A 57060-nucleotide genomic window follows, 5' to 3' on the forward strand; every position below is an offset into this window, starting at 1 on the left:
ACTTTTACCGACACATCCAAGTCGGCACCATACTGCATGCTGCGCTTCCTACCTGATGCGTGTGGCTGCTTCTCACAGACCACGTTCTACCATCAGCCCGAAGCGCAGCACCTCATGACACCCGGAAAAGGAAATGGGACGCAAGCCGGATATCCCATCTGAGCCTAGGGATTATCTGTCCCGATTTGTTTCCGACACCTCGGGATTTGCCATATATCTACAGTTGACGCAGTTTGATGGGTTTAGCCTTTCAGCCGGATACGAGAATTATTGAGCTAACCGGGTTTCCTGCCAACCACGGGATTGAGGACAGATCAGGGATCCAGACCCAGCGGATCGGTGACCCGTGGCCATAGCTTCGGACTGGCCTTGCGATAGAGCGTTTTGGCCGGATCTGTAGGATAGGAGGTCGGAGCGGCGATGTAGACGATGTCCGACGCCACCGGTGCAAAGCCAGCGTGGAAATGGTTAGTCGATTTCACCAGAAGATAGGCCTTGTCGGCGAAATCGATGCCGAGATTGCTGAATATATCCGGCTCATAGGTCTGGCTGCGATTGCTGATCAGGATAATATCCGTATCCGATCCAACAGGACGGATAACAGCAACGCGACCAAGGCTGACGCGACTGTTGCGAAAACTCTGCCAACCCTGATCCAAAACGCGCATCACTGTGACGCGCAGGTCCAACGGCTCGCCCCCAAGCCCTGTAGATTTTCCACCGACGCGGATATCTAACTGCGCACCTTCACCGGCAGCATGACAGAACCCGACCGCGATCGGGTCCCAAAGAGTCGCTACCGCAAAGTTATGAAAATCACGCTCCAGCATCCGGCGCAGAATATGAGTGGCGTCTCCTGCCACCCCGCCACCGGGATTGTCCCACACATCTGCGATCACCACCGGCAATTGCGGTTGCTCTGCCCGCAAGGATAGGGCGTGGTCCAGCCCCGTTTCGGTATCGAACATCGGCATCGCGGTATCGTGGCGCATTGCGTAAAGTTCGTGGCCGAGTTGTCTGGCAAGCGCCTCTCCGGTCGGTTTATCGCCGTCGGTTACCACGACAATGCGGGTACCCATATCGGCGACATCGCCAGCCATGAACCCGTGAATGACCGAGATCGACAATACGCCGCCTTGTCCCTGCATCTTGCTCAATCGGTCGACGAATGACCGCATCGGCTCGCGGCTCGTCGGATAGATCGTGATCATCTGGCAATCGAATGTCGAAATCACCGGCCGGATCTGGCCGCGCAACGCCTTCAGGGACAATTCGACGACATGCTCGCCACGTTCTTCGAAATCGGTATGCGGAAACTCCAGAAAAGCCGCCATTAGATCCAGATTGCGGACGCGTTCGGCGGTCAAATGGCTATGCGGATCGAACTCGGCCGAGATCAGCACATCAGTGCCGACCAGATCACGGATACGTTGCAGCAGGTCGCCCTCGGGGTCATCATAGCCTTGGGCAACCATCGCGCCATGCAGGCCTAGTATCACGGCATCAACCGGCATCGCGGCTGTCAATTCCGCCAGAATCTGGTCACGCAAGGTTTCATAGGTCTGTCGTTGGATCAGGCCGGCGGGCTCGGCCCAGCATGAGGTTCCCTCGATCACCTCGAAACCTTCGATGCGGCCCCGACGACGCAGGATCGGGACCACCGACGAACATAGGGTAGGGGTATCGGGATGCTCGCCGGGTGGTGCGTAAAATCCCGCGTGAAAGGCCTGCAGGTCGGTGGGAACCGGTGAGAAGGTATTTGTTTCGGTTGCGAGCGACGCTGTAAAGATCCGCATCAGCAGCCAGTTAAGAGAGCATTAATGCTATAGGTCGAAAGCAATTGGTAACCGCTAGATGTCTGCTTGTTCTCACAGATCATGCGGAACGTTGTCGACCAGTCAACAAGTTTGAGTTTGCGAAACGAGAATTTCCGAAACTCAGTTGGCGCGGCTTGAGGCCTTTCCGCAAAGGCCTTGGCCGCGCCCGTCTAACGATTTATCCGGTAATCTTCATGCCGTTCGCCGCTTGGTAGGCTTGCACATAGCCACGGGCAATCGAGCGAACCGCCCGACCGATTTCGGAATAGGCGTCGTCGTTCAGGTTGGCAAAAGACACACGCGCCGACCAGTCGGGCGCCGCAAAGCCCGAGCCGTTCAGCAGCACGATGCCGTGATCCTCGGCCAACCGGAACGGAATATCGAGCGGGTGGATATTGGCCTTGACCCAATCGACGATATCCTCGTTCGCGTATTTCCGCAGCCAGAATGCAAAGTCGATTATGCCGTAGTAATAGTCGAAATAATGGCCGACATCGACCTCGACGCCCATTGCTTCGACAAGGTTGTTGAAGCGCTGTACGCAGATATTGATGCAAGCCTCTTGATAGATTTTGGCCTCATCCATCAATTCGACCAGACCGAACATCGTCATCATCGCTTGCTGGGGCAACGACAGCCCCGCCGTATGGTTCAGCGCGACATCGCGGCTATCGGCGACGATGCGGTCGATGAACTTCACCTTGCGCGGCTCGGGCGTCAGCGCAATGTAACGGGCATCAATGACCTTGAGCAGTTCCTCGGGATGGGACTGGATGCGCTCGTCGAATATGTTGTCCTGCGCGACCGAGATCACTCCCAGACGCCAACCGGTGCAGCCGAAATATTTCGAGAACGAATAGACCCCGATCGTATTGCGCGGCAGGTGACCCATGATCGATTCAAAATTGGGGACAAATGTGCCGTAAACATCGTCCGTCAGGATCATCAGGTCGGGGCGGCGGGTTTTGACGAAATTGACCAGACGACTGATCGCCTCGGACGTCATCGCCGTTGCCGAGGGGTTGCCGGGGTTCACAAGGAACAGCGCTTTGACCTTGGGATCCGCCAGTGTCTCGAAATCGAAATCCGTGAACTGGAACTTGTCCTCCTGCTCGGCGCTCATGCGGGTGACGTGCAGCCCGTAATCCTCAAGCTCGGGCATCTCGAGGTAAGGCGTGAAAATCGGAGTGCCCAAGGCAATCGTGTCGCCAGCATTCAGAAGTCTTTGATTTTTCAATGCCTTGAAAATGTAACACATCGCTGCGGTGCCGCCTTCGACCGGATAAAGGTCGAACTTCGCGTCCGGCCGGTGGCCCGCACACATCGCCCACATCAGATACTCATGCGTGATGATCTCGTTGTGATAAAGCGCCCGATCAGGAACCGGATAGTTGTCGCCGATAATCGAGTCGGTCAGTTCATGGACAAATGCATCGGGATTGAAGTCAAACTTCTTGATCGCGAATTCGACTGCATCAGCCAAGGTCTTGGCGGGAAGTTCGCCGTTCTCTTCTTCGTCCCAGCCCTTCGCGTTCGCGATCTGCTTTTTCGTCCACGCGACAAATCTGGCGTGACAGCCATCCCGCGGCGGCATGCCCGCGACACCCGCCTTGGGGTCGTCATAGCTGCGGCGCGCTTCGGTCAGCGCAAACTGTCCCAGCAGGAAATAGGCGCCTCGCGCCCTTGTCGCGATCCAGTTCGGGTTGCCTCGGCCGGCGTTCAGGAACAGTTTCGAGGATTTCTCGGCCCCTTTTCGGGCCAGCTTGATCAACTCATCCTTGATCTCGAACGGGCTGAGCACCGAGATGCTTTCGAAATATTGTCTGTCCATGTCTAACCTCATTGAAAGTGATGGCAGGTCATGTCGAGTCGTCAGAAGATGGCTTGTCGTCTGGTTATTCGAAACAGGTTAGCTCACGCCCCGTTGCCCACGCCATTCACCGCACCGTCGGAGCGACAATGCCGAGGCCCGTCACGGAACGCGGATTTTTCCGGTGTTGTCTAAGGAGCAAAGCCACCGCGCGATTGATCGGGAATAGGAAGTGCCGAGTTCTTCAATCCCTCGTCCATGCTGACGATGAAAGCTTGTGCTGCCGAAAGCAACAGACAAATCAGTAATAACGCGCGAATCCTTGCGCAGCGAGAATTGCCCGACGCCACATTGCATTCCCACGCTGTTTTTGTCCTATTGCCTCCGGACCTGAGTGACGGTTTCGGACTCGCTCAGGGGCTGACGTCCTTTGCAGACCGGCCGACCCGAAATGCCCGATCCGGACTATGGACGCGGATGAACCAGCGCCAACGTCCGACGTTGGGGTTTGTTGCTTTGCCAGTATCGCTGGATCACGATGCGGCGTCACGGCGCTAGTCGCATTCTTAAAGGCAGATAGCGCATCTCAAGACGAAGATATATCTAATCTTAGGTCACAATGATCGCTGAGCGATCAATCATTTTCATATTTTTAGTCTTTATAACAATACCATACGTCGTTTATCGCATGTTGTTACCGGAAATGATCGTCGTGCTTGCCCAGCCAACGCTCGCATGATCGCGGCTACAATGGCTGCATGCCACACCCCACATTGCCATCCCGAAGGCGGGCGATTGTGACGCATTGATTGTCGCAAATACCGTACGTTAAGGCACCCTGCGCTTAATTCAGTCGACGCAGTCGGGTCGGTTCATTCCCCGATCCTGAGCACGCTTGCTTTGACGCTTCCTATTCAGACCCTGGTGCCTGATCGGCACTGTGCAACATATCAGGAGATACGGGAATGAAACCAAAGTTGCTTCTCTTGGCTCCGGGCTTATGCCTGTCCGCTTTGCCAGCATTGGCAGATAATCTGACTTTCACCCATCCGTCCGGCGCGACCGCCACATTCTATGGCCAACTGAACTCGACCTATCAAAGGGTCGACGACGGAGAAAAATCCTATGACGATTTCGTCGATAACGGGAACTCGGGCAGCCGCCTCGGCTTCTGGATCGACGTTCCGATGGGAGCGAATACGCTTCGCTTCAACGTCGAAACCGCTTTGGGTCTGAAATCGACCTCGGACACCAGCCAGTACAATCATGGCGCTGATCTTGATTGGCGGCGGACGAGCCTGCGGAAATTCGAGGGGGTCTATTCGGGCAACTTCGGTGCAGTCTGGTTCGGCCAAGGCAGCATGGCGACCGATGGCGCGGCCGAAATCGACAATTCCGGTACCGGCATTGTCGGCTATGTCGGTCTTGCGGACGCCTCGGGTGGCTATGAGTTCCGGAACGGCTCGGCCTTGTCCGGCATCACGATTTCGGATGCGTTCAAGGATTTCGATGGCGATCGTCGCTTCCGTGTCCGTTATGACACCCCCGAGTTCTCGGGCTTCAAGGTTTCGGCCGCATATGGCGAAGAAATCCTCGCCGAGGATGACGATGCCAAATATTACGACGTTGCCTTGCGCTACAGCCTTGCAAACGACGTGGTCAAGCTTGACGCGGGTCTTGGCTATGCGTGGAAAGATGCCGAAGAAACGACCGAGCAAGTGATTGCTTCGGCTTCCATGATGCATGTTCCGACCGGATTGAACCTGACCGTTTCGGCGGGCGATCAGAAAGACGGTGGCAATTATGGCTATGTGAAAGCCGGTTGGAGCGGCGACGTCAACAATTATGGTAAAACTGCGCTGTCGGTGGATTACTATGATGGTTCGGATTACCAAATTGCCGACTCGGACTCCAAATCATGGGGCGTTCAGGCGGTTCAAAGCTTCGACGATCTGAATATGGATGCCTATATGGGCTATCGGAAATACGAGTTCGCCGACAATAGCGGTGCTGATTATCAGGACCTGAGTTCGCTGCTGGTCGGCGCGAACTGGAAGTTCTAAGGCCTACATATAATCCCGGTTGTCCGTTTAACCGGTCGCGTCTGAAAAGGAACGATCATGGGGGAGGCACCTTTGGACAACCGGGATCAGATAGATGCGCGGGTGACCGATCTGGTCATCCGTCTCATTTTGCTGGGACTGTTCATCGTGCTGGCGCTGACTCTGGTCCGGCCGTTCCTGCCTATTCTGGTCTGGGCCATGGTACTGGCAGTGGCCTTGGCCCCCATTCACACATGGCTTTCCAATTGCCTGAGGGGCAGACGCAAACTTGCGGCATTTATCCTGACCTTGGCCATGCTGGCGGTCGTCATCGGCCCCGTCGCCGCACTGGCCGCCAGTCTGGTCGAGTCGACCCATCGCCTGATATCCCATATCAATGGCGGCAATCTCAAACTCCCAACGCCACCGGAAAGCCTGTCTGCGCTTCCGCTGATCGGAGAGAAGATCGTCGCGCTCTGGTCACTGGCCACGACCAATCTCGAGGGGCTGGTCCTGCGCTTTCGCGAGGTGCTGGCTCCGCTGGGCAAGCATTTGCTATATCTGTTTTCGTCGATCGGCTTTGATCTGGTCAAGTTCATGGTCGCGATCATCGTGTCTGGTATTCTGGTCCTGAACGGTCCGGAACTTGCGATCTGGGGCCGTCGGATTGCGGCTCGCATAGTTGCCCCACGCGGAGAGAAATTTGTCGATCTGGCGACGGTCACGATCCGCAACGTATCGCGCGGAGTGGTTGGCGTTGCGCTGTTGCAATCGATCCTGATCAGCATCGTCCTGCAATTCGCGGGGGTCTCCAGCGCAGGATTGCTCGGCTTCATCATTCTGATCTTGTGCATCCTGCAAATCGGGCCGGGATTGGTCGTACTGCCCGTGCTGGTCTGGTGCTGGCTGACCATGCCGACTGCACACGCATTGCTTTTGACCTCTGTGCTTGTGCCGCTGACCTTCATGGATAACGTGCTGAAGCCCTTGCTTATGGCACGAGGACTTTCGACGCCGACGATCGTCATATTCATCGGCGTTATCGGAGGGACGTTGTCATTCGGCCTGATCGGCCTTTTTCTTGGTCCTGTCGTGTTGGCGGTCTTCTACGATCTGCTGCTGACATGGGTGATGCATCCGGTCGAGCCCCCGCCGCACATTACGCCCGGTACATCAGACAAAGCCCCGCCACAAGAGTGACGCCGCACCACGCGGGAAGTACCCGTCAGCTCGGCCAAGCCCGTTCCTACGCATTTCGTACGGTCTCCATCGCAATGGGAATGTCGGGCCGATCAAGACCTGCGCTCTTGCAACAATGCAGCGATGTAGCCGTAGCAGAACGCGAATGCGACGCCGCGTTCGTTCTCGCCCGATAGCTTTGGCGCGTGGTCGGGCATGACCATATACCGGTATCCGGTATCGCGCAGCGCATCCATAACCGCAGGCATGTCGATGTCTCCCTCGTCGGGCAGGGTCTCGCGGAATGAATAACGCCCACCTGCGATATTGCGGAAGTGGATGTTCATGATCTTACCTCGCTCGCCGAACCAACGGGTGATGGCAGGCACTTCGGAAACGTCTTCCAGCATCTCTCCCAAAGTGCCGATACAAAAATTCAGCCCGTGAACCGGACTTTCATACATTGAAACGAACCGCTTCATCCCTTCGACCGTCCCCAGAACGCGGGTCACACCCTTGTAACCGGGCGGAGTTGCAGGGTCATGCGGGTGGCAGGCCAGCCGGATATTGGCTGCCTCGGCGACAGGGACGACGCGGGACAGGAAATAGTCGATGCGGCTCCAGATAACCTCTTCGGCAATTTCACCTGCTGGTCCCGGTTCGGATTGATCCATCCGTTCCCAACGGAACGCCTCGGCCATCGCGCCACCTCGGCCCTGTTCATGCGGACTGCGGGGAATGCCGATATAGTTGAAATTATATTTCACCGACGGAATCCCGGCGGCAGCGCAATTTTCGATCAATCTGCAAATGCCGTCGATCTGCCGGTCACGCTCGGGTCCGGCCAACATGATATCGGGGCACAACGCGCGGTCCACCGGTACCGAGGCGAGCGGCAGCTGGATCATGTCCAAGGTCAATCCGAAGCTTTCGATATGCTCTCGGAATTGCGTCAGACGCCCCAGATCCCAATCTAGCCAGCTTCCTTTCGGGTCCGCGCAGATGTGGTCGACGCCCAGCTGCTTCATAACCCGGTAGTCATCGTCACCGCGCGCCGGAAGTTGGGTTCCGAGATACATCGTTTCCTCCCTGAAATGATTTTCCCCGCATAACGAGTGTGACCAGCGGGATGGCATGTCAAGTTGGTCGGGCTTTTCCACCGACAAGTCCGGTTGCGACGGCGTGGCGTTTGATTTTCATGCCCCGACCGGTGGCGTGCGTATCGCGCCCCAATTTTAGAGTTGTCCTGCCCGCTTTTCACACATCCTGCCGCGCTTCGCCTCGTTAACATTATGAAATTGGCCGGGTTACAACCTGCGTGCATAGCTGTTTTGCCGACAATGGGCCTGCTCATGCCGCACTGCAGCATCTATGTTGGTAGCGCAATCAAAAGGAGTACGAAGATGAACGGAGCAGCACTTGCAAGCCTTGGCCGCAGCCAGATCAAAGCGGCCCATAACGACAGCATCACGCGTCGGATCAAAGCCTATTTCGTTGGCCGCCGGATCGAGCGTCGCACGCTTGACGAACTTGGCATGACCACCGACCGCGAACTCGCCGATCTGGGTCTGAGCCGCTACGACGTTCGCCGTGTTGCAGAACTTGCCGGTCGCCAAGCTGCCGAGAAGTACCTCGCCGGCTGATCGTCCGGAACTGTGAATGGAGGCAGAACGCTTCCAATCAACCTGGCCCGCGCTTCGACATGAACCGCGGGCTGGTTGAACCAGATAGCGTCGCGGGGCGCCGGTATGATCCCCTTCCGCCATCGCCTGACCAGCCATTAATGTCTGCCCAAACATTAGCGCTGCAAATTTGCAGCAACATAAGCTGAACTGCAGCAATTCTGCGTTGCAACTTTTAATTCCTAACAATTATCTTTGCGCGGGATCGCGAAACCTCATGGAGTGAGATCTGCAACAGTGGAACTCACAATATGCCGGGTGCAACCTATTCTTCAGTCTCCGAACTGCCGGTCCTGATAGATCACATCGATCTTGAAGGTGCGGTCGTCGAGGTCAATCCGGCGCAATCGCAGTTTCTGGGCCTTCCCCCGGATGCGAAGAAATTGCCATCGCTTGGCGACATGTATTCCGCCGACTCGGTCGAGTTTTTGCTGGATATGCTGGGCGGAGAGGCCAAATCCCTGTCCTCGGTGCCGCTTTGGATGATTGACCGCGACGAAGTCGAACATCCGGTCGTAGCGACCATCAAGCGGACCGAAACGGGATGGCTCATCTATAAGCTGCCGCTCAGCGCACAGGCTCTTTCGCTACATGACGAAGTGGTCGAACGGGTGGAAATCCTGTCGGGCATGATCGGCGAAGCCCGCGAGGCCTATTGGTGCATCGAGTTCACCGAGCCGGTTGACGTCACACGACCCGAAGACGCTGTCATTGAACAAGTTTTCAACAATGCGGCTTCGTGGCGGGCCTGCAACCGCGCCATGGCCCAGCTATATTCGGTGCCGGATGGGTTGGATTTCAACGATCAGCCGGTCGCACGATATTTCCCTGATACCCCCGTCAACCGCGAGATGGTCCGCGACCTGATCCGCGCGGGTTATCGGTTGGATGGGGCCGTCGCAATCGACCAGCGCCACAATGGCGATGCCATTCTGGTGGAAAACGATTTCCGCGCGCGTATCTCGGACGGACATCTGGTGCGGCTCTGGGGCACGGTTCGCGACATCAGCGCAAATCGGGCGCGTGAGCAGGATCTGACCGACCGCGCCGACAAGATGCGCGATATTCTGGGCGCATTGCCCGATCCCGTTCTGCTGCTTTCGGCCGACGGTTTCGTGCTTGCGGCAAATCCGGCGGCGGATGAGGCGTTTTCCTCGGCCAATCTGCTTGGTCGTGCGTTTGACGATGTCGCGAAAACCTCGAGCGCCTTTCAAACGCTGCGGATCGCGGCTTTATCCCGCAACACCGACGAAATCGCGATGACCATGCCCGATGCCGAGGGCAGCCCAAAAGGCTGGCTTCTGCGTGTGGCATTCAGCGACGGGCCGGGTGGACAGCTTGTGGTGACGGCCCGGCCCCACCGCAGCCGCTCGCGCAAGGAAAGGGCGGTCGCATGAAATTCTATTCGCCGTCCGCGCCGAAGAATGGCAACGGGCGGGCGCGGCCTGCCTTCATCGACGGCTCGGAGTTTGCCCTGTTCCTGAACGGATTGCCGAACGCGACCGCCTTTCTGGAGCTCGACGGGCGGATCAGGCTGGTGAACGTCGCATTCGAGCGTTTGCTTTCGATCAGCAGGGCAGGGCTTCTGGGCACGGATCTGACCCGATATGGCCGGACCGGCGACGATCTGTTGCAGGGAGTCGCCACCGCGTTGACCCGTCTGCAAAGATTCGAAGGGCGCGGCAAGGTCGCGGGTCAGGCGAATGTCAGCGGTATGCTGTCGATCCTACGCTCTGCCGAAGGTACGCCATATGGCGCGCTTCTGGTCCTGACACCCGCCGATCTTGCGACGGGCAATTCGGGCGGAACTTTTCGTTTTCTGGCCGAGGAGCGGGCCGCAATCGGGTCGGATCATGTCGCCTCTCCGGCGCATACCGATGCCGAACGTCGCGCGAGAAAAGCCTTGGCCGAGGGCTTCCCGCTTCTGGTTGCTGGTGAAACCGGCACGGGGAAGACGGCTTTCATCCGCCGCCTAGCAGGCAGCGCATCGGATCGCCCTTTGGTCCACGTCATTTGCGGCAGCCTGACCGAAGCCAACTTTACCACTGAAATGCTGGGCCAGGACGGCCCTACTGGTCGCAGGCAAGGTCTGGTCGAAGCGGCGTCCAAAGGGACATTGTTTCTGGATCACATCGACGACCTTGCGCCGGCATTGCAGGCCCGCTTGCTCGCCGTGCTGGAAAACGCACCCGAACTCGGCGGAGCGCGTCTGGTCAGCGCGGCCAGCTGCGACCTGGGGGCTCTGGTGGCCAAAGGTGGGTTCAGGGCCGATCTGTTTTACCGGATCGCAGCGGTCAAGGTGACATTGCCGTCGTTGCGGGACGAGCCCGACATGATCTCTGCCCTGACCGATGGCCTTCTGGCACGGATCAACCGTCGCCGCAGTCCGGCGCTATCGCTATCTCCGGCATTCCGCCAGCAACTGCTCAACTATGATTTCCCCGGCAATATCCGCGAGTTGGAAAACATTCTGGCCCATGCCTCTGCTTCCGCCGAACGGCAGGCCACCAGCGAGGATTTCGTCACGCCTCCGGGCTTGCCCATCCAGCCCTCGGACGGAGATTTGCGCAGTCAGGTGCAATCCTTCGAGGATGCGGTGATCCGCGAAGCCCTAAGTCACCACAAAAGCAAAAGAAGCGCCGCCAAGGCGCTCGGAATAGATGTCGCGACCCTAATCCGGAAAACCGGAAGATCGCGCACAACCAACACCGACAAGGAGTAAACATATGCTGAAATCCAAGGCCTTGCACCATCTCGTGCTTGGCAGCACGATCCTGTCCTGCATGGCGGGCGCGATCCAGGCTTCCGAATTGAACCTGCTCACCTGGGAAGGTTATGCCACGCCCGAGATCACCGGCCCCTTCGAGGCCGCGACAAGCTGCAAGGTCACCGCGACCTATGTCGGCTCGAACGACGACTTCGCGCCGAAGCTGGCAGCGGGCGGCGGGGTCTATGACATCGTTGTGCCGTCGCTCGATGCGGTTCCTGTCCTGCAACAGGCCGGTTTCGTCCAGCCCATCGAGACTGCGAAGGTGACGGGATTCGACACGATCTATCCCGAGTTCTCTAAGGCGGCCTCGCTGAACGCGGATGGCTCGGTCTGGGGCGTTCCCCTGATCTGGGGTTCTGTGTCGCTGCTGTACCGACCCGACAAGATCCAGGGCACGCCAGATTCCATCGGCATCCTTTTCGATCCGGCCTATACGGGCAAGATCTCGATGTGGGACGATAAATCGTCGATCTATTGGGCGGCCCGCTATCTCGGCTACAACAACATCTATGACCTCAGCGACGAACAGCTCGACGCCGTCAAGGCCAAGCTGATCGAGCAGAAGCCGCTGGTCCGCAAGTACTGGACCTCGGCAGGCGAGTTGACCGAACTTATGGCAAATGACGAGGTCTACGCCTCGAACACTTGGACAGGCCTGACCAGCAAGGACGTGAACGCGCTGAAAAAGGGCTTCGAGGTCGTCGAGTTCTCGCCCAAGGAAAAATCCGAGGGCTGGATGGATTCGATGATGCTGGTCAAGGACACCCCGAACGAGGATTGCGCCTACAAGTTCATGGCCTATATGCAAGCCGCCGAGGGTCAATGCGCGATCGCGGCTGCGACCGGGTACTTTCCGGTCAACCCCGCCGCAGTGGCGGGCTGCATGGACGACGCCATGAAAAAAGACCGTCAGGTTGGCAACATCGACTTCGTGAAAAGTCTGATCATGTGGGAACAACCCGCGCGCCTCGACAAGTATATCGAGGTCTGGAACGCGGTGAAGGCCGCTCCGTAACCGGCCCGCACCGTCTTCCCCGGCGGATCGGTTACTGCCGGGGAAGTCCCGAACTCAATATTCCAAGGACTGCGCATGGCTGCCCGACCCATCGTGACGCTGGACGGCGTCACCAAAAACTATGGCACTTTCCGGGCGCTCGAGCGCACCGACCTGACCCTTGCCGAGGGCGAATTCGTGACGCTTCTCGGACCCTCGGGTTGCGGCAAGACCACGACGCTGCGCCTGATCGGCGGTTTTGAACATGCGACCTCGGGCCGGATCCAGATCGACGGTCGGGACATGACCGAATCCGCCGCCTATCTGCGGCCCGTAAACACCGTTTTTCAGGACTACGCGCTGTTTCCGCACATGACCGTGGCCGAAAACATCGCCTACGGGTTGAACCGGCGCGATCCCACGGTCGCCGGGCAGGTTAGTGACGCGCTCGACCTTGTCGGTCTGGGCGCATTGCGCGACCGCAATCCGCACCAGCTTTCGGGCGGCCAGAAACAACGCGTCGCCATGGCGCGCGCCATCGTGCGCCGTCCGCGCGTCCTGCTGCTGGACGAACCCCTGTCCGCGCTGGATGTGAAGCTGCGCGAGGGGATGCAGATCGAACTCAAGCGCATCCACCGAGAATTGGGCATCGCCTTCCTGATGGTGACCCACGATCAGGGCGAGGCGATGAGCATGTCGGATCGCATCGTCGTCATGCAGTCGGGCAAGATCAGGCAGATCGGGCGCCCAGAGGAACTTTATGACGCTCCGGCAAGCCCTTACGTCGCAGACTTCATCGGCGGCAGCAACCTGATCGACGCCACGCATGTCACCCGCGACGGCGAATTGCACCGGATCGAGCTGGCCGGAGGCATCCGGTTGCAAGGCATCGCGCGTGACGGTCGGGGATTTGCGACTGGTGCGCCACTGGTCGCGGCCCTGCGCCCCGAGGCGCTGCGCCTTGGGCCTGGCGAAAACACCATTCCTTGCCGGATCACCGAGGTCAATTTTCAGGGCGACCGCATCAGGTTGGAGGTCATACCGACAGGCAGCTCCGCGCGGCTGTCCGTTCAGGTCCAGCGCGTCGGCCTGACAGGCGGCGAAAAACTTACCCATGGCGCTGATGTCACGCTGTCGATCGCGCCCAAAGACGTGATGCTGTTCCCTGCGGAGGCATCATGAAGCTGGACCGCCGCAACGCGCCGGGCTTTCTGGCGCTGTTCTCGCTGCCTTTGATCTGGAGCCTGTTGCTGCTGATCGTGCCCTATCTGATCATGATCTCGGTAGGCTTTTGGCTGCGTAAATACCCGACCTTCGTGCCGGATTTCCAGTTCGCGAATTACGCCCAGATCTTCACCGATCCGCAATATATCGGGGTCATCCTGCGCACGGCCAAGATTGCCGCCTGCGTCACGGTGCTGGCGACCATTCTGGGCTATCCGCTGGCCTATCTGCTGGCCTTCACGGTCCGCTCTCCGGGTTTACGCAACCTGATGTATCTGATGGTGATCGTGCCGCTTTGGGTGTCCTACCTGCTGCGGGCATATACCTGGAAAACGATCCTTGGCACCAACGGAGTTCTGAACTCGTTCCTTCAATCGCTGGGCCTGATTGACGCGCCTTTGGATATTTTTCTTTATAACCAGACCGCTATGGTCATTACTTTAACCTATATCTTCATTCCTTTCATGGTCATGCCGATCTTTTCGTCGCTGGAAAACATTCCGCGCAACCTGATCGAGGCATCCGAGGATCTGGGCATCGGCCCGTTCGGCACTTTCCTGAAGGTCGTGCTGCCCTTGTCGTGGGGCGGGATTCTGGCGGGCGCGACGGTGACCTTCTGCCTGACCTTCGGCGATTTCGTCGCCCCCGTTCTGGTCGGAGGACCGGACGGCACCATGATCGCGAACGTGCTGCAAAACCAGTTCGGAGCCGCGCTGAACTGGCCGCTTGGATCGGCCTTGGCCACGCTGGTGCTGCTGTTGGTGATGGCGATCCTGTGGCTTTCCTCGCGCCTTGACCGGACCGCGCGGATCACCCTGTAACCATAGGAAGACGGAAATGAACAAACTTCTCCTGTGGCAGAAAGGGCTGGTCGGCTTCGCGGTTGCCGTACTGCTGTTCCTGTATCTGCCGATCGTCGTGCTGGTCATGTTCTCGTTCAACGACAGCAAGGTCACATCCTTTCCGCTGTCGGGCTTCACATGGCACTGGTATCAACGGGTTCTGGCCAATTCCCAGATGCTGACAGCCTTGGGCAACAGCCTTTATGTGGCGCTGTTCGCGACGCTCATCTCGGTCGTAGTGGGCGTGCTAGCGGCGCTGGCACTGCACCGCTATGACTTTCCGGGCAAACGGCTGTTCCAGAACACCCTGATCCTGCCGCTCAGCCTGCCGGGGATCGTGACCGGCATCGCCATGCTGAACTTTTACAAGCAGATCGGCATTCCCCAAAGCCTCGGCGCAGTCATCATCGGCCATGCCACCGCGCTGATGGGGATTGTCGTCTCGCAGGTTCTGGCCCGTCTGGAGCGTCTGAACCCGCGCCTGCTGGAAGCCTCGGCGGATCTGGGCGTGCGCCCCATCGCGACCTTCTGGATGGTAACGCTGCCATCCATCCGCAGCTCCGTGATCGGCTCGGCGCTTTTATGTTTCACGCTGTCCTTTGACGAGATTCCGGTCACTTATTTCCTGACCGGTCGCGACGTGACGCTGCCGATCTACATCTATTCGACCCTGCGGCGCGGCATCACCCCCGAGATCAACGCCATCGGCACTATGATCGTCGCGGCCTCGATCCTCATCATCATCTTCTCGGTTCGCCTGCTGCGCGACCGGAACCAGTAATACTACAAGGGAGAACCTGACAATGACCGAATACAGCCGCGATTTCTGGCACGCCCGCGCCGCCAAGCTGAAGCTGCGCACCCAGCATTTCATTGACGGCGCCTACGTCCCGTCCGCCGACGGACGCGTGTTCGAGACGATCAACCCCGCCACCGGCCAGCCGCTTGCCACCGTCGCCCGTGGTGGCCAGGCCGAGATCGACCGCGCCGTCGCCGTCGCCCGCAAGACCTTCCGCTCGGGCGCGTGGTCGCGCATGGCACCGCGCGACCGTCTGGCCGTGCTCGAGAAATTCTCGGCCCTGATCGCCGCCAATGCCGAGGAATTCGCCGTCCTCGACAGCCTCGACATGGGCAAGCCGGTGTCGGACATGCTGCATATCGACGTGCCCGGATCGGTCATGTCGCTGAAATATTTCGCCGAAACCGCCGACAAGATCGAAGGCACCGTGACGGCGACCGATCCTTCTGCGCTGCATTACATCCTGCGCCAGCCTTTGGGTGTCGTCGGCATCATCACCCCGTGGAACTATCCGCTGATGATGGCAGCGTGGAAACTGGGTCCGGCGCTGGTCACCGGCAACTCGGTCGTGCTGAAACCTGCCGAGCAATCGCCCTTGTCGGCGGGTCTACTGGCGGAACTGTTCATCGAGGCAGGCGGCCTCGCGGGCGTGCTTAACGTCGTTCATGGTCTGGGCGAGGAAGCAGGCAAGGCACTGGCCCTGCATATGGATGTGGACAAAATCGCCTTCACCGGCTCGACGGAAGTCGGCAAGCTCTTGATGATCTATGCCGGTCAGTCGAACATGAAGCGCGTCTCGACCGAATGCGGCGGCAAGACCCCGCAGATCGTTCTGGGCGATTGGGACGATCTGGACACCGTCGCGACCTATGCGGTGAACGGTATCTATGGCAACCAAGGCGAGGTCTGCAACGCCGGTTCGCGCATCCTTGTCGAGCGCAGCCTGCATGATGCGTTTGTCGAGAAATTCACCGAAATCACCAAGCAGAACTTTGTTTTGGGCGACCCGCTGGACCCCTCGACCACGATGGGCCCGCTGGTCACCGCCGAGCATCGCGATCGCGTCATGGGCTTTATCACCAAAGGTAAAACCGAGGGCGCGCGACTGGCGTTCGGCGGCGGCGCGCCTTCGCATCTGTCGGCTGGGGCCTTTGTCGAACCCACGCTGTTCACCGGCGTGAATGGCGGCATGACCATCGCGCGCGAGGAAATCTTTGGCCCCGTTGCCACGATCCTGTCGGTGGATGGGCTGGATGATGCGCTGGCGATTGCGAATGACTCGATTTACGGCCTAGCGGCCTCGGTCTGGACCCGCGACCTGACCAAGGCGCACCGCTTTGCGCAGGAAATGGAAGCGGGCGTTTGCTGGGTCAATTGCTTCGACCATGGCGACATGACCTCGATCTGGGGCGGCTACAAACAGACCGGCAATGGCCGCGACAAATGCCTTGAGGCGCTGACCCAATATACCCAGACCAAATCCGTCTGGATCAATCTGGGCTGACCTGATCCGCTCCTTGGCCCGCCGCAGGCATATGATCTGCGGCGGGCAATCCGCTGGTCCGTCACGCCGTTTGGCGCTTGCCAGAACATTTTCCAGCCACTAAAGCCGCCTTGTCGGTTTCCGCAAGGAATTGAAAGGGAATCCGTCGGGGTATCGCTGCCTCGAACCGGAACTGCCCCCGCAACTGTAGGCGACGAGCAGGATACGAATAAGCCACTGTGGCACCGCCATGGGAAGGTCGTATCCCGCGTTGACTCGCCAGTCAGGAGACCTGCCGACGCATGTAACCAAGCGTACCGGACGGGGTGTCCGGGGAGGTGGCTGATGTTTCTCGCTGACATTCCTGTCAGGCGTATCGTGAGATTCCGTGGCGGGGGCATTGATCCCGGCGGGGCATTTTCATGGCCAATTCACCCGAATTCCGGTCGCGACAAGATCGGAGATCGTGGATGTTCCTGAAACCTGTACTTGCTGCTGTTCTGATGGTCTGGGGCGGCACGCCGCCCGCTGCTGCCGATACGGCTTATCCGCTTACCTTGTCGAATTGCGGTGTTGAGCTGAGCTTTGACAGGGCGCCCGAAAGTGCTGTGACCGTCGGTCAGGCCGCGACCGAAATCCTGTATTCCTTGGGTTTGGGTGACAGTATCAAGGGTACTTCGGTGTGGTTTTCCGAAGTTTTGCCGCAGTTCAAGGACGTCAATGACGGGATCGAGCGGCTAGCCGATAATGACCCCAGTTTCGAAAGCGTGGTCGCCAAGCGGCCTGATCTGGTTACGGCACAATATGAGTGGCATGTTGGCCCGCAAGGCATTGTCGCCACGCGACAGCAATTCGCCGATCTCGGGATCGCGAGCTACATCCTGCCGTCGGACTGTGTCGGCAAGGATAACGCATCCGGCTCGGACGGGACGCGGACGGCGATGTATACGATGGACAGCATCTATCGCGGAGTAAACGAACTGGCCCGGATCTTTGACGTCCCGCATCAAGGCGAGACGTTGGTGGCAGACCTTCGGCAGCGCGAAGCCGGGGCAATCGCCAAGGCGAGGGGGCTGGACCTCAGGGACGCCTCGGCGGTGTTCTGGTTTTCATCGGCCGAGATCAGGACAGACCCCTTTGTCGCCGGGCGCAAAGGACCGCCGGGCTATATGATGCAGGCACTGGGGCTGAAAAACGTGGTGGATAGCGACGAGGAATGGCCCGTCGTCAGTTGGGAGACAATCGCCCGCGCCAATCCCTCGGTAATCGTGATCGCCAAGATGGATCGTCGCCGGTTCGCTGCGGATGATTACCGCACGAAGCTCGAATTCCTGCAATCCGATCCGGTCACGCGCCAGATGGATGCGGTGAAGAACAACCGTATCGTGATCCTCGATGCCCATGCAATGGACCCCTCGATCCGCAATGTCGCGGCACTTGAGACCTTGGCCGAAGCCCTGCCGGAATTTGGCCTCGAATGACATTGGCGACCGCCCCTGGCGTCATTGCGCGCCCGAACCGCAGATTGTTCTGCTATGGTTTCGGCGGGATAGCTATACTGCTTCTGGCGGTTTTTGCCGGTGTCGTCTTGGGCGAAACGCCTTTGCCGCTGTCTCGGGTAGCGAATGTGCTGGCGCATCGGATCGGGGGCGCGGCGCTGGCTGCCGACCCGATTGATGCGGGGATCATCTGGAACTACCGGATGCCCCGAACGCTGGTTGCTGCGGCCTGTGGCGCGGGTCTGGCCCTGTCGGGGCTGGTGCTGCAATCGCTTGTGCGCAATGCGCTAGCCGACCCGTATCTGCTAGGGGTTTCGGCCGGCGCCTCGACCGGAGCAGTCGCCGTGACGATCATGGGCATCGGCGGCGGAGCGATCGGCATCTCGGCCGGAGCATTCTTAGGTGCAGCGCTTGCCTTCGGTCTGGTCGCGTTCCTTGCGCGGGCGGCGGGCGGCGGATCGTCCCAACTGGTGCTGGCAGGAATTGCGGGCTCACAGCTTTTCAATGCAATGACCAGCTTTTTCATCGCGAAATCGGCCAATGCCGAGCAAGCACGGGGGATCATGTTCTGGCTGCTCGGCAACCTTTCCGGCGTGCGCTGGCCCGATGTGGCGCTTGCTGGACCAACCGCTATACTCGGCTTGCTGATCTGCTTTTGGCATGTCCGCGCCATGGACGCGTTCAGCTTTGGAGCATCGTCTGCGGCTTCATTGGGTGTCCCCGTCCGACGCGTGACTGCGGCGCTGATCGGCGCCGTGACCTTGATGACTGCGGTCATGGTCAGTCTGGTCGGGGCGATCGGTTTCGTGGGACTAGTGATCCCGCACGCCATGCGCTTCCTTGTCGGAGCACGGCACGCTGCCCTTGTTCCAGCCTCGGCTTTGGCCGGTGCGGTATTCATGATCGCCGCCGATATCGCATCGCGCATGATGATCTCTGGTCAGGTCGTGCCCATCGGCGTTGTCACCGCGCTGGTTGGCGCGCCAGGTTTTGCCGCGATCCTGATCCATAGAAGAAGGCTGCCATGAGGCTGGTTGCGACAAAACTTGGCCTGCGCGTTCAGGGCCGTACGATTGTGGATGACGTCGATCTCGACATCCCGGCCGGCGAGACCTTCGGATTGGTCGGACCGAACGGCTCGGGCAAATCAACGTTGCTGCGCTTGCTGGCCGGTCTATGTCGTCGTGGGACAGGACAGGTTCAGCTGGACGGAGTCGCGATTAGCTCCTTGTCACGCCGCGAGGTCGCCCGCCGCCTGGCATTCGTCGAACAGCAGACGGAAACCTCGGACGCCCTGACCGCGCGGAACGTGGTCGAACTGGGGCGCACCCCCTGGATCAATGCCTTGAGCCCTTTCGGTTCGGAAAACGTCCGCATCGTCGATCAAGCGATGCAGGCGGTGGGTATGGAGGGTATGGGGGCCTGCCCGTGGTCGACCTTATCGGGCGGAGAGCGACAGCGGCTGCAAATCGCCCGTGCCTTGGCGCAAGATCCGCAGATCCTGCTGTTGGACGAGCCGACCAACCATCTGGACATTCATCATCAGTTGTCTCTTTTGCGGCTGGTCTCGCGTTTGCCGATGACGGTCGTGATGGCACTGCACGACCTGAATCAGGCGATGGGTTGCGACAGGGTGGGCGTCATGTCCGAAGGACGAATGGTCGCTTGCGGCCCCCCCGCAGACGTTCTGACACCAGACAGGCTGGGCCGGATTTTCCGCGTTCGCGGCTCGACGCTGTACGATCCGCAGGATGGCGCGACATTGTTCAGGTTCCACAATCTTGATGAGACACATTAAGCCATGGTCAGGGTTGAAGGACATTTCGGTGAATGGATACAGGGCCGCCTTGGCCCCTCGGGACCGGTCGTATTGGTCACGATGGCTTGCCCCGCTTTGGCGGTTCGGGTTGTCCCGCTCGAATACGGGGCTTTGCACGTCGCGCAGAACCCGCGCGTGCTGACGGACCAAGGGATCGAACAGCTTTTCTGCCGCCTTCCGCTAAAGACGGGATCGTATAGCCTGACCGCCGAGATGCCGCCCGGCGGTGGGGCAGGGGCATCGACCGCGGCCCTTGTCGCACTCGCGCGGGCCGCAGGGCTTTGCAGCAACGACCACGAGCAGCTGGTACAGGTCTGCCTGACCATCGAAGGAGCAAGCGACCCCTTGGCGCTTCCCGAACCTGATGCGCTGCTATGGGCATCGCGGCAGGGCGAAGTGGTCGACCACCTTCCCCCGCCGCCGATGGCCGAGATCGTCGGCGGCTTCTGGGGTGATCCATTACGGACCGACCCGCTGGACCTGTCTTTTGCCGATGTCACGGATCTGGTCCGCGAGTGGCGTAACGGACCCGATATTGGCTGCGCGGCAAAGATCGCCTCGCAATCCGCGCTACGATGTACCGCGCTGCGCGGGCCGTTTGATGATCCGACAGCCGATCTGGCCCGCGAGTTGGGCGCGCTCGGGCATGTGCGGGCGCATACCGGATCGGCGCGGGGCCTCATCTTCCGGCCGGGCGAGGCCCTGCCGGATACCGAAGCGAAACTGCAAGCCGCCGGATTCACCCGCACCTTGCGTTTCCGCACAGGGGAACGCGCATGAACTATGCCGCGATGATGCTGGTGGCGCTGGCGCTGGATGCGGCAATCGGTTGGCCCGCTTGGCTTTATCGCCGCGTCGGGCATCCGGTCACATGGTTGGGCAATCTGATTTCAACGCTTGAGGTTCGGCTGAACCGGCATGGGCCAAGCGCTTTCGTCACCGGAGCCGTCACTGTCATTGCGGTCACAACAGCCGCCCTTCTTCCCGCGATGACCCTGCAACTGGTGTTGCCATCGGGATGGATCGGAACCCTGATCGGAGGCGCGCTGGCATGGCCGCTGATCGCGGCGCGGTCGCTGCACGATCATGTCGTAGCGGTAGCGCGTCCATTGGCGACCGGCGACATTGCGGGCGCGCGCCGATCGGTGGGCATGATCGTCGGTCGCGATCCCCGACAACTCGATCAGGGCGGCGTCGCGCGGGCGGCGTTGGAAAGTCTGGCCGAGAACAATTCGGACGGCGTCGTCGCTCCGATCTTTTGGGGCGTCGTCGCGGGCTTGCCGGGAATTGCGGTCTACAAGGCCGTGAACACGATGGATTCCATGATCGGACATCGCAACCCGCGTTACGAGTATTTCGGTAAGGTCGCGGCGCGGCTTGACGATCTGATGAACCTGATCCCCGCGCGGCTGACGGGGGTTCTGCATGTGCTGGCCTCGGGGAGGCCAGTGCGGGCGTTTCGGGTCATGCGAAGCGACGCCCGTCATCATCGTTCCCCCAATGCAGGCTGGCCCGAAGCGGCCATCGCCGGAGCGCTCGATGTCCGGCTGTCCGGCCCACGGGTCTATGCCGAACATATAGCAGACGAGCCATGGCTGAACGGGACCGCACGCGATCCCGAACCAGCCGACCTTGCCCGCGGTCTGGCACTATACCGGCAATCGATCCTGATCTGCGCCGCAGGGCTGGCGTTTCTGGCAATCATCTAAGGGGATAGACATGCGCGATCATGGCGGCGATCCGGACCGGGCACGGCAGATTTATGGTGAGGGGGACTGGCTGGACCTGTCCACCGGCATCAATCCGGTTCCCTATCCGGTCCCGACATTGCCCTTGCATGCGTGGTCGGACCTGCCGACCTCCACGGACATGGCGGGCCTTCTATACGCTGCGCGACAGGCTTACCAATCCAAGGCCGCCATCGTCGCCCTAGCCGGAGCGCAGGCAGCCATCCAGCTTGTCCCGAGGTTAATGGCCACAGGCCATGCCCGCGTACTTGGCCCCACCTACAATGAACACCTGGCCGCATTGGTCGCGCATGGCTGGACCGTCGAACAGGTGTCGGATCCTGAAGATCTGGCCGGAGCCGATCTGGCGACCATCGTCAATCCGAACAATCCCGATGGCCGATGCTATCCACCCGAAAGCTTGAACGCTCTTGCCGATCAGGTCGGACTGCTTGTGGTCGATGAAAGCTTTGCCGATCCCGAACCCGCATTCTCCTTGGCACCTTCGCTAGGGCCGGAAAACGGGAATATTGTCGTTCTCCGCTCGTTCGGGAAGTTCTTCGGTCTTGCCGGAATCCGGTTGGGATTTGCGCTTGCCGGTCGGGAAATGGCGGAACGGATCGCGCAACTGGCTGGCCCGTGGGCCGTCAGCGGCCCTGCCATCGCTCTTGGCCGGATGGCGCTTGCCGACATGGATTGGCAGGACCGGACCCGCGAAAGGCTTGTCGCCGATGCGGCGCGGATGGATCGCGCGGCCCATACAGCCGGATGGCGGCAGGTCGGCGGAACCACGTTGTTCCGGACCTATGCCGCGCCAGACGCAAGCCGCGCGCAGGAACATCTTGCCCACGCCCATATCTGGACACGGATTTTTCCCTATTCGCGGCATTGGATACGCCTTGGGCATCCCGGAACCGAGCAAGGCTGGGATAGGCTCGAGGCCGCACTAACGCGCGAGTGCGAGTAGGCCTTCGATATCCAGATGCTGTTCAAGATGGTCGGCGAGGTCGTCCAACACCTGCTCGACCGTCGCATCGTAGCGATTTTGCGCAACCACTCCGAAATCGGCAAGAAAGGCCAAGCGGAACGCGTCGTCGCGGAACAATCCATGCAGATAGCTGCCCGCCACGCGGCCATCCTGACTGATGGCCCCCTCAGGTTCTCCCGCAATCATGCTGAAGGCGCGGCTACAATCCGGCCCCGAGGTGCGGCCGATATGGATTTCATAACCGCGACAGGCAATGCCGGTCGGAACATGCACGGCCTCGACCTCGGTCAGTCGTTTTTCGCCGGTCATCACGGTCGAGACGTCCAGAAGTCCCAGCCCCGCATCACTGCCCGACGGCCCTTCGATCCCGTCGGGATCCGACACGAGGCGACCCAGCATCTGATAGCCGCCGCAAATACCCAGAATTCTGCCACCGCGCCGATGATGCGCGGCAAGGTCAATGTCCCAACCCTGATTGCGCAGGAATGCCAGATCGCCCCGGGTCGATTTCGTGCCCGGCAAAATGACCAGATCAGCGTCGCCGGGGATTGCCTGTCCGGTCTCCAGCATTGTCAGGCGTACCAAGGGTTCTTGCGACAACGGATCGAGATCATCGAAATTCGCGATCCGAGGCAACCTCAAGCAGACAATATGCAAGCCGCTGTTTTTCCGCTCGGAACGGATGTCCAAAGCATCCTCGGCAGGCAATTTCCACGCATCGGCGAACCATGGGCAGACACCGAATCCGGCCCAACCCGTCAGCTTGGCGATCAGGCTATATCCATCGTCAAATAATCTGGGATCTCCTCGGAAACGGTTGATAATGAAACCATTGATCTGCATGGCGTCGCGCGAATCCATCACCGCTTTCGTCCCGACGATTTGCGCGATCACACCACCCCTGTCGATGTCTCCGGCCAGAACGACCGGAACGTCAGCAGCACGCGCAAAACCCATATTCGCGATGTCGTTCTTGCGCAGGTTGACCTCGGCTGGACTGCCCGCGCCTTCCACCAGCACCAGATCGTATTGCGCGCGCAAGCGGGCGTAGCTTTCCAGCACCCGATCCAGCAATTGAGGTTTCAGCACCGCGTAATCGCGGGCGCGGGTCGTGGCCAGACGCTTACCCTGAACGATGACCTGAGCGCCGGTCTCGCTTTCGGGCTTCAGCAGCACCGGATTCATGTCGGTATGCGCGGCAACTCCGCAGGCAAGGGCTTGCAGGGCCTGAGCGCGACCGATCTCGCCGCCGTCACGGGTGACCGCCGCATTGTTCGACATGTTCTGAGGCTTGAACGGCGCGACCGACAGCCCACGCCGCCGCGCCGCCCGACATAGCCCCGCCACCAGAAGGGACTTGCCGACATTGCTGCCGGTCCCCTGTATCATCAATGCGCGCGCCATCTTATCGGGCCGGACCACCAGCAGATCGCATCAGAATTCGATGCCCCGCTGCGCCATGACGCCTGACCGGAACGGGTGCTTGATCAGGGTCATTTCCGTCACCAGATCGGCAATCTCGATCAATTCTGGCTTGGCATTGCGTCCGGTCAGGCAGACATGGGTCATATGCGGCTTGTCGTTGCGCAGAAAATCGACCACCTCGTCGACGTCCAGATAGTCATAGCGCAGCGCGATGTTGATCTCGTCCAGCAGCACGAACTGGATCTGGGGATCAAGGATCTGCTTTTGCGCGATGCGCCAGCCATTTTGCGCGGCGGCAATGTCGCGTTCGCGGTCCTGTGTTTCCCATGTGAAGCCCTCGCCCGAGACGAAAAAGCGGCATTCTTTGGCAAAGCGGTCACGCAGAAGGGTCTTTTCACCGGTATCGCGGTCGCCCTTGATGAACTGCACGACGGCGCAGGGCATTCCATGCGCGATGCAACGCATCACCATCCCGAAACCGGACGAGGATTTGCCCTTGCCGGAACCGGTATGGACGATGACCAGACCCTTTTCTTCGGTCTTGCTCAGCATCATTTCATCGCGTGCGGCCTTGATCCGCTTCATTTTTTCCGCGTGACGATCTGTCGGATCTTCCATGGCCGGCTCCTTCGGGTGCTTGACAGGCACAGTCGGCTCGGACAATAGCAGTCGGGCTGGTGCCTGTGCAAACAGGTGAAAAGGGAATGTGCAGGCCGGTTCCGGTCAAGAGCACAGCCGCCCCCGCGACCGTGAACGAAAAGGGTGCCCAAGGCCACTGGCCGCGCAAGCGGTTCGGGAAGGCAGGGAAACCGCAGGAGCCGCGCTCCGAGATTCGTAAGCCGGGAGACCTGCCAGCATGTGACGCATGTAACCGGACGGGGTGTTTCGGTGTGGGACGTCTGGCCCTTGACGGCCGGGTTCTCGCTTTTGGCCCCCATCCCTTTTCGCTGGGCGAGACCGATGGACCAACAGACGGCCCGAGTTGAATTGTTGATCTGCACCCGCTGCCAGCGGACCGATCAGCCGGGCGACAGCGACGACCGCCCCGGTGCCGCGCTATACAAAAGCCTTTCCGGTGCCGGTCTTGACGCCGTTACCGTCACCCCCGTCGAATGTCTGTCCAATTGTTCCCGTGGTTGCACCATCGCGCTGCGCGGTCCGGGCCGCTGGACCTATGTCTACGGCAATCTCGACGAGCGCAGCCATCTTGACGCGATCCGGGACGGTGCCCGGAAATATTGCAAAAGTCCTGACGGTCTGGTGCCCTGGCGCGACCGGCCCGAGCATTTCCGCAAGAACTGCATTGCCCGCATTCCCCCTATGGAGACCGTCTGAATGGCCAATCTTGAGAAACTTCCTGTGACCGTCATCACCGGCTTTCTGGGTGCGGGTAAGACCACGCTGATCTCGCATCTGATGCGCAATCCGGGTGGCAAACGCCTTGCCGTGATCGTGAACGAATTCGGCGAAGTGGGCGTCGATGGCGAAATTCTAAGAAGCTGCGCCATCCCGGAATGTCCGGTCGAAAACATCGTCGAACTGGCCAATGGCTGCATCTGCTGCACCGTCGCGGATGATTTCATCCCGACAATCGAGGCATTGATGGCACTCGATCCGCGCCCCGATCACATCCTGATCGAAACCTCCGGCCTCGCCTTGCCGAAACCTTTACTCAAGGCGTTCGACTGGCCTGCGATCCGTTCGCGCATCACGGTTGACGGCGTTATCGCACTTGCCGATGCCGAGGCCGTCGCCGCAGGCCGTTTCGCGCCCGATATCGCGGCCGTGGATCGCCAGCGTCTGGCCGATGACAGCATCGACCACGAAACCCCTTTGTCCGAGGTCTTCGAGGATCAGATCGCCTGTGCCGATCTCGTGCTGCTGACAAAGCCCGATCTGGCCGGACCGGAAGGGATCGAACGTGCCCGCGCCGCCATCCTTGCCGAGGCGCCCCGCGCCTTGCCGATCATCGAACTGACCGAGGGGGCCATTGATCCCCGCGTCATTCTTGGTTTGGCCGCTGCCGCCGAAGACGACCTCGCCGCTCGGCCCTCGCATCATGACGGGGCGGACGACCACGAACACGACGATTTCGAAACGGTCGTAATTGATCTGCCGCCGGTGAACGAACCCGCCGATCTGGTGCGACGGATCGAGGAACTGGCGCGAGGCCGCAATATCCTTCGGGTCAAAGGCTATGCTGCGGTCACCGGCAAGCCGATGCGATTGCTGGTCCAGGCGGTCGGCGCGCGCGTCCGGCACCAGTTCGACCGTCCGTGGCGCAGCGACGAACCGCGTCAGGGCCGCTTGGTCGTGATTGCCGAACATGACGACATCGACCTTGCCACGATCCGCGCCGCGTTGCTGCCGCAGGATGCTGTGGCGCAATAGGCCAGGATCGTCATGCACGTCATCTTCCGCGAAAGCCACGGACTTGAGGAAACCGAGATCCCGACGGATCTGGGGCAAAATCCGGCCGATCTGGTGGTCCTGTCCTTTTCGGACAGCGACCTCAGCGCTTTTGCGGCAGCGTGGCATCGCGGAAAAGATGTCGGCGCCGATCTGCCAGATCTGCGGCTGGCAAATATCACAGCGCTGAAGCACCCGCTTTCCGTTGACACCTATGTCGAGAACACGCTGTCGGGCGCGCGGGCGATCCTGATCCGGTTGATCGGAGGTCTTCCCTATTGGTCATATGGCGTCCAACAGATCGAGCGGCTGGCACGCGAACGATCGATCGCATTGGCGGTTCTACCCGCAGATGGTCGGCCCGATCCACGACTCGATGCGGTTTCGACATTGCCACCGGCGGTTCTGGATCGGCTCGCACGTCATTGCGATCAGGGCGAGACCGATGCGGCGTTGGCACTTTTAGCGCACTCGGCGGGACTTAAGGCGATGGCCCCGCCTTCAGGAACCGTGCTGCCCGATTTCGGTTTCTGGACGCCCAAGGGCGGACCTGTTCCCACCGCGCCTGAATGTAGCCGACCCATTGTCGTGATCGTATTTTATCGATCCTATCTGGTTGCCGCCGATCTTGCCCCGATCACGGCGCTATCGAAGGCCCTCGAAGCACGAGGGTTCGAGGCCGTCGGCTTGTTCGTACCGTCGCTCAGGACACAACCGGCGCAGGGCTGGGTCGCCGGACAGATCGCTGCGCTGACGCCGGTATCCATCATCAACGCCACCGCATTCTCGGCCAGTGACGAGCACGGTTCGTCGCCTTTGGATGTGGCGGATGTACCGGTTTTCCAGATCGCGCTGGCGACATCCGACCGGACGGCCTGGCTTCAATCCGCGCGAGGGATGTCTCCTGCGGATTTGGCGATGAACGTCGTCCTGCCCGAAGTTGACGGCCGAATTTTTGCAGGCGTTGCCTCGTTCAAGGAACCCGACAGCCCCGACGCAGAATTGGAGTTCTCGCGTCTTGTCCACAAACCGGACCCCGACCGGATAGCCGCAATCGCGGATCGTGTGGCAGGTTGGCACCGCTTGACGCAGCGCGGTTCGACGCGGCGCGTGGCGCTGGTTCTTTCGACCTATCCGGGGCGGGAATGGAACATGGCTCATGCGGTCGGGATGGACGCGCTTGCTTCTGCCGAAGCAATCCTCAGCGATCTTGCCGATGCGGGTCACGACGTCGCGACCGGAGCACCATTGCATCAGGCACTTGGGAGCGAGCGGATCTTTTGGCCGCTGAACGACTACCTTAAAGCCCTGAAACGCTTGCCTGACGCCCTATGCAAGGCGTTGCTGGATAGGTGGGGGGACCCGACCGCCGACCCCGACCTGACCGCGAACCGCTTCGCCTTTGCCGCAGTCAGACGCGGTACGGCACTGGTCGCGTTACAACCCGAACGCGGTATTCCCGCCGAGCGCGCTGCCGAATATCACGATCTGTCCCGCGTCCCCCGCCATGCCTACGTCGCCTTTTACCTTTGGCTCCGCGATCAGGCCGACGCTCTGGTCCATATCGGGGCACATGGCACTCTGGAATGGCTGCCGGGCAAATCGGTCGCCTTGTCGAAACTGTGCTGGCCCGAGGCATTGATCGGAGACCTGCCGGTCATCTATCCGTTCATCGTGAACGATCCCGGAGAGGCGGCCCAAGCCAAGCGCCGGATCGGAGCGGTGACGCTTGGCCACATCCCTCCGGCGCTGAAATCCTCGGGGATACCGCCACGCCTGACGCGGCTCGAAGCTTTGCTGGACGAGTTTTCCAATGCGGACGGGCTAGATCCAAAAAGGCGCGACAGATTAATCCAAAGTATAAGAAATGAAGCCCAAGCGCTTGGTATAAATGAAGATGTAAAGTTGAATGAAAGCGCCGACACGGCCGAGATCATAACCCGTCTCGACAGTTTCGTGTGCGACGTCAAGGAAAGCCAGTTCGGCGACGGGTTGCATGTCTGGGGCCGCGAACCGGCGGTGCGGCCAAGCTTTGAGGTCGCGGCCTCCGTCGCAGCCGAACGCCGGTCCCTGATTGCCGCCTTGGCGGGGCGGCGGATCAACTCTGGCCCGTCCGGCTCACCCTATCGCGAGCGGCTGGACGTATTGCCGACGGGCCGGAACCTTTACACCACCGACCCGCGCAGTGTGCCGACCCGCGCCGCTTACGCGCAGGGACAGGTTCTCGCGGATGAACTGGTCCGACGGCAGCTTCAGGATCTGGGCGACTGGCCGCGCGGAGTAATCGTCGATCTGTGGGGCTCGGCGACGATGCGGACGGCGGGCGAGGAATTCGGCATGGCATTGGCCCTGCTGGGCGTCCGTCCCGTCTGGGACACAGGTTCCGAGCGGGTGTCGGGCGTTGAAATCCTGCCTCTTGCCGAAATGGACCGCCCGCGCATCGACGTGACCTTGCGGGTGTCTGGGCTGTTTCGGGACGTTTTCCCGACACTCTCGACGCTCTTCCAGCAGGCGGTGCGCGCCCTGTCGCTACGGGACGAGGCACGCGATTGGAACCCATATGTCGGGCAGAACTTCCCGCGCGTTTTTGGCCCAGAACCGGGCAGCTACGGTCTGGGCATGGGGGCGCTGCTTGGTGACTATTCCGAGACCGGACGCCGCGCTGCTGGCGAGGCATGGCTTGCCGCCTCGGCCTGGGCCATTGATGGCGATCAGGCCAAACGGGACGAGGCAGGCATCCGCTCCCGCGTCGCCGCAGCGGATAGCTTTGTCCACCTGCAGGATCTTCCCGAGACGGACCTGCTGCTTGCCGAGGATTACGCCAGCCACGAGGCAGGCTTTGCCGCGGCCAAGCGGATCGCGGGCGGCTCTGCGGCGCTGTTCCATCTCGATTCCACGGATCCCGCGCGACCACGCGCCCGTATCCTCTCCGAGGAGATAGCCCGCGTCGTTCACGCCCGCGCGGCCAATCCCGCATGGATCGGCGGCATGAGGCGCCACGGATATCGGGGCGCCGCCGAGATCGCGGCGACACTGGAAAACATGGCGACATTCGCGCATCTGGCGCAAGCCGTTTCGCCCCATCTGTTCGATCTATTCTGGGACGCAACCTTGGGTGACGATGCCGTGGCCGAATTTTTGCGCGATGCAAACCCTGCGGCGCTGGACGCGATGCACAAGCGCTTTGCCGAATTGCATGCAGCAGGCCTATGGCCGTCACGGCGCAATTCGGTGCTGGCCGCTTTAGGTGCGGGCAAATGAGCGCGTCAGAAATTCGTGGCTGGTGCCCCGGCGCGCACCGACCGATGATGTCGGGCGACGGATTGGTGGTCCGCGTGCGCCCGCCCGCAGGCGAGTTGACGCGCAGGCAGGCTTCGGGTCTGGCCGATGCGGCCGAACGCTACGGGAACGGCCAGATAGAATTGACGAACCGCGCCAATCTGCAAGTTCGCGGGGTCAGCAACGACAATTATGCATCACTGCTTTCGGATCTGGCCGATCTGGATCTGCTCGATCACGATGCGAGCACCGAACGGCGACGCAACATCGTGACCGATCCATTCCGCGCGACCGATCCTGATGATCCGCAACAAGTCATCTCGATGGCATTGGCACAGGGTCTTTCCTCATCCTGCTTCGAGGATCTGCCTTCAAAGTTCGGATTTGTCATAGATTCAGGTCCTGAAAGGCAGTTGGCGGCGATCAGGGGCGATATCAGGATCGAGGCTTCCGGTTCTGACCTGATCGTTCGGGCGGACGGGCAGGAGCTGGGGCGTGCCGTTCAGAACGCCTCGGCGGCGGTTGAGTTGGCGCTGGATCTGGCCAAATGGTTCATCGCCTCGGGTGGAATTGGGGATGACAGGCGAGGTCGCATGGTCCGGCATTTTGCCCAAGGTGCGATCTTGCCGATTAAGGGAGATTCACACCCGAACCCGGTCGCCAAGCCATCTGTTCCGGGACCGAGGCGGCAAGGGCTGCTACTGGCAGCGGTCTTTGGCCAGTTGGCAAGCGCCGATTTGCGGTGGCTGGCCCAGTCCTTAACAACGAACATCCGGATCACGCCTTGGCGAATGGTTTATGTGCCAAGCACGATCCGCCAAGCTGTGCTGGCAGGTTCGGATGGCCTGATCCTTGACCCCGATGATCCCTTGCTGCGGATCAGTGCCTGTACGGGTGCGCCGGCGTGCCCTCAGGCCAATATGAAAACACGCGACATCGCGCGGGAAGTGGCCAGATATTTGCCGGTGACGGCGCGCCTGCATGTATCGGGCTGCGCCAAGGGCTGCGCCCATCCCAAACCATGCGAGCTGACTTTGGTCGGTCGGGAGGGCGGCTTTGATTTGATCAGGAACGGCGCAGCGTGGGACGAACCCGATCTTCGGGCCATTCCGCCCGAACGCTTGCAGGAATTCATTGGCGGATGACATATGCCCTATACTTATGAAACCAACGGCGCGGCGATCTATGCCGAAAGCTTCGCAACAATCAGGTCCGAGGCGAAGCTTGACCGCTTCGACGCCGATGAGGAACGGGTCGCCGTCCGTATGATCCACGCCGCAGGTCTGATCGGGCTAGAGGAGCATATCCGCTTTTCTTCCGACGTGGTCGTTCACGCACGCGACGCGTTGAAGGCAGGTGCTCCGATCCTGTGCGACGCGCGGATGGTCAGCGAAGGGATCACCCGCAAACGGCTGCCCGCCGACAATCAGGTCATTTGCACCCTGCACGCCCCCGAGGTTGCCGATCTGGCCTCCGGCCTTGGCACGACACGTTCGGCGGCCGCGCTGGAGCTTTGGCGGCCGCATCTGGGTGGTGCAGTGGTTGCGATCGGAAATGCGCCCACCGCTCTGTTCCATCTGCTTGAAATGCTCGAGAGCCGTGATTGTCCGCGACCGGCTGCAATCATCGGCTGTCCGGTCGGTTTCGTCGGGGCCGCTGAATCCAAGGCGGCGCTTTGGGCCGCTGGCACCGTGCCCTGCGTCATCGTTCAGGGACGTCTTGGCGGCAGCGCGATCACCGTCGCAGCAATCAACGCCATCGCGAGCCCTGCAGAATGAAAACCGGCACAATCTATGGCGTGGGTCTTGGACCCGGCGATCCGGACCTGATGAGCGTGCGGGCCGACCGTCTCGTGCGCGGTGCCAAGCACGTCGCCTATTTCCGCAAGGCAGGGCGCGCGGGCAGGGCGCGCAAAATCGTCGACGGCATGTTGCTTCAGGATGCCGTTGAATTCGCGATGGAGTATCCGGTCACGACCGAAATTCCTCTGGACGATCCGGCCTATAGCGCGACGCTGTCGGATTTCTATACCTACGTCACCTCGCGGCTGATCGCTTTGGCTGACGCGGGCGAGGATGTCGTCGTCCTGTGCGAAGGCGACCCGTTTTTCTACGGCTCGTTCATGCATCTGCATACCCGTTTGTCTGGCCGTGTGCCGGTATCGGTCGTGCCCGCGATTACCGGCATGTCGGCGGCATGGACCGCGACCGGAACTCCGGTGACATGGGGCGATGACGTGTTGACCGTACTTCTGGGCACCATGCCCGAGACGGAACTTGCCCGTCGCATGGCCGATTCCGATGCCATCGTGGTGATGAAAGTCGGTCGTAACCTTCCGCGTGTCCGCGCCGCATTGGATCGCGCGGGCAAGCTGGAACAAGCGTGGCTGGTCGAATGCGCAAGCATGGAAAGCGAGCGCGCGGTGCCACTTGTCGAAGCCGGAGACCGGACCGTGCCATATTTTTCGATCGTCATCGTGCATGGCCAAGGACGGCGACCATGAGCGGTTGGCTTGTGATCGCGGGGTTGGGACCGGGCAATGAACAGCTTGTCACGCCCGAGGTGAGCGTCGCGCTTCGGGATGCAACCGATATCGTCGGCTATATCCCCTATGTCCGCCGCGTCGCGCCTCGTGTCGGGTTGACGCGGCATGAAAGCGACAATCGGGTCGAGCTTGACCGCGCCCGCAACGCCCTTGAGATGGCGGCCGCCGGTCAGCGCGTCGTTGTGGTCAGTTCGGGTGATCCGGGGGTCTTCGCCATGGCCTCGGCTGTGTTCGAAGCCGTCGAGGCCGGACCACCGCATTGGCGCGATCTGGATATCCGCGTGCTACCCGGTGTGACCGCAATGCTGGCCGCAGCCGCACGGGCCGGCGCGCCGTTGGGGCATGATTTCTGCGCGATCAATCTCAGCGACAATCTGAAACCTTGGCAGGTGATCGAGAAACGTTTGCGTCTGGCGGTCGAGGCCGACTTCGCGATGGCCTTGTATAACCCCCGATCATCGGCGCGCCCCGAAGGCTTTGGCCGCATGCTGCATATCCTGCACGACATTTGCGAACCAAAGCGGGTGCTGATCTTTGCCCGTGCCGTCTCGACCCCCGAGGAAACCTTGCGGGTGGTGAGCCTTGCCGAGGCGACGCCCGAAATGGCGGATATGCGAACCGTCGTTCTGGTCGGATCATCGGCCACTCGGGTCGTCAGCCGCGCCGGATCGCCGTTCGTTTACACTCCGCGCTCGGTGCTGGCATGAAGCCACAGCAGCGCCTCATCGACATGATGCACCTCGATTGCCGCCGGAACTTCGGGGCGGTCGATCATCAGCACCGGAATACCCAAGCTTCGTGCCGCAGCGATCTTGGCGTAGGCGCCTTCGCCCCCCGAGTTTTTCGACACGACCAGATCAATCGCGTGCTTTTGCATCAAGGCGCGGTCGGGATCAGGATGGAACGGGCCACGATCAACCAAAATCCCGACATCGGGCAAAGGCAAAGCCGCGAGGGGCGGATCAATCAGTCGCAACAGGTAGAAGTGCTGCGGGTTGGGCGCGAAATCGTCCAGATGCATGCGCCCGACAGCCAGCATGACGCGCATTGCGGGGCGGTTCAACGCCGCCACGGCTGCGGGAATGTCGGCCACAATCGTCCATCTGTCACCGTCAGTTGCCAGCCATGGCGGGCGCGTCAGCCGCAGCAATGGCACCTGCACCTTGGCACAGGCCAGAACGGCATTGCAGCTCATCTGCGCGGCAAAGGGATGGGTCGCGTCGATGACCTGGCTGAACCGCTGCTCGCGCAGATATTGCGCCAGCCCGTCCACCCCGCCAAATCCGCCGACACGCATCGGAAGGGCTTGCAGTCTGGGGGACTCGACCCGTCCCGCCAAAGAGACCAACCCGCGGATTCCGCTTTCGGCCATGCGCCGTACAAGAGCGCTTGCCTCGGTCGTACCGCCAAGTATCAGGACGTTGGGACTCATGGCTAGAACTCCGTGGCTGACCATTATCGGTATTGGCGAAGATGGCCCGGAAGGGCTGTCACCGGCAAGCCGCGCCGCACTTGAACAGGCGGATGTGATGATGGGATCGGCGCGTCATCTCGGGCTTTTGCCGGAAACAACCGCCCCAAAAATTACTTGGCCGGTTCCGTTTTCCGATGGGCTGCAAGTCTTGCAAGATCTGAAACCCAGACGTGTCGCGGTGCTGGCGTCGGGCGATCCGTTCTGGTTCGGTGCGGGCAGTGTGATCGCCCGCGCGCTTCAGCCAGACGAATGGCGCGCGATCCCCGGCCCCTCGACCTTTGCGCTGACGGCCGCGCGTCTGGGCTGGGCTATCGAGCAGACGACCTGCCTTGGCCTGCACGCCGCGCCCCTGACGCGGTTGCGCCCGCATCTTGCTGCGGGGCGGCAGCTGATCGTCTTGCTGCGCGACGGTCCCGCCGTGACCGAGCTTGGCCACTATCTGGACGGGCAGGGCTTTGGCGACAGCAATCTGACGATCCTTGAGGCGCTTGGCGGTCCGCGTGAACGGATCACCGATGCCTGCGCCAATGATATTCCACACCGCGATTTCAGCCACCCCGTTGCTGTCGCGGTTGCTTGCGCGGGGGCGGGGCAGCCGCTGCCGATCTGCTCGGGGATCGAGGACGGCTTTTTCGAAACCGACAGCCAGATCACCAAACGCCCGATCCGTGCGCTGGTCCTTTCGGCGCTCGCTCCGAAACCGTCCGAATTGCTATGGGATATCGGTGGTGGGTCGGGCTCGATTGCGATCGAATGGTTGCTCAGCCATGGCACGACCCGAGCCATCGCCATCGAACCACGACCCGACCGCGCCGACCGTATCCGACGGAATGCCGACCGGCTGGGTGTCGACCGTCTGATTGTCCATCTTGGTTCCGCGCCCGAGGCGCTGACAGGACTTCCGCCGCCGCAGGCCGTCTTTATCGGCGGGGGATTGTCTCAGAACCTGCTTCAAGACCTGCATCAAACGCTGCCGGTTGGAACGCGTCTGGTGGCCCATGCCGTAACGCTGGAATCCGAGACATTGTTGACCGAATGGCACGGCAGGCTAGGCGGCGAGATGCTCAGGATTGCCCTATCGGAAACCGTGCCCTTGGGCCCGAAACGGGCTTGGAAATCGGCTTATCCGGTGGTCCAGTGGCGGGTGACACTATGATTGTGGCGGGCTTCGGCTTCCGTGCCTCGGCCACGGTTGAAAGCCTATCAGACGCCTTCAGACGCGCCTCGGGAGGGCGTTCCGTCGATCTGCTTTCCACGGTCGATGACAAGGCGATAACAGAATTATTCCAGATGTTTGCAGCGAAAACCGAGAAAACGGTCGTCGGTGTGGATCACGCCACACTGGCGCTTCAGCGCACCCGAACCCAATCCACCGCATCGATCAATGCGCGCGGAACGGGCAGCGTGGCCGAGGCGGCCGCCCTTGCCGCCGCAGGACCGGATGCCCGCCTGTTAGGCCCGCGCGTGCTGTCTGCCGACCGGCTGGCAACCTGCGCCCTGGCTCAAGGAGATAAACCATGACCGTGCATTTTATCGGGGCCGGACCCGGCGCACCTGACCTACTGACGCTTCGCGGGCGCGACTTGATCGCGTCCTCACCGGTCTGTCTTTACGCGGGTTCCTTGGTTCCCGAAGCCGTTCTCGACCATTGCCCGCAATCGGCGCGGATCGTGAATACGGCCCCGCTGGATCTGGACGCGATCATGGCCGAGATCTATGCGGCGCATATGGCCGGACATGATGTGGCACGGCTTCATTCCGGTGATCTGTCGGTCTGGTCCGCCATGGGCGAGCAGATCCGGCGGCTTGAGGCGATGGGCATCCCCTATACGGTCACACCGGGCGTACCTTCGTTTGCGGCAGCAGCTGCCGCTTTGGGGGCGGAACTGACCCTGCCCGGGGTTGCGCAATCGGTGGTCCTGACCAGAACATCGGGTCGGGCATCCTCGATGCCGCCTGCCGAAAGCCTTGCCGCATTCGGCGCGACAGGGGCCACTCTGGCGATCCACCTGTCGATCCAGAATCTGGATCGGGTCGTCGCCGATCTTTTACCGCATTATGGCGAGGATTGCCCCGTCGCGATCGTCTGGCGCGCAAGCTGGCCCGATCAGCGCATCATTCGCGCCACGTTGTCCACCATAGCTGCCGCGATGGGTGAAGGGATCGAGCGGACCGCCTTGATCCTTGTCGGGCGAACTTTAGGGGCCGGAGACTTCGCCGAAAGCCGCCTATACGCGACCGATTACGACCGACGTTACAGGCCGCAATCTTCGGAAAGCCCATGGTCGGGATGGACCGCGGCAGATGAATAAGCCGCTTTGGCCAGCGGGGTTGATGATCTCGGCTCCGGCTTCGGGGACCGGAAAAACTACGGTGATGCTGGGGCTGTTGCGCGCCTTGGCCGAGGACGGGCTGGTGGTCCAGCCGTTCAAATCGGGACCGGATTATATCGATCCGGCATTTCACCGCGCCGCGTGCGGGCGGGCGTCCTTCAATCTGGATCGCTGGGCCATGCGCGAGGAACTGTTCGGGGCCATCGCGGCACGGGCAAGTGGCGCGGACATCTGTCTGGGTGAAGGATCGATGGGGCTATATGACGGCGTGGCGACGCGTGGCCTTGCCGGCTTCGGCACCAGCGCGGAAACAGCCCTCGCAATGGGTTGGCCTGTCGTGCTTGTGCTGGATGTCAGCGGACAGGCGCAATCGGCAGCGGCCACCGCACTGGGTTTCACCCGTTACGCCCCCGATCTGCCCTTTGCCGGAGTCATTCTGAACCGCGTCGCGAGTCCCCGCCATGAACGACTGGCGCGGCTCGGGATGGAGCAAGCGGGACTGCCGGTACTGGGCGTCTTACCGCGAAGGGGCGACCTGACCTTACCGGAGCGGCATTTAGGCCTGATCCAAGCCGTCGAGCATCCCGATCTTGATGCCGCGATTTCCGGCTATGCCTCGTTCATGCGCGCCCATGTCGATCTGGCGGCGATCAAAGCGGCGGCGCGCGGGGCAGGGGTGTCGCAGGCGGGAACGCTGCCGCGGCCTCCGGCGCAGCGCATTGCTTTGGCGCTGGACGACGCGTTTTCCTTTACCTATCCACATCAGCTTGAAGGCTGGCATGAAGCGGGAGCCGAAATTATTCCGTTTTCGCCTTTGGCCAACGAGTCGCCCGACACTTCGGCCGATCTGGTCTGGTTGCCCGGCGGTTATCCCGAACTGCATGCCGGACGACTGGCCGCAGCCACACGCTTTCACGACGGATTGCGACGGCACGCCGCGACAAAGCCCGTGCATGGAGAATGCGGCGGCTACATGGCCTTGGGTCAGGCCTTGGTGGACAAGGATGGCGTCGCACATCGAATGGCGGGTTTGTTGGGCATCGTCACATCATATGAAAAGCGCAGGCTGCATCTGGGTTATCGGCGTGCCACTCTGCACGGGCCCATGGCGGGACATGTTGCGGGTGCGGTACTGCGTGGACACGAATTCCACTACTCGACCATTCTGGAGCAGCCCGACGCGCCGCTTGCAGCGGTTCAGGATGCGGATGGCAACCCTGTTCCCGAGACCGGATCCCGACGCGGGATGGTCACCGGCACATTCTTTCACCTGATCGCAACCGAGGAGGAACCGACGCCCTGATCATGGACAGGATCCGCAGCATCCATCTTGCCACAAATGCCCCGGACCGACTAAACCATCTCGACGGTGCCCCCATTCGGGGGCTGAAAAGGGAACCGGGTGCGATGCCCGGACTGCCCCCGCAACTGTGAGCGACGAGCGCTCTGGCAGACCACTGGCCCCATCGGGCCGGGAAGGGCCGGAAAGCGCGATGACCCGCAAGTCAGGAGACCTGCCGTCGAACCGACCTTTTTGCCGCGCAAGCGGTGTACCGGCTGCCGGAGGGGCGGCCCAGAACAAGGATAACCAGCGATGCATATCGAACCTGGAATTGTCGACGGCGCGAAGATGTTCTTCGCCTATGCCACCGCGACGGCCGCGGCCGGCTACACACTCAAGCTGGCGGTGCAGGACCTGAAGTCCCATAGCCCGCTGTCATTTGCCGCGCGCAGCATTGCCGGAATCATCGGCACGTTCATCTTTTTCGAGATCCTGCCGCATTTCCCGGTTGGTGTCTCCGAAGTCCATCTGATCCTTGGAACGACCTTGTTCCTGATCCTCGGCGTAGCGCCTGCCGCGATAGGTCTGGCGTTCGGACTGTTGGTCCAAAGCCTGTTCTTCGCTCCCAGCGACCTACCGATGTATTTCGTCAACGTCACGACATTGCTGATGCCGTTGTTCGGGATCGACATTCTGGCGCGTCGGATCGTTCCGGCCAACACCGCCTATATCGACCTGAAATATGCCGATGTCCTGAAACTGTCGCTAGCCTATCAGGGCGGCATCGTCGCTTGGGTCGCGTTCTGGGCGATCTATGGACAGGGCCTTGGGGCCGAAAACCTGACCTCGGTCGCAAGTTTTGGCGCGGCCTACATGCTGGTTGTCCTGATCGAGCCGATCGCCGATCTTGCGGCACTTGCCGCAGCCAAAGCGATGCGCCCGACCGGAGCTTCGCGTTGGACTGCGCGGCGCCTATACGCGGCCTGAATGCGCGATTGGACCATTCGGACGGGCCTGCATTTACAGGCCCGGTTTTCATGCAGGATTCAGAATATGCTGGAATTATGGCTGGTCGGGATAGGGACCGGAAATCCGAACCATCTCACGCTGGAAGGGGTCGAGGCCCTGCGCGGGGCCGCGATGATCCTCATTCCACGCAAGGGGCCCGGCAAAGAGGATCTGGCCGATCTGCGCCACCACATCCTTGCCCGCGTCGGAAGTCCCGCGCCGGTCGCCGAATTCGACATGCCCGTCCGTGACGAAAGCCTGCCTTATCGGGAACGGGTGGAATACTGGCATGACCAGATTGCACGGATCTGGACGCAGACAATCGACCGTTCCCGCCCGAGCGGACCGGTAGCAATGCTGGTCTGGGGCGACCCCGGCCTTTACGACAGCACGATCCGCATCGCGCAGCGGCTTGATCCATCTCCGAAACTGCGCGTCGTGCCGGGAATCACCGCGCTGCAGGCGCTGACTGCGGCCCATGCTATCCCGTTCAACACGGTCAACGGCGCAGTAACCGTGACCACCGGTCGAAAATTGCGCGATCATGGCTGGCCAGACGGGGCCGAAACGCTTGTGGTCATGCTGGATGCGGAATGCAGTTTCCAAAGGCTCGACACCGAAAAACTATACATCTGGTGGGGTGGTTTTCTGGGGATGCCGGATCAAGTCCTGATCCAAGGCCCTCTGGCCGAAGCAGGTCCGCAAATCGTGATCGCCCGCGCCGAGGCACGACGTCGGCACGGATGGATCATGGACACCTATATGTTGAGACGTACGGGCACTTGACGACGACGGATGCTCAGACTCGAATGTCCACGGGCGACTTCGAAAAGCGGTCCTCAACATCGAACTGGGACAAACCTTGGACAAGCTACTTCTGATCGGATCATATACGGAATCCCTTCCTCATGTCGTGGCGAGAGGAAGCGGGATCACTCTGGTCGGTCTCGATTCCACATCCGGCAGATTTGCGACGTTGTCCATGTGCCCGGACTTGCGAAATCCTTCTTATCTAGCGGTTTCTGCCGACAAAAACCGGATCTTTGCGGTCGAGGAACTGGACGAGACGCACGGCGCCTCGGTGGTCGCCCTCACCTTGGATCGTGACACGTTTGCGATGCGCGTCACCGCGCGACATGGGGCCATGGGGGATTGTCCGTGCCATGTCTCGCTTGATCAGGACGAAGCGCGTGTGTTTGTCGCCAATTATATGTCCGGTAGTGTGGCGACCTACCGAATTGACGCTGAAGCGGGAATCTTGGGGGCAGGACAGAAAATCCAGCGGTCCGGAAATGGACCCAATCCGGAACGGCAAGAGGGGCCGCACGCCCATCAGGTCGTACCCTCGGTCCAAGGCAAGGGCGTGTTCGTCTGCGATGCCGGCACGGATGAGATCCTGCATTATCCCTATTCGGGTCACGAATTGGCCAAGACGCCGGATCTGGTCCTGAACGCCCCGCCCGGTTCGTTGCCCCGCCATCTTGTGCAGTCGCATGATGGTCGCCGGATCTACGTGGTGCATGAGTTGGGTTGCATCATCCGCAGCTATGCTTGCATGCATGACGGCTTCGAGTTTACCGGGGAAATCGGTACGCTGCCGGCGGGCGATACTTGTCCTTCGGCCTGCGCCGCGATCCGCCTGCACCCGAACGGGCGGTATCTATACGCCTCGAACCGGGGCCACGACAGCATCACGGCAATCGCAATCGGGATGGATGGCACGATGTCCAACATCGGTACATATGCCACACGCGGCGAATGTCCGCGAGATTTCAACATCAGTCCTTCCGGTGACATTCTGGTCGTCGCCAACCAGAACAGCCATACGCTCAGCGCCTATCGCATTGATCCAGTCAGCGGATCATTGGCGGAACTCGGTGAGGTCTACCCGATTGGCAGCCCGACCTGCGTCCAATTTCTTTGATCCAAGTCACGGGCAAAAGTCGGCAATCGCGAACGCTCCAAATCGCAATCATCGACCACACGCGACGAAGCAATGAGTCGCTGGGGACCTGACGCCGGATCGGCATCTGGGCAGTCGATGGACACGAAGCACTTCGGTTATTTCCGATAAGCGGCATTAACAACCCAAAGTTGTTCAAGGCCTTCACGAACTAGTACCCTGTTTGTTTTTTCAGGGTTCTTACGGCTCTAGCAGTTGCGCGGTCGCAACAGAGGGTTGCTGCGGCCACCATGTGACCGCATCCATGCGTAATTTCCATTTCTATCGGGCGACGAATTGGTTAACAGGATCTGACATAGTCCGCATTAATCTCAGGATACGACAGATGGCGACCGGTACGGTAAAATGGTTCAACAATGACAAAGGGTATGGTTTCATCCAGCCTGATGCAGGTGGAGCCGATGTTTTTGTCCACATTTCGGCTGTTGAGCGCGCCGGCCTGCGTGATCTTCCCGACGGGCAGAAACTTTCCTACGAAATTCAAACTGGCCGCAATGGCAAGGACAGCGCCGTAGATCTGTCGCTGATCTGATCTAACGATCACTTTAGTCTTGGGCGGGCATGGCTTCGGCTTTGCCCGCTTTGTTAAATTCAAGACCTGCGGCTGGACATCAGCGGCGTTAATCGCGCAACTTCGCCGTCATGATCTTGAAACGCCACACCCCCTATCTTGTCACCGCAGCCGCCATCCTATGCGCAGCGCTGTGGCTTTTGTGGATCGGTCGCGAACCGATCTGCAAATGCGGCTATGTGAAGCTTTGGCACGGGCAGGTTCTCAGTTCCGAGAACTCGCAGCATATTTCGGACTGGTACACACCGTCGCATATCATTCACGGCATCCTGTTCTATGGCGGCCTATGGCTGCTCGCGCGGCGGCTAAGCTTTGGCTGGAGACTGGCCATCGCCACCCTGATCGAAGCCGCCTGGGAGTTGGTCGAGAATTCCGATGCAATTATCGAACGCTATCGGGCGGTGACGATCTCGCTGGATTATTACGGCGACAGCGTTCTGAATTCGATCTCGGACATTCTGGCGATGATGCTGGGGTTCTTTCTTGCATCGCGCCTGCCGGTCTGGGTCTCGGTCCTGATCGTCGTGGGGTTCGAGGCGCTGACCACCTGGCTGATCCGCGACGGGCTGGTTCTGAACGTGATCATGCTGATTTCGCCCAGCGAAGCGGTGCGGCAATGGCAGTCGGCGTTGTAATCTGCCGACGCCTCAATGGCGAAGCACGCCGCCAAGCTTGTCAGGATTGCGCGTGACATAGATCGCCGTGATCCGCCCGTCCGTGACCTCCAATGCAGTGGTCTGCAAATGGCCATCAAGGCGCGAAACAAATCCGGGCAGACCGTCGATCACAGTGGCACCCAGAAACTCCATTTGCGGCCCGATCTTGCGCTGCAAGCCAAGGAATAGCCGCACGAGATTTTCGGCACCGTTGATCATGTTGGGATAGGCCAAGACCTTGCCGCCCCCGTCGGATCTGAGCGTTGCATCCTCGGCCAGCATCGCACCAAGAGCCGTGGCATCGCCCGATTTGCACGCCTCGAAGAAAACGCGGGCCAATTCGTCACCGGTTGCGCGCGGGATCGGGAAGCGGGGTTGATCGACGCGCACATGGGCACGGGCGCGGCTGGCCAGCTGTCGGGTCGCCGCCGGACTGCGATCAATCGTTGCGGCAACCTCGTCCAGCGGGAGGTCAAAGACGTCGTGCAACAGAAACGCCGCCCGTTCGAGCGGAGAAAGCCGCTCTAGCGCCATCATCAAAGACAGCGTCAGATTGTCGGGTCGCAGCGTGTCGTCCTCCGGTTCGATCAGCGGTTCGGGCAGCCAGATGCCGGGATAGACCTCGCGCCGGTAGCGGGCGGATTTCATCTGGTCCAGACAAAGGCGCGACACGGTGCGAGTCAGCCATCCAGCGGGGTTTTCGATATCAGTCACCTTGGTGTCGATGCGGTGCCAGCGCAGATATGCCTCTTGCACGATGTCCTCAGATTCGGCGTGGACGCCAAGCATCCGATAGGCAAGGCGCAGCAACCGTGGCCGCTGCGCCTCGAAGATCTCGACCGGATCAGGCCGCATCGGCACGCGGCACCGGCAATGTGGTCGCATGGGGGACACGCAGACCGGCCTGAACGCGGTTCCACAGGTTGATCGCGCTGATTGCCAAGGTCAGCCACGCGCGCTCATCCGGATCAAAGACGGCTTCCACTTCGGCCCAGTCCGCATCGGGCGCGCCGGTTTCGGCGATGCGGGTCAGCGCCTCGGTCCAAGCAAGCGCCGCGCGTTCGCGTGCCGAATAAAGCGAGCTTTCCCGCCACGCGGGCAGCATGTGCAATCGCAATGCCGTCTCGTTATCCTTGAGCGCCTCGGCTGTATGCATCTGCAAACAGAAGGCGCAGCCGTTGATCTGGCTGGCGCGCAGCTTTACCAGATGCACAAGCAACGGCTCCAGCGGGCTGTCCTTGATGGCCGCCTCGACAGCAAAAAGGGGACGAAAACCGGCTTCGGCACGCTTCATGTGATCGGTCATTCGGGTTGTCATCGGAAACTCCTGTTCATCTGATACCCTGATGACGAGCCAGCAAAGCGGGATGTGACATCCAATCCGAAATAATCTTTGTCGCTGCCAGTAGTTCAACCATAACTTGTTCAGCCGCGCCGCGCAGAGAATAATCTTATCGTTCCATCGCGAAATAAGCCTCGCGCCTTTCGTCGGGCACGGATGTTTGGACTGGCATGAGGCGGTGCGCCCCTTTAATCTCTACCTTACAAGTCGTGAATATGGAGGCGGAGATGACCCCCCGAATGACATGCGCGCCGACCCAATGCATCAGCCCGATGTGCTGCTGTCCTGCGATGTGTGCCTGCCGCTAAGGCGTAGCCCAAGACAAGCCGCACTTGCCGCGTGCTGACCACAGCCGCGCAAGGCCGCAGACCCCTACATCGCCAATCTGACTGAAATTCCGCGGCCCATAGGCAGGACCGCGCCGGATTTCTGATACGCCAAAAGGATCACCTGATGACCCGTCACGAGACTTTTCCTGCCGCCATCGCGGCGCAGGACATTCTTCCTGTCACCCCGCGCATCGGCGCGGAAATCCGCAACATCCGGCTTGGAGGAGATCTGTCGCATGACAGCATCGCCGCGATCCAGACCTTGCTTTTGCGCCATAAGGTGCTGTTCTTCCGGGGACAGGATCATCTGGACGATGCTGACCAAGAAGCATTTGCAGAGCGCTTGGGCGATTTGGTTCCGCATCCCACTCAAGCCGTGGTGAAAGGCAGTTCGTCCATTCTTGAACTGGACTCAAGCCGGGGCGGCGGGCGCGCAGACCGCTGGCATACCGATGTCACGTTTGTCGAAGCCTATCCCAAAGCCTCGATCCTGCGCGGAGTCGCCATTCCCGAAGTCGGCGGCGATACGATCTGGGCCAACACTGTGACGGCCTATTCCGATCTGCCGGAACCCTTGCGGCAACTTGCGGACGGCCTGCGTGCGGTCCACTCGAACGCCTATGATTACGCCGCCCATCGCCCCCGTGCCTCAGAACAGGACCGTAAGCATTACACCGAAGTGTTTGCCTCGGCGGTCTATGAGACCGAGCATCCGGTCGTCCGCGTGCATCCCGAAACCGGCGAGAAGCTTTTGCTGCTGGGCGGCTTTGTGCAGCGGATCGACGGGCTGCCGCAGTCGGACTCGCACAAGCTGATCGAGATCCTGCAATCCTATGTCATCGCTCCGGAAAACACCGTGCGTTGGCGCTGGCAGACTGGCGACGTGGTGATCTGGGACAACCGGGCGACCCAGCATGTTGCCGTGAACGATTACGGCGACGCGCATCGCGTGGTGCGTCGGGTGACGCTGCATGGCGATATCCCCGTCGGCGTGGATGGCCGGACCAGCACCGCGCTTGTGAAACCTGCGATCTGAGGAGAGACGACATGACACGCAAGATAAGACTTGGCGCGTTCCTGCCCGGTGGCGGTCAGCATGTTGCATCATGGCGCCATCCCGACCAGCCCGCCGATGGGGCGGTCAGCTTTGCCTTCCACCTCCAGCTTGCCCAAGAAGCCGAGCGCGGGTTGTTCGACGCCTATTTTCTGGCGGACGGGCTGGCGACATCGACCGGCGGTCTGTCCGAGGGAGGACCGGCCCGTATCGCCGGACTTGAACCGGTCACGCTGTTCGCGGCGCTGGCACCGCTGACGCAGAACCTCGGCTTCATCGCCACGGCCTCGACCACCTATGAGGAGCCGTTCAACACCGCACGCAAATTCGCCTCGCTGGACCTGATCTCGGGCGGGCGGGCGGGCTGGAACGTGGTGACGACCGCGACCGAGGCAGCGGCGCGGAACTTCAATCTGGACCAGCAGCATCCGCATGCCTATCGCTATGCCCGTGCCGCCGAGCATGTCGAGGTTGTCAAGAAGCTGTGGGACAGTTTCGAGGATGACGTGTTCATCCGCGACAAGGAAAGCGGGCGCTTCCATGACCGCGACAAAGTCCACGCGACCGACCATGAGGGGCCACATTTCAAGGTCTCTGGACCGCTGAATGTCTCGCGTTCGCCGCAGGGCCATCCGGTCATCGTGCAGGCAGGTCAGTCCGAGGACGGGCGCACCCTTGCTGCCGCGACGGCTGAGGTCATCTTCACCGCACATCAACGGCTGGACACCGCGCAAGAGTTCTACCGCGATATCAAGTCCCGCGCGGCGGCTTTGGGTCGTGACCCAGCGCATATTCTGGTGATGCCCGGCGTCTCGCCATTTGTCGGCCGGACCGAGGCCGAGGCGCGCGAGAAATACGACCGCCTGACCGCGTTGATCCAGCCCCAGGACGGAGTCGGCTTGCTGAACCAGTTGACGGGCGGCACGCTGGATCTGCGCGGCTATGATCTTGACGGCCCGTTGCCGCCAGCACCACCGACCGAGGGGATGAAGTCGCGTCAGGCTCTGATCCGGCAGATTGCCGACGAGAACAACTTCTCGATCCGGCAGTTGTATCAATGGGTCGCGTCGGCTCGCGGGCATTTCACCGTGGTCGGCAGCGCAACGCAGATCGCCGACACTTTGCAGGAATGGTTCGAGAACGAAGGCGCGGACGGCTTCAATATCCTGCCGCCATGGCTTCCGACCGGTTTGACCGATTTCGTCGATCTGGTCATCCCCGAATTGCAGCGCCGTGGATTGTTCCGGACCGCCTATGAAGGCAGCACCCTGCGCGAAAATCTGGGCCTACCTTTCCCGATCAACCGACATGCCGCCTTGCGGGCGGCACGGCTTGCAGCGGAGTGAACGCCATGAGCATCGAAACTCTGGACCGTCCTGCGCCGCCGATCAGGGCCGTGCCCATGCGCGAACTGGCTGCGCGGTTTCTGTCGCGCTGGGGTCTGGTCGTCGGGTTCGTGGTCCTGTGGCAAGTAGTAAGCAGGGCGGGCTGGGTCAGTCCTGCGGTATTTCCGCCATTGGACAAGATTGCCGCCGCCCTATGGCAGGGCATCGCCAACGGCGCGCTGCTTGACGACATCGCGATCAGTCTAAGTCGGGCAGGTACCGCTTTTCTTGCCGCCGTGGCGCTTGGCATTCCGTTGGGTCTAGCGATGGGACAGTTGCCCGCAGTCGAACGCGCATTGGACCCCCTTCTGCAATTCTTCCGGCAGACCTCGGCCTTGGCGCTTTATCCGGTCTTCATCCTGCTTCTGGGACTGGGCGAGGCGTCAAAGGTCTTCGTGATCTTCTGGGCCACATTGTTCCCGATCCTTCTCGCCACCATCGGGGGGGTGAAAGAGGTCGACCGCAAGCTAATCGAAATGGCGCGCAGCTACGGTGCGAACCATCTGCAGGTCTTCCGGCGCGTGATCCTGCCAGCATCGGTTCCTGCGATCTTTGTCGGCCTGCGCCTGTCCGCGACCACCGCGCTATTACTGCTGATCGCGGCCGAGATGATCGGCGCGAACAAGGGCGTCGGATTTCAGGTGATGAACGCCCAATACAACTTCCAGATTCCGCTGATGTTCGCTGCGATCTTCCTGTTGGCCTTCCTTGGGCTAGCCGCGAACGGGGTGCTGGTCGTGCTGCAACGCAGGCTGTGCCGCTGGTCCGCTTCCGACCGCTGAACAGCTTTCTCCCATCAAAGGACCAAAACCATGAAACATATTCTGATTTCTCTCGCCGCCTCTACCGCACTGACCGTTCCGGCATGGGCCGATCAGGTGGTGATGCGCTATCTGCCCAGCCACGGAGGCGTCAGCGCCCATGAGTTGGCGCAGGAACTGGGCTATTTCGAAGGCACCGATGTCGTGATCGAAAGCGTGGGCTATGCCTCGGGCGGGCCGGAATCGCTGATGGCGCTGGCCGGAGGCTCGGTCGATATCGGCAGCGCCGCCACGGCCGCCGTGCTGAACTCGATCATTGGCGGCAATGAATTCGTTGCGGCCTATCCCACGAATGGCATCAACGATCAGGTGAAGTCGATCTTCTACGTGCTTGAAGACAGCCCGATCCATAGCATCGAGGATATCCAGGGCAAGACGGTCGCCGTGAACACTTTGGGTGCGCATCTGGATTACACCGTGCGCGAGGCGCTGAACCAGAAAGGCCTGCCGCAGAACGCAGCCAATCTGGTCACGGTGCCGGGGCCGCAGCTCGAGCAGGTGTTGCGTTCGGAACAGGTCGATGTAGCGGCCTTCGGCTATTGGCAGACGACATTCGAGGGTGCCGCGCGTCAGAACGGCGGGCTGCGTGCGGTCTTTGACGACACCGAAGTGTTGGGCGAAATCGCGGGCGGCTTTACAGTCCTGCGCAAGGACTGGGTGGCCGAGCATCCCGAGGCCGCCGAGGATTTCGTCAAGCAATCCGCCCGCGCGCTGGACTTCGCCCGCGACAACCCCGAGAAAACCCGCGAGATTCTGGCCAAAGTCCTTCAGGAACGCGGCGAAAATCCCGAGATCGCGCAATATTTCGCGGGCTATGGCGTCCGTCAGGGCGGGCTGGCCACCGATCGCGACATCCAGTTCTGGATCGACGTTCTTGAACGCGAGGGCAAGCTGACCAAGGGCCAACTCAGGGCCAGCGATATCCTGCTGGTCACGGGAACCGAGGTCGCCACGAAATGAGCACCATAACCGATACCCGTGGACAGGTGGCTTTGCGCCACTTGTCCAAAAGTTACAATCTGAACGGCCAGACCTTGCCCGTTCTGCGCAGCCTGTCGCTTGATATCCGTCCCAACGAGGCATTGGCCATTGTCGGCCCCAGCGGCTGCGGAAAAACCACGCTTCTGCGGCTATTGGCGGGGCTAGAAAAGGCAGATAGTGGCCAGATCCTGATCGACGGGATACCTGTCACCGGTGTCGGGACCGAGCGGGCGGTCATCTATCAGGAGCCACGGCTTCTTCCGTGGCTGACAGTACTGCAGAACGTGGCTTTTGGTCTGGAGCTGCGCGGCCTGTCCCGCGCCCAAGCGCAAGAACGGGCAGGGCGCTACATCCGCCTTGTCGGACTTGAAGATTTCCGGAACGCCTGGCCGCGTCAGCTTTCGGGGGGAATGGCGCAACGGGTTGGAATTGCCCGCGCCCTGACCGTCCAGCCCGAGATCCTGCTGCTCGACGAACCTTTCGGCGCGCTCGACGCCATGACCAAACTATCGATGCAAGAAGAACTCGCACGGATCTGGGGCGAAGAGGCCGTGACCATGGTCCTTGTGACCCATGATCTTGAGGAAGCGATCCTGCTGGCTGATCGGGTGCTGGTTCTGACAAATGACGGCACGCCTCCTTCGCTGGTTACGGTAGACCTACCCCGACCGCGCGACCGGAACTCGGCCGATTTCGTCGCGATGCGCCGAATGCTGATGGGCAAGTTCGGCTTGCATTAACACCGTTCGCGGCTGGCATTCGCCTTTGGCCGTAGCGGTCGGCACGACAGGCCTTCCACAGCACCAATATCCAAGGCCTCGCGTTCCACGCGGGGCCTGCCTGCTTTACGCCGGTCCGCCATCGAAGCCACGACTTCGACAAACGTCGTCAAGCAGCGCCGTGATCGGCATGCAGGCAGCACTGGTGATTGCCCAGAACCTCGATGACCTTGCAATCCGAGATCGTGCCGTGGGCGCATTGCGCCAGCATACGCTCAAGCTCTAGCTGAAGGGACTGAAGGCGGGCGATGCGATCCCTGACCGATACGAGTTGCCGCCTTGCAATCACATCCGCCGCACCGCAGGGCATGTCGGGCCGATCCGAAAGACTTAGAAGTTCGCGGATATCATCAAGCGGAAAACCAAGATCGCGGGCGTGGCGGATGAAGGCCAGTCGTTCTTGGGATTTGACATCGTACTGCCTCTGGTTGCCGGCGCTGCGTCCGGCCTCGGGCAGAAGTCCGATCTGCTCGTAATAGCGGATGGTGGGGATCTTGACGCCGGTAGCGGCGCTTAACTTTCCGATGTTGAGCATGAGAAACCTCTTGAAGCTCTAGTTACTAGAGATCCTATGTTCCCGACTCGATGATGCAAAGACTATTCGGAGAGTGAATATGGCGGTTCAGACGACAACGCGGCGTGAATGGACAGTCACCGGCATGGACTGCGGATCGTGCACGGCAAAGGTGACGCGCGCGGTCGAGCAACTGCCCGGGGTCAGTGACGTCAAGGTTGCCCTTATGGCGGAACGCCTTTCGCTGGAACTGGTGCCGGGGACGACCGAACCCGAAACGATCGAGCATATCATCCGCAAATTGGGTTTCGGGATCGCCGCAAAGGGGCGTGAGGCTCCGCGCAAGAAAACGTTCGTGCTGCCGGACGCAACCCCAATCGCGCCAGCCGGGGGCGAGACGGATAAACCCTTAGACTGTCCGGATGATAGCAGGCGCGAACCTGACGGGCATCTTCATGGCGATCCGTCGTCATCCGGCAATCCATGGCATCGGACCGATAAAGGACGGCTTGTTCTCTTGACCGGAGCCTTGCTCGCCACGGCTTGGGCAATCAAGTTCCTGACAGGGACCGGCGCGGGAAACGGGGCCTTTATCGCGGCTTGCCTGATCGGCACCGCGCCAATCGCGAAACGGGCCTTTGCAGCGCTGCGTATCGGACAGCCTTTTACCATCGAAGGGCTGATGACCATCGCGGCCATCGGCGCATTGATCATCGGCGCGGCCGAAGAGGCCGCACTGGTCGTCTTCCTGTTCGCAGTAGGCGAGGTTCTGGAAGGTGTTGCGACCGGAAAGGCCCGTCAGGGCATCCGCGCCTTGGCCGATCTCGTGCCCAAGACCGCCGTACTGGAAGCGGCAGGCCAAACGGTTGTCGTGCCCGCCGACACACTAGAAATCGGGCAGATCGTCCTTGTGCGTCCCGGCGACCGGATTCCGGCGGATGGTACGATCATCGAAGGAACGGGCGGTATCGACGAAAGCCCTGTGACCGGTGAAAGCCTGCCGCTGGCCCGCACGGTCGGCGACGAGGTGTTCGCAGGCTCGATCAATACCGAAGCCGCATTGCGTATCCGTGTCACCCACACGCCAAGCGACAACACGATTGCCCGCATCATTCGGCTGGTCGAAGAGGCCGAGGAAGCCCGCGCGCCAACCGAGCGTTTCATCGAAAGATTTTCTCGCATCTATATGCCCGCTATCGTGGCGCTGTCGGCCCTTGTCATACTGGTGCCGCCGCTAGGCTTCGGTCAGGACTGGAGCATCTGGATTTATCGCGGTCTGGCGCTGCTGCTGATCGGTTGCCCTTGTGCGCTGGTGATTTCGGTCCCTGCGGCGATTGCCTCGGCCCTGTCGTCGGGGGCAAGGCGGGGGCTGTTGATGAAGGGCGGTGCGGTGCTGGAACTCGCGGCCAGCGCCAAAGACGTTGCCTTTGACAAGACAGGAACCCTCACGCGCGGCAAGCTGGAGGTCACGGACATCCTTCTGTCCGGCACCACTCAGGAAGCCGAACTTCTGGCCGTCGCGGCCAGCGTCGAGACAGGCTCCGGCCATCCTCTTGCTCGGGCGATCGTTCGCAGGGCTAAGGCAAATGGCGTGGCCGCAATATCGCCGCGTGAAGCGTCCGTCCTGCCCGGAAAAGGGGCTGTGGCAATCGTCAATGACGCGAAGGCTTTTGTGACCTCGCCGTCCTATGCCGAAGAACTGGCTGGCATGGACATGACGATGAAGGGGCAGGTCGCATCGCTGCAAGAGCAGGGCAAGACTGTCGTCGCGGTCTTTCGGATCGGCCAGCCCCTTGGACTGATCGCGATGCGCGACGAGTTGCGCAGTGATGCGCCCGAGGCAATTCGGCAATTGCAGGCCTTGGGTCTAAGCACCGTCATGTTGACCGGCGACAACCCCCGCACCGCCAAAGCGATCGCTGCAGGTCTGAACATGGAGTATCAGGCGGGAATGCTGCCCGGGGACAAGCTTGCAGCAATCCGGAATCTGCAAGCCAGCGGCAGCGTGATGATGATCGGAGACGGGATCAATGACGCGCCGGCCCTGAAGGCAGCCACTATCGGCGTGGCGATGGGATCGGGCACGGATGTGGCGCTAGAGACCGCGGATGCCGCGATCCTGCGTGACAAGGTGACCGATGCTGCGGCGATGATCCGTCTGGCACGGGCGACCATGGGAAACATCCGCCAGAACGTGGCACTGGCGCTGGGACTGAAGGCCGTATTTCTGGTGACCTCGGTTCTGGGCATGACCGGCCTGTGGATCGCGATCCTTGCAGATACCGGCGCCACGGTTCTGGTCACCATGAATGCTTTGCGCCTTCTGACATTCGACCCAACGAAAGCGCGCTGAACACTGTGGCGAGGCGGACGGGCAGTGGTTCGGCCTCGCCATGTACGTGGTTTTTGCCGGCAGTCAGACCATCCACGCGAACGGCCAAGGTAGCGGCCAATGGATCAGCGCAAGCCATCGAACAGGTTGACACCGATATTCATCGTCAGGCCGAAACTTGTTTCGTTATAGGCATCTATCGTGGACCTCCGTCGCTCGACAAAACCGCCGATCTCGAATTTCCCGACCGGAGTCGAGACGGATGCGCGGTTGATCCGGTCCTCGCGGGCAATGCCGAACAAATCCGCACCTCCGGTCCGTGCATGGCCAATTCCGACAGTGACATCGCGGCCAAAGATCTCTCCGGTCCAGCCGGTATCGGCGGCATAAAGAACGGAGTTCTCCTTCTCGATCTTCTCGCCCGCCAACAGGCCCAGCCGGAACAACCCGTGATCGTGGCTGAGTGTCGCAAGAGAAAGTTGCGCAAGTGATTTGCGGTAGTCCTTTGTGGCCGATTGTCCCAGAGACACCGCAAGCTGGTGCATCCCGAAGGGACTTTCGAACAGCGCCCGTGGCCCCGTCGTCGCGGCAAGGGTCAGGTCTTCGCCGATGCTGTCGTTATCATAGATCCCCGTCAGGCAACTGTCCCACCACGTCCAGTCAGCGACGGGCTGTTCGGCGCAGATGCGGGCATTCGCGGCGACGTGATGGTAGCCGTAATGCGGTTCTAGTTCGAACGTGTACGAACTGGCGACTGTCACCCGCGCCGCCGGCGCGTAGGAAAAGCTCCACCAGCGGGAATATTGCAATCCGGCCAGAATCGAGGATTTGGCCTGATCCTCTTCGGCGATACGGAAACGCAGCCCGCCCAACGTGATGTGATCCGAAGGGATGCCGTCATTCACGTTGTTGTCGTGACGGACGACCGGCGTCAGAGCGTGGCCCGACGCGATTGGTTGGAACCGGCGACCATCACCGCCATGTCGAAAGCCTTGCCGACCAAGCAGCGCCTGTCCCATTGGCGACACCTTCCGCTCGGTCCGGCTCAATGTAAATAGCGCAAGGTCAGCCATGCCCGCATCCAGCGCATAACGCAGATCCTGCGCATCGCCGACTGTAGGAGCGGTGATTGCAATAGCTGCGGCCGCGATCAAATGACGGGGGTCGCATATGCGACGCCCGCCCGATTTGCCTTTAGTCCCTGTCACGCGTGCCTCGGAAAATCAGCCCGACCGTGCCCCGATCACTGATGCCGGTTCCGGTCCCCCTGATCGCATTCGCACCTGCACCAAGGAAATCGCCATCGACCTGACCCGAAACATTCCCCGGTACATTGCCCGGTCCGGTCAGACGGCCGTTGATATTTGCCCCGAAATCCGAACCGGTGATCCTGCCGCCGGTGACGCGCAATTCTCCGTTCAACTCGCGCCCGTCCGAGGTGGTGAAATCGTCCATCTCGCCGGAAATGGTGCCACGCCCGAAATCGGCGTTCAGATCAACCTCGCCCAGCATCTGCGACGCGGCAAGCGATCCGGGCGTGCCGCCGAATGCCATACCGACGACGCCATCATATTCGGCCCGTCCCGTCATGGGCATCGATGCTGCGGCTGTCTGGGTCATATTGGCGGTCTGAGCGACAAGCCGCGCGGCGCGAGCCGAATCCGAACTATATTCGGCAGCGGGATTGTCGTTGTCGCCACCGCCGCTTCCGCCGCAGGCTGCCAGTGTCGCGAGCAGCGTCAACGCGCCAATGCGCGGAAAGGTCATCGTGTTGTTCATCGTCAGCTACCTTGTCTGGTGAAGGAAAGGGGATCAGTCATCGGCACGTTCGGTCAGAACCTCACCGGTGGCGGCCTCGACGACCGCTTCGATCCGGCGGCCGTCGGGAGTGATGGCCTCGATCTCATGGGTGCGGCCGTCATCCTCGGCGCTGCGCACGATGTAGCCGCGGCGTTCGAAGTCGTTGACGCTGGCGGAAAGCGGGCGGATCGTGGCGCCCTGTGCAGCGACCGGACCGGCCGTCAGTGCAGCAAGAATGAGAAAACGCATCATGGCGTGGCTCCGTCTGGTTGACCTTGCCCGCATTATCCGCAACCGTCCTGACACTGGCCTGACCGGAATTGTCAGCGTGTTGTCAGGAAGGTCCGGATAGGGTCGCGCGATGACCAGACGCCCCCTTTCAATCCTTTTTCTCACGGCGCTTCTATGGCTCGGCCCCGCCGTCGCGCCACACGCCCAATCCCCCTTGCCTCCACTCGAGGCCGAGGACGGTCTGGATGCCGGCTTTGCGCGCGGCGCGGTCCTGCGCGGCGAGATTTTGCCGCTCGACCAAATACTCGACATCGTCCGCGCGGAATTCGACGGCCAGATCGTGGAAATCCAGCTGGAACTGGAGGAAGGTGTGCTGACCTACGAATTCGACATCCTCAGCCCCGAGGGTCGGTTGTTCGAGGTCGAGATCGACGCCGCCAGCGGCAAGATCCTGGAGGTCGAGGACGAAGACGAGGAAGATGACTAAGCCATGCGTTGCCTGATCGTCGAGGACGACCCTCGTATCGCCGCCGACATTTCGCAGGCGCTGGAAGCCGCAGGCTTTCGCGCCGAAGGCGCGACGGATGGCGAATCCGCATGGTTCCTCGGCGGCACCGAGGATTACGCCCTGATCGTTCTAGATCTTGGACTGCCGCAGATCGATGGGCTGACGGTCCTCAAGCGCTGGCGTTCGGAAGGGGTGGACATTCCGGTTTTGGTCCTGACCGCGCGCGGCAGTTGGAACGAACGGGTCGAGGGAATCAATGCAGGGGCCGACGATTATCTGCCCAAGCCCTTCCGGATGGAGGAACTGGTGGCGCGCGCGCGGGCGCTGGTCCGTCGCGCCTCGGGGCGGGTGAACCCCGTGCAGCAGATCGGACGGTTGGCGCTGGACACCAATCACCAAAGCGCGACGGTTGACGGGCGCGCGCTGAACCTGACCGCGCTGGAATTTCGCTTGCTCTCATGCCTTGTCATGAACGCATCGCGGGTCGTGCCACCCGGCGAATTGCTGGAACAGATCTATGGCGACGACGATTCCCGCGATGTGAACGCCATCGAGGCCGTGATCGCCCGCCTTCGCCGCAAGACCGGACCGGGGATCATCGGAACCCGACGGGGTTTCGGCTATTTTCTGGAGCAGACAACTTGCGACTGACGCATGGCTCGATCCGTTGGCGTCTGAGCCTTGGCGCGATCATCGCCATCGCGTTGGCGCTTCTCGCCGCAGATCTGGCGCTGAGCGTGATGTTCAACCGGCAGGTCACGCGCCTGTCCTATCAGGAACTCGAGGCGAAAAGCATGGCGCTGGTCGCGGGGTTCGAGGGCGACCAGCCGCCGGCTCCTCCCGAGGACGTCATCGGTGGCGACCGCCGATATCTGCAACCCTATTCCGGACTTTACTGGCAGATCGAAATAGACGGCCGTACCTATCGCTCGCAATCCCTGTGGGACACGGTTCTGCCGCTGGATGCCGTGGCTCCTGCTGGCGGGAAAATCCAGTTGTCCGAGGGGGACGGGCCAGACAGCCAGCGCTTGCTGATCCTTGACCGAAGCATTCAGGTCGGGTCCGACCGCCAGCCGGTCCGGATCGCGGTTGCAGTCAGCAGCGCCCTGCTTGACGAGGCGCAGGATCTGTTCGACCGCGATCTTGTCCCCGCGCTGCTTGTTCTGGGGGGACTTCTGGTCTTGGCCTCGATCGTGCAGGTCGGATTGGGGATGCGGCTTTTCGCGGATGTCCATCGCAAGGTCGAGGCCCTACAGGACGGACGCCTTGCCCGATTGGGTCAGGATCTGCCGCTCGAGGTCAGGCCGCTTGCCTCGGCCATTGATGAACTGCTCGATGACCGCGACAACCGGATCAAGCGGGCCCGCCATCGTGCGACCGATCTGGCCCATACGCTCAAGACACCGCTTCAGGCGATGCGCGGCGAAACCGCTCGGTTGCGCCAGACCGGACAGGTCGAGGCTGCCAACTCCATCGACGAGATCGCCGACAGCATCCGCGCCAGCGTCGACCGCGAGCTTGGCAGGGCGCGCATCGGGGCCGACGGCGTCGCCGATCCGTCCGAAGTGGTCGAGAAAATCGTCGCCGTCCTCAGGCGGACGGCACGCGGTTCGGAAATCGCGATCAGCACCGACGTGCCATCCGATCTTAGGGTGCGAATAGATTCATATGACCTGACCGAGGCCGTCGGCAGCATTGCGGAAAATGCGCTGCGACATGCACGGTCGCGGATCCGCATCGCGGCGATCCCGCAGGGCAGTCGTCTGGCCCTGAAGATCGAGGACGATGGCCCCGGCGTCCCTGCCAAGCAGATGGACGAGATAACACAACGCGGGCGTTTCCTCGACTCCGGTGGCAGCGGGGTCGGGCTTTCGCTGGCGAAAGAGATTATCGAGGCCGCGGATGGCGACCTGATCCTTGAAAACCTATCGCCCGGCTTTCGCGTCACGATGCTGCTCGGCTTCGGGCGGACAACGTCCCGACCAGCACCGTCGGGCAGCTGATCGGTAGGGACGGGGTGCGCCCGCCACGGCATGGCATCGCTAACGATCCACACCGCGGGCGCAACCGATTGGCACGCGATAACGGAAAGTTACGCTTTCTTCTTGTGATGCGATTCTTCTGGCACATCGCCTGCGGAGCCTGAGCGCCAATAGGCTACCACACTGTGTTGCTTACGCGGCAGATTCCAGACCGAGCGGACATGCTTGCGGATATCCTTGAATGCGCCGAACTCGACTCCGGCCCAGACATAAAGATCCTCCGAGGGCTCACGCGCTCGCACGGCATCGGCCAACAGGCTGGTCGTGCCTGCGGGCGCGCCGTTCCGGTGCAGCCAGTTCACCGGCCAGCCAAGATCCATCTCGTCCTCGGGTCCGTTGACCTCGATCAGGATTTCGCAATCGGCGTCTTCGGGCAAAGCCTCGCAAGCACGGGCGATGGCGGGCAGGGCGGTTTCGTCACCGATCAACAACAGACGCCCCGAGGCGGTCGGAATATGTCCGCTCGGCCCCAACATACCCGCCACGTCTCCGGGTTGGCAAAGCATCGACCACGCGCCGGCCGATGGCGCGTCACAGGCGTGCAGCACAAAGTCGATCTCGACCTCGCCCGCCACCAGATCGACGCTGCGCAGCGTATAGATCCGTGCCAGCAGCGCATCGTCGCCCTGCGGCCACGCCATGCCACCGCTCGCCGTCATCCACGGCCAGACCGGAGTCCGGTCTTTCGGCGGCAGCAGCAGACGGACATGCAGTTCGGTATGTTGCAGCAATTCCAGATCGGGCACTGCAAACCGCACCCTTTGCATCGAGCGGGTCAGGCGTTTCGACCAGACCACGGTGATCTGCCGGAAAAAGGGCGGCTCTTTCGTATCGGTTTCATCGCCGGACCAGACAAATTCGATATCTTCCTCAAGATATTCCCTGATGTGATCGACAAAGATCAGCTTCAGATAGCTCAGGCCGATCGCGTCCACCCCCTCGGCATGGACCGATAGATGATCCTCCTCGGAGCGAACCATGAAGCTGCCCGCGGGGATCACCATCCGCCATGGGCCGGTCGCGCTGTCCACTGTGATGAACTCGGGATGGTCCTGCTGGAAACGGTGCATCACCTCGATGGCTTCGGGATGGGAAAGCCGGGTGGTGGCCTGAAGCATGGCGCTTGTCCTTGGAAGTGGCAGCCTGTTTGGCGGCGGTAGTAAGATAACAGCGTTCTCCTAGCGCAAGTGACAGCGTCTCGCCAGATGGTCTGGATCACGCGCAAAAAGGACCCGCGCGGTTCTCGGTTCGTCACGCGACCTTGCCGAAGGCCCGATCAGCGTTCGATCATGCAACCGGAACGTGACAAACCATACCCTCGC

At 61.0% G+C, this 57060-nt stretch carries 54 protein-coding genes and 3 riboswitches; of the genes, 41 read left to right on the forward strand and 13 right to left on the reverse strand.

Features of this window, described 5'->3' with window-relative positions; genetic code table 11:
- Positions 1-314 precede the first annotated feature (314 nt).
- Together GL286_RS18690 and GL286_RS18695 are read right to left on the reverse strand one after the other, a co-directional pair.
- Positions 315-1796: a M81 family metallopeptidase gene (locus GL286_RS18690; protein ID WP_155097096.1), complete on the reverse strand. Its 1482-nt coding sequence runs from the start codon at positions 1794-1796 to the stop codon at positions 315-317.
- 199 nt (positions 1797-1995) lie between these two features.
- Positions 1996-3648 carry a bifunctional aspartate transaminase/aspartate 4-decarboxylase gene (locus GL286_RS18695; protein ID WP_155097097.1) on the reverse strand — a complete coding sequence of 551 codons (1653 nt, stop codon included), beginning with the start codon at positions 3646-3648 and terminating at the stop codon, positions 1996-1998.
- A gap of 944 nt (positions 3649-4592) precedes the next feature.
- On the opposite strand from GL286_RS18695, the gene GL286_RS18700 reads away from it, so the two are divergent.
- Both GL286_RS18700 and GL286_RS18705 read left to right on the forward strand, forming a co-directional pair.
- Positions 4593-5690 (forward strand): porin, encoded by a 1098-nt coding sequence (locus GL286_RS18700; protein ID WP_155097098.1) that lies wholly within the window; start codon positions 4593-4595, stop codon positions 5688-5690.
- Positions 5691-5762: 72 nt separating this feature from the next.
- Positions 5763-6869, forward strand: a complete 1107-nt coding sequence (locus tag GL286_RS18705; RefSeq protein ID WP_211596422.1) for an AI-2E family transporter — start codon at positions 5763-5765, stop codon at positions 6867-6869.
- A 92-nt stretch (positions 6870-6961) separates the two neighbouring features.
- Here GL286_RS18705 and GL286_RS18710 read toward each other — a convergent pair whose 3' ends face one another.
- Positions 6962-7927: a mannonate dehydratase gene (locus GL286_RS18710; RefSeq protein ID WP_155097100.1), complete on the reverse strand. Its 966-nt coding sequence runs from the start codon at positions 7925-7927 to the stop codon at positions 6962-6964.
- 324 nt (positions 7928-8251) lie between these two features.
- Between GL286_RS18710 and GL286_RS18715 the strand changes: the two genes are divergently transcribed.
- The 14 genes from GL286_RS18715 to cobD all read left to right on the forward strand — a co-directional run bounded on the left by GL286_RS18715 (position 8252) and on the right by cobD (position 22654).
- On the forward strand, positions 8252-8491 hold the full coding sequence (locus GL286_RS18715; protein WP_155097101.1) for a DUF1127 domain-containing protein: 240 nt from the start codon (positions 8252-8254) through the stop codon (positions 8489-8491).
- A gap of 290 nt (positions 8492-8781) precedes the next feature.
- A complete protein-coding gene (locus tag GL286_RS18720) occupies positions 8782-9927 on the forward strand; it encodes a PAS domain-containing protein (protein WP_155097102.1) in 1146 nt (381 codons plus the stop codon).
- Positions 9924-11252 carry a sigma-54-dependent Fis family transcriptional regulator gene (locus tag GL286_RS18725; protein ID WP_155097103.1) on the forward strand — a complete coding sequence of 443 codons (1329 nt, stop codon included), beginning with the start codon at positions 9924-9926 and terminating at the stop codon, positions 11250-11252. Before GL286_RS18720 ends, GL286_RS18725 begins: the two co-directional genes overlap by 4 nt.
- A gap of 4 nt (positions 11253-11256) precedes the next feature.
- Positions 11257-12315 (forward strand): ABC transporter substrate-binding protein, encoded by a 1059-nt coding sequence (locus GL286_RS18730; protein ID WP_246185027.1) that lies wholly within the window; start codon positions 11257-11259, stop codon positions 12313-12315.
- 75 nt (positions 12316-12390) lie between these two features.
- Entirely contained in the window at positions 12391-13476 is a 1086-nt protein-coding gene (locus GL286_RS18735) for an ABC transporter ATP-binding protein (RefSeq protein ID WP_155097104.1), read from the forward strand.
- Positions 13473-14339 carry an ABC transporter permease gene (locus GL286_RS18740; RefSeq protein ID WP_155097105.1) on the forward strand — a complete coding sequence of 289 codons (867 nt, stop codon included), beginning with the start codon at positions 13473-13475 and terminating at the stop codon, positions 14337-14339. The genes GL286_RS18735 and GL286_RS18740 overlap by 4 nt, the downstream gene beginning before the upstream one ends.
- Positions 14340-14355: 16 nt before the next feature.
- The gene (locus GL286_RS18745; protein WP_155097106.1) at positions 14356-15141 is read left to right on the forward strand and encodes an ABC transporter permease; all 786 of its coding nucleotides are present in this window, start codon (positions 14356-14358) and stop codon (positions 15139-15141) included.
- Between the two features lie 22 nt (positions 15142-15163).
- Positions 15164-16663 carry an aldehyde dehydrogenase gene (locus GL286_RS18750; protein WP_155097107.1) on the forward strand — a complete coding sequence of 500 codons (1500 nt, stop codon included), beginning with the start codon at positions 15164-15166 and terminating at the stop codon, positions 16661-16663.
- Positions 16664-16760: 97 nt separating this feature from the next.
- Positions 16761-16956: riboswitch (cobalamin riboswitch) on the forward strand.
- Positions 16957-17112: 156 nt separating this feature from the next.
- Entirely contained in the window at positions 17113-18123 is a 1011-nt protein-coding gene (locus GL286_RS18755; RefSeq protein ID WP_155097108.1) for an ABC transporter substrate-binding protein, read from the forward strand.
- On the forward strand, positions 18120-19169 hold the full coding sequence (locus GL286_RS18760; RefSeq protein WP_155097109.1) for a FecCD family ABC transporter permease: 1050 nt from the start codon (positions 18120-18122) through the stop codon (positions 19167-19169). Before GL286_RS18755 ends, GL286_RS18760 begins: the two co-directional genes overlap by 4 nt.
- A complete protein-coding gene (locus GL286_RS18765) occupies positions 19166-19939 on the forward strand; it encodes an ABC transporter ATP-binding protein (RefSeq protein ID WP_155097110.1) in 774 nt (257 codons plus the stop codon). Before GL286_RS18760 ends, GL286_RS18765 begins: the two co-directional genes overlap by 4 nt.
- Positions 19940-19942: 3 nt before the next feature.
- A complete protein-coding gene (locus GL286_RS18770) occupies positions 19943-20740 on the forward strand; it encodes a propanediol utilization protein (RefSeq protein ID WP_170295295.1) in 798 nt (265 codons plus the stop codon).
- On the forward strand, positions 20737-21669 hold the full coding sequence (gene cbiB / locus GL286_RS18775) for an adenosylcobinamide-phosphate synthase CbiB (protein WP_155097111.1): 933 nt from the start codon (positions 20737-20739) through the stop codon (positions 21667-21669). Before GL286_RS18770 ends, cbiB begins: the two co-directional genes overlap by 4 nt.
- Before the next feature lie 10 nt (positions 21670-21679).
- Positions 21680-22654, forward strand: coding sequence for a threonine-phosphate decarboxylase CobD (gene cobD, locus GL286_RS18780; RefSeq protein WP_155097112.1), 975 nt, complete (start codon positions 21680-21682; stop codon positions 22652-22654).
- Here cobD and GL286_RS18785 read toward each other — a convergent pair.
- Both GL286_RS18785 and cobO read right to left on the reverse strand, forming a co-directional pair.
- Positions 22634-24079: a cobyric acid synthase gene (locus GL286_RS18785; protein WP_155097113.1), complete on the reverse strand. Its 1446-nt coding sequence runs from the start codon at positions 24077-24079 to the stop codon at positions 22634-22636. The two genes, cobD and GL286_RS18785, sit on opposite strands and share 21 nt — an antisense overlap.
- A 30-nt stretch (positions 24080-24109) precedes the next feature.
- Positions 24110-24718 carry a cob(I)yrinic acid a,c-diamide adenosyltransferase gene (gene cobO / locus GL286_RS18790; protein ID WP_155097114.1) on the reverse strand — a complete coding sequence of 203 codons (609 nt, stop codon included), beginning with the start codon at positions 24716-24718 and terminating at the stop codon, positions 24110-24112.
- A gap of 42 nt (positions 24719-24760) precedes the next feature.
- Positions 24761-24970: riboswitch (cobalamin riboswitch) on the forward strand.
- A 90-nt stretch (positions 24971-25060) separates the two neighbouring features.
- Here cobO and GL286_RS18795 point away from each other — a divergent pair.
- The 7 genes from GL286_RS18795 to cobJ are packed head-to-tail and all read left to right on the forward strand — an operon-like array spanning position 25061 to position 33040.
- Positions 25061-25435: a DUF1636 family protein gene (locus tag GL286_RS18795; RefSeq protein WP_155097115.1), complete on the forward strand. Its 375-nt coding sequence runs from the start codon at positions 25061-25063 to the stop codon at positions 25433-25435.
- Positions 25436-26491 carry a cobalamin biosynthesis protein CobW gene (cobW, locus tag GL286_RS18800; RefSeq protein ID WP_155097116.1) on the forward strand — a complete coding sequence of 352 codons (1056 nt, stop codon included), beginning with the start codon at positions 25436-25438 and terminating at the stop codon, positions 26489-26491.
- 12 nt (positions 26492-26503) lie between these two features.
- Entirely contained in the window at positions 26504-29770 is a 3267-nt protein-coding gene (cobN, locus tag GL286_RS18805; protein ID WP_155097117.1) for a cobaltochelatase subunit CobN, read from the forward strand.
- Entirely contained in the window at positions 29767-30933 is a 1167-nt protein-coding gene (gene cobG / locus GL286_RS18810) for a precorrin-3B synthase (protein ID WP_155097118.1), read from the forward strand. The genes cobN and cobG overlap by 4 nt, the downstream gene beginning before the upstream one ends.
- Before the next feature lie 3 nt (positions 30934-30936).
- The gene (locus GL286_RS18815) at positions 30937-31566 is read left to right on the forward strand and encodes a precorrin-8X methylmutase (protein ID WP_155097119.1); all 630 of its coding nucleotides are present in this window, start codon (positions 30937-30939) and stop codon (positions 31564-31566) included.
- Positions 31563-32291: a precorrin-2 C(20)-methyltransferase gene (locus tag GL286_RS18820; protein WP_155097120.1), complete on the forward strand. Its 729-nt coding sequence runs from the start codon at positions 31563-31565 to the stop codon at positions 32289-32291. The genes GL286_RS18815 and GL286_RS18820 overlap by 4 nt, the downstream gene beginning before the upstream one ends.
- A complete protein-coding gene (cobJ, locus tag GL286_RS18825; RefSeq protein WP_155097121.1) occupies positions 32288-33040 on the forward strand; it encodes a precorrin-3B C(17)-methyltransferase in 753 nt (250 codons plus the stop codon). Before GL286_RS18820 ends, cobJ begins: the two co-directional genes overlap by 4 nt.
- On the opposite strand, the gene GL286_RS18830 is transcribed toward cobJ, so the two are convergent.
- On the reverse strand, positions 33013-33765 hold the full coding sequence (locus tag GL286_RS18830) for a cobalt-precorrin-6A reductase (protein ID WP_155097122.1): 753 nt from the start codon (positions 33763-33765) through the stop codon (positions 33013-33015). The two genes, cobJ and GL286_RS18830, sit on opposite strands and share 28 nt — an antisense overlap.
- On the opposite strand from GL286_RS18830, the gene cbiE reads away from it, so the two are divergent.
- The 9 genes from cbiE to GL286_RS18875 all read left to right on the forward strand — a co-directional run bounded on the left by cbiE (position 33764) and on the right by GL286_RS18875 (position 41599).
- Entirely contained in the window at positions 33764-34963 is a 1200-nt protein-coding gene (gene cbiE / locus GL286_RS18835) for a precorrin-6y C5,15-methyltransferase (decarboxylating) subunit CbiE (RefSeq protein ID WP_155097123.1), read from the forward strand. The two genes, GL286_RS18830 and cbiE, sit on opposite strands and share 2 nt — an antisense overlap.
- The gene (locus GL286_RS18840) at positions 34960-35328 is read left to right on the forward strand and encodes a cobalamin biosynthesis protein (protein ID WP_155097152.1); all 369 of its coding nucleotides are present in this window, start codon (positions 34960-34962) and stop codon (positions 35326-35328) included. The genes cbiE and GL286_RS18840 overlap by 4 nt, the downstream gene beginning before the upstream one ends.
- Positions 35325-36119: a precorrin-4 C(11)-methyltransferase gene (gene cobM / locus GL286_RS18845; protein WP_155097124.1), complete on the forward strand. Its 795-nt coding sequence runs from the start codon at positions 35325-35327 to the stop codon at positions 36117-36119. The genes GL286_RS18840 and cobM overlap by 4 nt, the downstream gene beginning before the upstream one ends.
- Positions 36112-37443 (forward strand): cobyrinic acid a,c-diamide synthase CobB, encoded by a 1332-nt coding sequence (locus GL286_RS18850; RefSeq protein ID WP_155097125.1) that lies wholly within the window; start codon positions 36112-36114, stop codon positions 37441-37443. The genes cobM and GL286_RS18850 overlap by 8 nt, the downstream gene beginning before the upstream one ends.
- 47 nt (positions 37444-37490) lie before the next feature.
- Positions 37491-37676, forward strand: a riboswitch (cobalamin riboswitch).
- A 58-nt stretch (positions 37677-37734) separates the two neighbouring features.
- Positions 37735-38409 carry an energy-coupling factor ABC transporter permease gene (locus GL286_RS18855; protein WP_155097126.1) on the forward strand — a complete coding sequence of 225 codons (675 nt, stop codon included), beginning with the start codon at positions 37735-37737 and terminating at the stop codon, positions 38407-38409.
- Between the two features lie 66 nt (positions 38410-38475).
- On the forward strand, positions 38476-39216 hold the full coding sequence (gene cobF, locus GL286_RS18860) for a precorrin-6A synthase (deacetylating) (RefSeq protein ID WP_155097127.1): 741 nt from the start codon (positions 38476-38478) through the stop codon (positions 39214-39216).
- Between the two features lie 76 nt (positions 39217-39292).
- A complete protein-coding gene (locus GL286_RS18865) occupies positions 39293-40354 on the forward strand; it encodes a lactonase family protein (RefSeq protein ID WP_170295296.1) in 1062 nt (353 codons plus the stop codon).
- Positions 40355-40718: 364 nt separating this feature from the next.
- A complete protein-coding gene (locus GL286_RS18870) occupies positions 40719-40925 on the forward strand; it encodes a cold-shock protein (RefSeq protein WP_155097129.1) in 207 nt (68 codons plus the stop codon).
- A gap of 110 nt (positions 40926-41035) precedes the next feature.
- Positions 41036-41599, forward strand: coding sequence for a DUF2585 domain-containing protein (locus tag GL286_RS18875; RefSeq protein WP_155097130.1), 564 nt, complete (start codon positions 41036-41038; stop codon positions 41597-41599).
- 12 nt (positions 41600-41611) lie between these two features.
- Here the strand turns inward: GL286_RS18875 and GL286_RS18880 are convergent, their stop codons facing one another.
- Both GL286_RS18880 and GL286_RS18885 read right to left on the reverse strand, forming a co-directional pair.
- The gene (locus GL286_RS18880) at positions 41612-42475 is read right to left on the reverse strand and encodes a sigma-70 family RNA polymerase sigma factor (RefSeq protein ID WP_155097153.1); all 864 of its coding nucleotides are present in this window, start codon (positions 42473-42475) and stop codon (positions 41612-41614) included.
- Positions 42465-42938 carry a carboxymuconolactone decarboxylase family protein gene (locus tag GL286_RS18885; protein WP_155097131.1) on the reverse strand — a complete coding sequence of 158 codons (474 nt, stop codon included), beginning with the start codon at positions 42936-42938 and terminating at the stop codon, positions 42465-42467. The genes GL286_RS18880 and GL286_RS18885 overlap by 11 nt, the downstream gene beginning before the upstream one ends.
- Positions 42939-43415: 477 nt before the next feature.
- Here GL286_RS18885 and GL286_RS18890 point away from each other — a divergent pair, with 477 nt between their 5' ends.
- Genes GL286_RS18890 through GL286_RS18910 form a run of 5 tightly spaced genes read left to right on the forward strand, consistent with a single transcriptional unit; the run spans position 43416 to position 48272 of the window.
- Complete coding sequence (locus tag GL286_RS18890; RefSeq protein WP_155097132.1) at positions 43416-44327, forward strand: TauD/TfdA dioxygenase family protein; 912 nt, start codon at positions 43416-43418, stop codon at positions 44325-44327.
- Positions 44328-44338: 11 nt separating this feature from the next.
- Positions 44339-45691: an LLM class flavin-dependent oxidoreductase gene (locus GL286_RS18895; RefSeq protein WP_155097133.1), complete on the forward strand. Its 1353-nt coding sequence runs from the start codon at positions 44339-44341 to the stop codon at positions 45689-45691.
- Positions 45692-45696: 5 nt separating this feature from the next.
- The gene (locus tag GL286_RS18900; RefSeq protein WP_155097134.1) at positions 45697-46512 is read left to right on the forward strand and encodes an ABC transporter permease; all 816 of its coding nucleotides are present in this window, start codon (positions 45697-45699) and stop codon (positions 46510-46512) included.
- 30 nt (positions 46513-46542) lie between these two features.
- Positions 46543-47511 (forward strand): ABC transporter substrate-binding protein, encoded by a 969-nt coding sequence (locus GL286_RS18905; protein ID WP_155097135.1) that lies wholly within the window; start codon positions 46543-46545, stop codon positions 47509-47511.
- Positions 47508-48272 carry an ABC transporter ATP-binding protein gene (locus GL286_RS18910; protein ID WP_155097136.1) on the forward strand — a complete coding sequence of 255 codons (765 nt, stop codon included), beginning with the start codon at positions 47508-47510 and terminating at the stop codon, positions 48270-48272. The genes GL286_RS18905 and GL286_RS18910 overlap by 4 nt, the downstream gene beginning before the upstream one ends.
- A gap of 148 nt (positions 48273-48420) precedes the next feature.
- Here the strand turns inward: GL286_RS18910 and GL286_RS18915 are convergent, their stop codons facing one another.
- Positions 48421-48846, reverse strand: a complete 426-nt coding sequence (locus GL286_RS18915) for a MerR family transcriptional regulator (RefSeq protein ID WP_155097137.1) — start codon at positions 48844-48846, stop codon at positions 48421-48423.
- A 79-nt stretch (positions 48847-48925) separates the two neighbouring features.
- On the opposite strand from GL286_RS18915, the gene GL286_RS18920 reads away from it, so the two are divergent.
- Positions 48926-51178 (forward strand): heavy metal translocating P-type ATPase, encoded by a 2253-nt coding sequence (locus GL286_RS18920; RefSeq protein ID WP_155097138.1) that lies wholly within the window; start codon positions 48926-48928, stop codon positions 51176-51178.
- Between the two features lie 104 nt (positions 51179-51282).
- Here the strand turns inward: GL286_RS18920 and GL286_RS18925 are convergent, their stop codons facing one another.
- From GL286_RS18925 to GL286_RS22220, 3 genes are read right to left on the reverse strand one after another with little or no spacing between them, the layout of a single operon-like run.
- On the reverse strand, positions 51283-52365 hold the full coding sequence (locus tag GL286_RS18925; RefSeq protein ID WP_155097139.1) for a hypothetical protein: 1083 nt from the start codon (positions 52363-52365) through the stop codon (positions 51283-51285).
- Positions 52352-52936, reverse strand: coding sequence for a HupA family protein (locus GL286_RS18930; protein WP_155097140.1), 585 nt, complete (start codon positions 52934-52936; stop codon positions 52352-52354). The genes GL286_RS18925 and GL286_RS18930 overlap by 14 nt, the downstream gene beginning before the upstream one ends.
- Positions 52937-52969: 33 nt before the next feature.
- Positions 52970-53209: a PepSY domain-containing protein gene (locus GL286_RS22220; RefSeq protein ID WP_170295297.1), complete on the reverse strand. Its 240-nt coding sequence runs from the start codon at positions 53207-53209 to the stop codon at positions 52970-52972.
- Between the two features lie 109 nt (positions 53210-53318).
- On the opposite strand from GL286_RS22220, the gene GL286_RS18940 reads away from it, so the two are divergent.
- Genes GL286_RS18940 through GL286_RS18950 form a run of 3 tightly spaced genes read left to right on the forward strand, consistent with a single transcriptional unit; the run spans position 53319 to position 55699 of the window.
- On the forward strand, positions 53319-53675 hold the full coding sequence (locus tag GL286_RS18940; RefSeq protein ID WP_155097141.1) for a PepSY domain-containing protein: 357 nt from the start codon (positions 53319-53321) through the stop codon (positions 53673-53675).
- Between the two features lie 3 nt (positions 53676-53678).
- Positions 53679-54347, forward strand: coding sequence for a response regulator transcription factor (locus GL286_RS18945; protein ID WP_155097142.1), 669 nt, complete (start codon positions 53679-53681; stop codon positions 54345-54347).
- Positions 54338-55699: a sensor histidine kinase gene (locus tag GL286_RS18950; RefSeq protein ID WP_155097143.1), complete on the forward strand. Its 1362-nt coding sequence runs from the start codon at positions 54338-54340 to the stop codon at positions 55697-55699. The genes GL286_RS18945 and GL286_RS18950 overlap by 10 nt, the downstream gene beginning before the upstream one ends.
- Positions 55700-55788: 89 nt before the next feature.
- Here GL286_RS18950 and GL286_RS18955 read toward each other — a convergent pair whose 3' ends face one another.
- Entirely contained in the window at positions 55789-56856 is a 1068-nt protein-coding gene (locus GL286_RS18955) for a siderophore-interacting protein (RefSeq protein ID WP_155097144.1), read from the reverse strand.
- Between the last annotated feature and the right edge of the window lie 204 nt (positions 56857-57060).

The sequence above is a fragment of the Paracoccus aestuariivivens genome (genome assembly GCF_009711225.1).
Lineage (GTDB): Bacteria > Pseudomonadota > Alphaproteobacteria > Rhodobacterales > Rhodobacteraceae > Paracoccus > Paracoccus aestuariivivens.

Bases quoted from the DNA above. Each gene is read 5' to 3' on its own strand.
- GL286_RS18690 (WP_155097096.1), bottom strand. From the start codon at position 1,796: ATGCGGATCTTTACAGCGTCGCTCGCAACCGAAACAAATACCTTCTCA.
- GL286_RS18695 (WP_155097097.1), bottom strand. From the start codon at position 3,648: ATGGACAGACAATATTTCGAAAGCATCTCGGTGCTCAGCCCGTTCGAG.
- GL286_RS18700 (WP_155097098.1), top strand. From the start codon at position 4,593: ATGAAACCAAAGTTGCTTCTCTTGGCTCCGGGCTTATGCCTGTCCGCT.
- GL286_RS18710 (WP_155097100.1), bottom strand. From the start codon at position 7,927: ATGTATCTCGGAACCCAACTTCCGGCGCGCGGTGACGATGACTACCGG.
- GL286_RS18715 (WP_155097101.1), top strand. From the start codon at position 8,252: ATGAACGGAGCAGCACTTGCAAGCCTTGGCCGCAGCCAGATCAAAGCG.
- GL286_RS18720 (WP_155097102.1), top strand. From the start codon at position 8,782: ATGCCGGGTGCAACCTATTCTTCAGTCTCCGAACTGCCGGTCCTGATA.
- GL286_RS18725 (WP_155097103.1), top strand. From the start codon at position 9,924: ATGAAATTCTATTCGCCGTCCGCGCCGAAGAATGGCAACGGGCGGGCG.
- GL286_RS18730 (WP_246185027.1), top strand. From the start codon at position 11,257: ATGCTGAAATCCAAGGCCTTGCACCATCTCGTGCTTGGCAGCACGATC.
- GL286_RS18735 (WP_155097104.1), top strand. From the start codon at position 12,391: ATGGCTGCCCGACCCATCGTGACGCTGGACGGCGTCACCAAAAACTAT.
- GL286_RS18740 (WP_155097105.1), top strand. From the start codon at position 13,473: ATGAAGCTGGACCGCCGCAACGCGCCGGGCTTTCTGGCGCTGTTCTCG.
- GL286_RS18745 (WP_155097106.1), top strand. From the start codon at position 14,356: ATGAACAAACTTCTCCTGTGGCAGAAAGGGCTGGTCGGCTTCGCGGTT.
- GL286_RS18750 (WP_155097107.1), top strand. From the start codon at position 15,164: ATGACCGAATACAGCCGCGATTTCTGGCACGCCCGCGCCGCCAAGCTG.
- GL286_RS18755 (WP_155097108.1), top strand. From the start codon at position 17,113: ATGTTCCTGAAACCTGTACTTGCTGCTGTTCTGATGGTCTGGGGCGGC.
- GL286_RS18760 (WP_155097109.1), top strand. From the start codon at position 18,120: ATGACATTGGCGACCGCCCCTGGCGTCATTGCGCGCCCGAACCGCAGA.
- GL286_RS18765 (WP_155097110.1), top strand. From the start codon at position 19,166: ATGAGGCTGGTTGCGACAAAACTTGGCCTGCGCGTTCAGGGCCGTACG.
- GL286_RS18770 (WP_170295295.1), top strand. From the start codon at position 19,943: ATGGTCAGGGTTGAAGGACATTTCGGTGAATGGATACAGGGCCGCCTT.
- cbiB (WP_155097111.1), top strand. From the start codon at position 20,737: ATGAACTATGCCGCGATGATGCTGGTGGCGCTGGCGCTGGATGCGGCA.
- cobD (WP_155097112.1), top strand. From the start codon at position 21,680: ATGCGCGATCATGGCGGCGATCCGGACCGGGCACGGCAGATTTATGGT.
- GL286_RS18785 (WP_155097113.1), bottom strand. From the start codon at position 24,079: ATGGCGCGCGCATTGATGATACAGGGGACCGGCAGCAATGTCGGCAAG.
- cobO (WP_155097114.1), bottom strand. From the start codon at position 24,718: ATGGAAGATCCGACAGATCGTCACGCGGAAAAAATGAAGCGGATCAAG.
- GL286_RS18795 (WP_155097115.1), top strand. From the start codon at position 25,061: ATGGACCAACAGACGGCCCGAGTTGAATTGTTGATCTGCACCCGCTGC.
- cobW (WP_155097116.1), top strand. From the start codon at position 25,436: ATGGCCAATCTTGAGAAACTTCCTGTGACCGTCATCACCGGCTTTCTG.
- cobN (WP_155097117.1), top strand. From the start codon at position 26,504: ATGCACGTCATCTTCCGCGAAAGCCACGGACTTGAGGAAACCGAGATC.
- cobG (WP_155097118.1), top strand. From the start codon at position 29,767: ATGAGCGCGTCAGAAATTCGTGGCTGGTGCCCCGGCGCGCACCGACCG.
- GL286_RS18815 (WP_155097119.1), top strand. From the start codon at position 30,937: ATGCCCTATACTTATGAAACCAACGGCGCGGCGATCTATGCCGAAAGC.
- GL286_RS18820 (WP_155097120.1), top strand. From the start codon at position 31,563: ATGAAAACCGGCACAATCTATGGCGTGGGTCTTGGACCCGGCGATCCG.
- cobJ (WP_155097121.1), top strand. From the start codon at position 32,288: ATGAGCGGTTGGCTTGTGATCGCGGGGTTGGGACCGGGCAATGAACAG.
- cbiE (WP_155097123.1), top strand. From the start codon at position 33,764: ATGGCTAGAACTCCGTGGCTGACCATTATCGGTATTGGCGAAGATGGC.
- GL286_RS18830 (WP_155097122.1), bottom strand. From the start codon at position 33,765: ATGAGTCCCAACGTCCTGATACTTGGCGGTACGACCGAGGCAAGCGCT.
- GL286_RS18840 (WP_155097152.1), top strand. From the start codon at position 34,960: ATGATTGTGGCGGGCTTCGGCTTCCGTGCCTCGGCCACGGTTGAAAGC.
- cobM (WP_155097124.1), top strand. From the start codon at position 35,325: ATGACCGTGCATTTTATCGGGGCCGGACCCGGCGCACCTGACCTACTG.
- GL286_RS18850 (WP_155097125.1), top strand. From the start codon at position 36,112: ATGAATAAGCCGCTTTGGCCAGCGGGGTTGATGATCTCGGCTCCGGCT.
- GL286_RS18855 (WP_155097126.1), top strand. From the start codon at position 37,735: ATGCATATCGAACCTGGAATTGTCGACGGCGCGAAGATGTTCTTCGCC.
- cobF (WP_155097127.1), top strand. From the start codon at position 38,476: ATGCTGGAATTATGGCTGGTCGGGATAGGGACCGGAAATCCGAACCAT.
- GL286_RS18870 (WP_155097129.1), top strand. From the start codon at position 40,719: ATGGCGACCGGTACGGTAAAATGGTTCAACAATGACAAAGGGTATGGT.
- GL286_RS18875 (WP_155097130.1), top strand. From the start codon at position 41,036: ATGATCTTGAAACGCCACACCCCCTATCTTGTCACCGCAGCCGCCATC.
- GL286_RS18880 (WP_155097153.1), bottom strand. From the start codon at position 42,475: ATGCGGCCTGATCCGGTCGAGATCTTCGAGGCGCAGCGGCCACGGTTG.
- GL286_RS18885 (WP_155097131.1), bottom strand. From the start codon at position 42,938: ATGACAACCCGAATGACCGATCACATGAAGCGTGCCGAAGCCGGTTTT.
- GL286_RS18890 (WP_155097132.1), top strand. From the start codon at position 43,416: ATGACCCGTCACGAGACTTTTCCTGCCGCCATCGCGGCGCAGGACATT.
- GL286_RS18895 (WP_155097133.1), top strand. From the start codon at position 44,339: ATGACACGCAAGATAAGACTTGGCGCGTTCCTGCCCGGTGGCGGTCAG.
- GL286_RS18900 (WP_155097134.1), top strand. From the start codon at position 45,697: ATGAGCATCGAAACTCTGGACCGTCCTGCGCCGCCGATCAGGGCCGTG.
- GL286_RS18905 (WP_155097135.1), top strand. From the start codon at position 46,543: ATGAAACATATTCTGATTTCTCTCGCCGCCTCTACCGCACTGACCGTT.
- GL286_RS18910 (WP_155097136.1), top strand. From the start codon at position 47,508: ATGAGCACCATAACCGATACCCGTGGACAGGTGGCTTTGCGCCACTTG.
- GL286_RS18915 (WP_155097137.1), bottom strand. From the start codon at position 48,846: ATGCTCAACATCGGAAAGTTAAGCGCCGCTACCGGCGTCAAGATCCCC.
- GL286_RS18920 (WP_155097138.1), top strand. From the start codon at position 48,926: ATGGCGGTTCAGACGACAACGCGGCGTGAATGGACAGTCACCGGCATG.
- GL286_RS18930 (WP_155097140.1), bottom strand. From the start codon at position 52,936: ATGAACAACACGATGACCTTTCCGCGCATTGGCGCGTTGACGCTGCTC.
- GL286_RS22220 (WP_170295297.1), bottom strand. From the start codon at position 53,209: ATGATGCGTTTTCTCATTCTTGCTGCACTGACGGCCGGTCCGGTCGCT.
- GL286_RS18940 (WP_155097141.1), top strand. From the start codon at position 53,319: ATGACCAGACGCCCCCTTTCAATCCTTTTTCTCACGGCGCTTCTATGG.
- GL286_RS18945 (WP_155097142.1), top strand. From the start codon at position 53,679: ATGCGTTGCCTGATCGTCGAGGACGACCCTCGTATCGCCGCCGACATT.
- GL286_RS18955 (WP_155097144.1), bottom strand. From the start codon at position 56,856: ATGCTTCAGGCCACCACCCGGCTTTCCCATCCCGAAGCCATCGAGGTG.